Origin of the sequence: Micromonospora sp. NPDC049366, from assembly GCF_044466625.1 — a bacterium.
Taxonomy (GTDB): Bacteria; Actinomycetota; Actinomycetes; order Mycobacteriales; family Micromonosporaceae; genus Micromonospora.
On the sequence record NZ_JBITMV010000004.1, the window covers coordinates 115344 to 173014 of the forward strand.

A 57671-nucleotide genomic window follows, 5' to 3' on the forward strand; every position below is an offset into this window, starting at 1 on the left:
CCGGAAGGTCACCCGTCCGCTGGTGTTCACCGTCACCCGCGACGGCGCCGACTGGTGCATCTCCGCCGAGGCCGCCGCCGGAACCACCGCACCGGCCAGCCCCACCCCGAAGCCCGCCGCCTGACCTGCGCCGACGTCGCCGGCGCCGGGTGATCTCCCAGGACTCGGAACGATCCCCCTCGCCGGTCGGCCACCCCGGCCGTCGCCGTACGCTTTCTGTCATGCGCCATGAGTGGCATCAGCTGAGCCATCCCGCCGTGGACAGCCCGGGGCTCCAGACCAGCCGTCCGACCGTCGACTCCGCCGAGGACGCCGCCCTCGGGCTGGACCGCTGGCGGGACCTGCCGCGCGCGCAGACGCCGCCCTGGCCGGACCAGGCCAAGGTCGCCGAGGTGTGCAAGGTGCTCGACACCGTGCCGTCGGTGGTCGCGCCCTACGAGGTCGACCAGCTCCGCCAGCGGCTGGCGCTGGTCTGCGAGGGCAAGGCGTTCCTGCTCCAGGGCGGGGACTGCGCCGAGACCTTCGCCGACAACACCGAGAGCCACCTGCTGGCGAACGCCCGCACCCTGCTCCAGATGGCGATCGTGCTGACCTACGGCGCGTCCCTGCCGGTGGTCAAGGTGGCCCGGGTCGCCGGTCAGTACACCAAGCCCCGGTCGCTGCCGACCGACGCGCGCGGCCTGCCCGCGTACCGCGGGGACATGATCAACTCGCTGGAGGCCACGCCCGAGGCGCGGGTCGCCGACCCGCAGCGCATGATCCGGGCGTACGCGAACTCCGCCGCGGCCATGAACATGCTCCGGGCGTACCTGGCCGGCGGGCTGGCCGACCTGCACGCCGTGCACGACTGGAACAAGGGGTTCGTGAAGAACTCCCCGGCCGGCGAGCGCTACGAGGCGATCGCCCGCGAGATCGACCGGGCGCTCGCCTTCATCCGGGCCTGCGGGATGACCGACGACGAGGCGCTGCGCACGGTCACCCTCTACTGCTCGCACGAGGCGCTCGCGCTGGAGTACGACCGGGCGCTCACCCGGGTCTCCGGCGAGCGGGCGTACGGGCTCTCCGGGCACTTCCTCTGGATCGGCGAGCGCACCCGGCAGATCGACGGCGCGCACATCGACTTCATCTCCCGCATCGCCAACCCGATCGGGGTCAAGCTCGGCCCCACCACCACCCCGGACGAGGCGATCGAGCTCTGCGAGAAGCTCAACCCGGACAACGTGCCCGGCCGGCTCACCCTGATCAGCCGGATGGGCAACCACCGGGTGCGGGACGCCCTGCCGCCGATCGTGGCGAAGGTCACCGCCGCCGGCGCCAAGGTCGTCTGGCAGTGCGACCCGATGCACGGCAACACGCACGAGTCGTCCAACGGCTACAAGACCCGGCACTTCGACCGCATCGTGGACGAGGTGCTGGGCTACTTCGAGGTGCACCGGGGCCTGGAGACCCACCCCGGTGGCCTGCACGTGGAGCTGACCGGCGAGGACGTCACCGAGTGTCTCGGCGGCGCCCAGGGCATCGAGGACCTCGACCTGCCCGACCGGTACGAAACCGCCTGCGACCCGCGGCTGAACACCCAGCAGTCGTTGGAGCTGGCCTTCCTGGTAGCGGAGATGCTCCGTGGCTGACGCGAGGAGTGAGCTTGCGAGCCCCGCAGTCGGCAGCTGAAGGAACAACAGTGGCTGACGCGAGCAGTGAGCTTGCGAGCCCCGCAGTCGGCAGCCGAAAGGACAACCGTGGCTGACTTTGTCGATCTTCGTTCGGACACCGTGACCCGGCCGACCCCGGGCATGCGGGAGGCGATGGCGACCGCCGAGGTCGGCGACGACGTGTACGGGGAGGACCCGACCGTCAACGCCCTCGAAGCCGAGGTCGCCGCCCTCTTCGGGCACGAGGCGGCGCTGTTCGCCCCGAGCGGGTCGATGGCCAACCAGATCGCCCTGCAACTGGTGGTGCCGCCGGGCGAGGAACTGCTCTGCGACGCCGACGCCCACGTGGTCACGTACGAGATCGGCGCCGCGGCCGCGTACGGCGGGATCTCCTCGCGGACGTGGCCCGCCGTCGGCGCGGACATCGACCCCGACGTGGTCGCCGCCATGATCCGGCCGGACGGCTACTTCGCGGTCCCGACCCGGGCGATCGCCGTGGAGCAGACCCACAACCGGGGCGGTGGTGGGGTGATCCCGCTGGCCACCCTGCGGCAGCTGCGGCAGGTCGCCGACGACGCGCAGCTCGCCCTGCACTGCGACGGTGCCCGGATCTGGCACGCCCACGTCGCCGACGGGGTGCCGCTGGTCGAGTACGGCCGGCTCTTCGACACCATGTCGGTCTGCCTCTCCAAGGGTCTCGGCGCGCCGATCGGCTCGCTCGTCGTGGGCAGCGCGGAGAAGATCGCCCGCGCCCGGCTCATCCGTAAGCGGATGGGGGGCGGCATGCGTCAGGCCGGCCTCCTCGCCGCCGCCGGCCGGTACGCCCTCGCCCACCACGTCGACCGGCTCGCCGAGGACCACGCGAAGGCCGCCCGACTGGCCGAGGCGATCGCCCCGTTCGGTGTGCTGGCCACCGCGGTGCGCACCAACCTGGTGCCGCTGGATCTGACGAAGTCCGCCCTCGACGCGCACGCGCTGGCCGCCGCCGCGCGGGCCGAGGGGGTGCTGGTGTCGGTGCTCGGCCCGCGGACCGCCCGACTGGTCACCCACATGGACGTCGACGACGCCGGCATCGACCGGGCGATCGAGGTGCTGACCCGAATCTTCCGCGCCTGACCGACCCGCCATCCCCGGCGGTCCGCCGCTGGGTGGCCCGGTCAGGGGGTCAGGCGCTTCAGGGTGGCTATGTCGGCGGCGTGGCCGACCTGCTTCTCGCTGGGGGTCTCCACCACGATCGGCACCCCGGCGGTGGCCGGGTGCGTCATCAGCTCCGCGAACGCCGGCTCGCCGATGGTCCCCTTGCCGATGTTCTCGTGCCGGTCCCGGGTGGAACCGCACAGGTCCTTCGAGTCGTTCGCGTGCACCAGCCGCAGCCTGCCCGCGCCCACCGTGGCGACCAGCGTGTCCAGCGTGGCGGTCATGCCGCCCTCGGCCGCCAGGTCGTGCCCGGCCGCCCAGGCGTGGCAGGTGTCGAAGCACACCCCGAGGCCCGGGTGCCCGTCGACCGCGTCGAGGTACGGCCCCAACTGCTCGACCCGGGAGGCCAGCGACCGACCGCCACCGGCGCTCGGCTCGACCAGCAGCATCGGCCCGCCGGTCGACGCGGTCGAGTCCAGCAGCGGCAGCAGCGCCTCACGGACCTGCCGCATCGCCGCCTCCGCGTGCCCGGCGTCGACCGCGCTGCCCGCGTGGAACACCACCCCCCGCGCGCCGATCGCGGCGCCCCGACGCAGCGCGTGGGCGAGGGTCAGCGCGGACCGCTCGACCGTGGCCGGCGTGGGCGAGCCGAGGTTGACCAGCAGCGACGCGTGGATGAAGACCGGCACCCCGCGCTCGGCGCAGCCCGCACGGAACAGCGCGTCCTGCGCCGGGTCGCCCGGCGGCAGCGCCCAGCCGCGCGAGTTGGAGACGTAGACCTGCACCACCTCGGCGCCGGTGGCGTCGAGGTACGGCAGGGCCGCCTTCGCCAGGCCGCCCGAGGTCGGGGTGTGCGCGCCGACCGGCCGGGCCGAGGTCACCGCCATCTCAGAGGCATCCGATCGTCACAGCGGTGCCCGGCGGCACCTGGGCGTTCTCGCCCGGGTTCTGGAACCGGACGATCGCGTTCGGGTTGAGCTGGATCGCCACCGGGAAGCCCTGGCTCTCCAGCAGCTGCTTGGCCTGCTGGCACGGCAGGTCGACCACCCGGGGGACGACGACCAGCGGCGGGCCCTTGCTGACGTCCAGCTTGACCTGGGCGCCCTTCTCCACGCCCGTGCCGTCGGCCGGGCTCTGCCCGAGGACCTCGTCCCTCGGCTTGTCCGAGTCCTTGTAGGTCTCCACCGGCTTCAGGCCCAGCTTGCCGAGCGCGTCGCGGGCCTCGGCGAGGCTCTTGCCCACCAGGTTGGGCACGCTCACCGGCGCCCGGCCCTTGCTCAGGATCACCGTCACCTTGGCGCCCGGCTTCACCTCGGCACCCACCTTCGGGTTGGTGTCCACCACCATGCCCGCCGGCAGGTTGTCGTCGTAGCGGGCCGCGCCCTTGGCCACCACCAGCTTCAGGTTGACCAGGTCGGACTCGGCCAGCTCGAACTCCTTGCCGATCACGTCCGGCACCGGGAACCGCTCCGGGCCGAGGGAGAGGGTCAGCGTGATCGTGCTGCCCTTGACGATCCGCGTGGCCGAGGCCGGATCCTGGAGCAGGACGCTGTCCTTCGGGGCCTTCTCGTCGTAGCGGGGCTCCGCGTACTTCAGGGTGAGGCCCGCCCGCTCGGCGTGCGCCTCCGCGTCGGTCTTGCTCAGGCTGACCAGCTGCGGGGCGTCGGTGTAGCGGCCCGCCCCGAACCACCAACCGCCCACCGCGGCGACCAGGCCGAGCACGACCACGACCGCGGCCACGGCCAGCCGGCCCCGGCGGTCAGCCATCACCTGGGCGCGCAGCTGCGCCAGGCGCGACCAGATGTCGCCGCCGTCGGGCTCCGCGGCCCGCCGCCGGCCGGACCGCGGGGCGCCGCCCTCGGGCAGCCGGGCCCACGCCGGTCGCTCCGCCGGGCGGACGGCCGCGACCACCATGGTCGGCTGTGCCACCGCCGGCTCGTCGGCGACCGGGCGCAGCAGGGCGGTACGGCTGTTCTGGTTGCCCAGGTCGTCCCGGACCGCCTGCACCTGGCTGAGCAGGGTGCCGGCGTCGGACGGACGGGCGTTCGGGTCGCGCCGGGTCGCCCGGGCGACGAGGTCGTCGAGCGTCGGCGGCAGGCTGGGCACCAGGGTCGACGGGGACGGCACGTCCCGGTCCACGTGCTGCCAGGCGATGTCGACGGGGCGGTCACCGTCGTAGGGCACCCGGCCGGTGAGCATCTCGAACAGCACGATGCCGGCCGAGTAGACGTCGGTGCGGGGATCGGCCCGACCCTCGGTGACCAGCTCCGGCGCCACGTACGCCACGGTGGCCATCAGCTGGTTGCCGTTCTCCTCGGCGCTCGCCTCCACCGCGCGGGCCAGCCCGAAGTCGGCGACCTTCACCACGCTGTCGACCAGGTTGGCCATGCCGCCGGTGGGCGCCTCGGCGACCAGCACGTTCTCCGGCTTGACGTCGCGGTGGACCACGCCCGACCGGTGGGCGGCGGCGATCGCGGCGAGCATCTGCTCGAAGATCGCCAGCGCCTCGTCCGGGTTGAGTCGGCGCCGTTCGGCGAGCACCTCGCGCAAAGTGCGGCCCCGGACGTACTCCATGACCAGGTAGGGCAGGCCGCCGTGGGTGCCCTGGTCGTAGACCGCCACTACGTTGGGGTGGGTCAGCCGGGCGATCGTCTTCGCCTCGTCGGTGAACCGCTCCACGAACCCGGCGACCCGGGCCCGGGCGTCGGGGGCCTGGGTCGGGTGAATGATCTTGACTGCGACGGTGCGCTCGAGGCGCTCGTCCGTCGCGGTGTACACGGTCGCCATGCCGCCACGGGCCACGCGACCGCGAATGCGGTAGCGCCCGTCGATCAGCGAGCCCAGCAACGTGTCGGCGACCTGTGTGTCCATCGGCAGGCAGTCTATGTGTCGGGAGGGTGAAGGTTGAACAGGATGCTACAGCCGGGCGCCGACCCGGCCCGTCCCGCCGCGCTCCGCACCCGGCCGCGACCCCTTCCGAGCTGCGCGTACGCCCCCGGAGGCCGGTCGGCCGCCGGTCTCGACTGGAGCCCCGACGCCGCGACGACGTGAGCGGAAGGTGACCGTACGTGTCGGCCGCGTGAGGTGCTGCCCGGCCGCGCCGGTCGGCCGGCACGGTCGCTCCCTGCCCGGATCACCCGGCTCCGCACCGGGGTGCCGTGGAGCCCCGCCGGTGGCGGCGTGGCAGGGTGATCGGGTGACCGAATCCGTACCCGCCGACCGGGCCGCCACCGGCCCCGACCTCGCCGGACCCGCCGACGCGGCCGGCTGGCTGACCCTTCCGGACGTCGCCGAGCGCCTCGACGTGTCCATCAGCAAGGTGCACCAGATGATCCGCGACCGGGAGCTGCTCGCGGTCCGCCGCGACGGCGTCCGCCGGGTGCCGGCCGATCTGGTGGCCAACCGCACCGTGCTCAAGCACCTGCCCGGCGTGCTCAACCTGCTCGCCGACGCCGGCTATGACGACGAGGCGGCGCTGCGCTGGCTCTACGAGCCGGACGACACCCTGCCCGGCACGCCCGCGGTTGCCCTGGGCGGCGACCAGGCCCGAGAGGTCAAGCGCCGCGCCCAAGCCCTCGGCTTCTGACCCACCCCACCCTGCCCCGCCCCCTCGACCCGGTGATCATGAAGGCGTTGCCTCGAGACGCCGGTGCCGGTGACAACAACTTCATGATCACGCCCGAGGGCGGGGTGGGGTGGGGGCAGGGGGGTGGGTGTCAGTCGGTTCGGCGGGTGGCGGCTATGGCCAGGTCGACCAGGGCCTGCCTCGCCTCGGTGTCGAGATCCACGGTGGCCAGCGCCGCCAGCGCGTCGTCGGTGAGCGTGGTGATCCGCTGTTCGGTGCGGGCCAGCGCGCCGCTCATCGTGATCACCTCGCGCAGCCGCGTGACGCCCTGCTCGTCGAGGCCGGGGTCACCGAGCCCGGCCAGCAGCAGCTCCCGGCCGGCGTCGTCGGCGGTCTCCAGGGCCGCCGCGACCAGGAAGGTCCGCTTGCCCTCGCGCAGGTCGTCGCCGGCCGGCTTGCCGGTCTGCGCCGGGTCGCCGAACACCCCCAGCACGTCGTCGCGGAGCTGGAACGCCTCGCCCAACGGCAGTCCGTACGCCGAGTACGCGGCCCGGATGTCCGCCGACGAGTCGGCCAGCGCCGCGCCGAGCAACATCGGCCGCTCGACCGTGTACTTCGCGGACTTGTAGCGGGCGACCTTGCCGGCCCGCTCGACCGACGTGTCCCGGGTCACCTGGGTGAGCACGTCGAGGTACTGGCCGACGGTGACCTCGGTGCGCATCTCGTCGAAGACGGGGCGGGCCCGGGCCACGACACGCGGGTCCAGCCCGGCGGAGTGCAGCAGCTCGTCGGACCAGACGAGACAAAGATCACCGAGCAGGATCGCGGCAGCGTCACCGAAGTTGTCCGGGTCGCCACCCCAGCCGGACCCGCGGTGCCGGGCGGCGAACCGCCGGTGCACTGCCGGCTCGCCGCGCCGGGTGTCGGAGCGGTCCATCAGGTCGTCGTGGATCAGGGCACTGGCCTGCACGAACTCCAGGGCGGCCAGGGCGGCCAGCACCTGGTCGCTGTCGACCCCGCCGGCACCCCGGTAACCCCAGTAGGCGAAGGCCGGTCGCAGCCGCTTGCCGCCGCCCAGCACGAACGCCTCGATCGCCTCCGCCACCGGGGTCAGCGCGTCGTCCACGCCGGCCATCCAGGTCCGCTGGTTGGCCAGGAACTCGGTCAGGGCCTTGTCGATCCGCTGGCGCAGGCCGGCTCGGTCGACGGGAGAGACGGGAGCAGCGTCGGTCACGCGTGCACGCTAGCCGGTCGGGTCGGGCCTCGGGTACCCGCCGGTATCGGCTGCGGGCTCCGACCCGGTGGGCCTCGCCCGGCGACCGGCGCCGCCGACGGCCGGGGCAGATAGGGGCGCGCGGCCGTGACCAGCGCCGTGTGCCGGCGGACCGCCGGTGTGCGTCGATGCGTGGCGAGTCGGCGGCGGACCTCGGCCAGGTGGGCCACCGCCCGGGGTGATCCGGCGCGTACCGCGTCGAGCAGCGCCCCGTCGGCGACGTCGCAGGCGTGCTCCACCTCGCCGAGTTGGAGATAGGCCCGGGCCAGCCAGCCACCGTAGATCGCGGCCCGGCGCGGACGCCCCGGCCCCCGGGCCGCGTCGAGCAGCCCTTCGGCCCGCCGGGGTCGTCCCAGGGCGACCAGGGCCCGCCCGGTCATCGCCGCCAGCTCGGCCCCGTCGAGCCAGTAGAGCCAGGACGGCTCCCGATCCGGGTCGGGGTCCCCGACGGCCCGCTCGGCGGCGCTCAGGGCCTGCCCGGCGGCGTCCGGTCGGCCACCGAGCGCGGCGGCCAGCGCCACCCGGTGCAGCAGCAGCGCCCGCAGGCCGGGGCTCGCCCACCGCCGGCTGCCCGCATAGGCGGTGCGGGCCAGCAGGAGTGCGCCCCGCGGGTCACCGGCACCGGCGAGCAGGTGACTCGCCGAGCCGAGCACGTGCCCGGCCAGGGCCGGGTCGCCGGTGGCCGCCGCCGCGCGCAGCCCGAGCCGGTAGGCGTCCAGGCCGCCGGGCAGGTCACCCGCGTCCGCGGCCAGCCAGCCGGAGAGCTGGGCCGACTCGGCGAGCAGGGGCAGCAACCGGCGACGGTCGGTCGGCCCGGACCGGGGCAGGGCCCGGGCCAGCCGGCGGAGCCGGTCCGCGCCGAGCGGGGCGAGATCGGCGCCGCCCGCCAGGTCGTCGAGCCGGCGCAGCCCGGCCAGGTCGGCCGCGTCCACCGAAGCGAGTGGGCGGGGCGGGTCGGCACGGACGCCGGCAGCGGGCTCGTCGTCGGTCGGGAAACGCCCGCCGCGGGGCGTGCCGCCGGATGGTGTCGTGTCGAGGGCCGGCGGCGGCGCGGGCGCGGCGCCCGGCGTGGCGACCCGCGCGGGCGGGGCGACCAGCAGCGGCGCGCGCGGATCGGCCAGCCAGCGCTGCGCCAGCGCGAGCAGCGCCGCCCGGGACCGCCCGCCTCCCGTGGGCCGCAGCGAGGGCGGCGCGGGGGACCGGCTCCGCGCCGCGGCACCGGTCAGCAGCTCGACCGGCGTGGCGAGGACGACCGCCAGCCAGCGCAGCCAGAAGTCACCGGGGACGCGCACCTGGCGCTCCCACCGGGAGATCTCGTGCCGGCTGAGGGTCGGCACGCCGGCGGCGGCGCAGAGCTCGGCGGCGATGCGCTGCTGGCTCCAGCCACGGGCCAGCCGGAGCTGGGTGAGCAGCGGCCCGAGCAGCTGCGGCGGGCCGGGTGGTGGGGTCGGCGTCATCGGTCCCTCCCGACGGGTCGGCACGGTGGCGCCGGCCCGTCCGTCGGACGGCCGTGCCACCGCTGGTGGCGACCCCCGCGCGGGCCCCCGGCGAGGACCGGTCGCGGCCGGCCTCACCCGCGCGAAACCTGTCTATCCCGGGGGTACGACGCTTTCCCCCGACCCACCGCCATGTGGAAAGGTCGTGGGGGCGGCGGGTGTCGCCCGCTAGAGTCGGTGCGTGGCGCTCGGTCTCCCCTCGGTCCTCCCCAATCCGCAGCCGGCCATCGGGGAGCTGATCCGTGAGCGGCAGCCGACCTTCTCGTTCGAGTTCTTCCCCCCGAAGACCCCTCAGGGCGAGCGCCTGCTCTGGCAGGCGATCCGCGAGCTGGAGTCGCTGCGGCCGTCCTTCGTCTCGATCACCTACGGCGCCGGCGGCTCGACCCGGGACACCACCGTCGCGGTCACCGAGCGGATCGCCACCGAGACCACCCTGCTGCCGATGGCCCACCTCACCGCGGTCGACCACTCCGTGGCCGAGTTGCGGCACGTGATCGGCCGGTTGGCCGGGGTGGGGGTCCGCAACGTGCTGGCCGTGCGTGGGGACCCGCCGGGCAACCCGGGTGGCGAGTGGATCGCCCACCCGGAGGGCGTGCGCTACGCCGAGGACCTGGTCCGGTTGGTCCGCGACGCGGGTGACTTCAGCGTGGGCGTCGCCGCCTTCCCCTACAAGCACCCGCGCTCGCCCGACGTGGCCAGCGACACCGCGCACTTCGTCCGCAAGTGCCGAGCCGGGGCCGAGTTCGCGATCACCCAGATGTTCTTCGACGCCGACGACTACCTGCGGCTGCGCGACCGGGTGGCGGCGGCCGGCTGCGACACCCCGATCCTCGCCGGGGTGATGCCGGTGACCCAGATGGGCACCATCGAGCGGTCGGTGCAGCTCTCCGGGGCGCCCTTCCCGCCGGCGCTGGCCGAACGGTTCGCGAAGGTCGCCGACGACCCCGACGCCGTCCGCCGGCTCGGCATCGAACAGGCCAGCGAGATGTGCCGACGGCTGCTCGACGAGGGTGTGCCGGGGATCCACTTCATCACGCTTAACCGCTCCACCGCGACCCGCGAGGTCTGGCAGAACCTCAGCGTGGACGTGCGGGCGTGAGCACGACCGACGCGACACCTGATCGCCGCCGCGACGGTTGATCGGTGGTGGGCACACTCCTGAAGTGGGACGAGTACGCCACGGCCTGGGCACGGCTGCACGGAGGCTTCGACCCCCGGTCGGCCGCTCCGGCGGTACGCGGCTGGCTGCGGTTCGCCTACCACGTGGGGTACGTGCTGGGCCGGCTGCGGGTCGGCCCGACCCCCGTGACGGTGATCGGCGTACTGCTGTGCGTGTGCGTGCCGGTGTTCGCCGTGCGGCCGGGCGACGGCCCCTTCCTCGGGGCGCTGTTCGTGCTGCTGGCGGGCGTGGCGGACAGCGTCGACGGCGCGGTGGCGGTGGCCACCGGCCGCACCACCCGACTCGGCTACGTCTACGACTCGGTCGCCGACCGGCTCGGTGAGGTCGCCTGGCTGGTCGCGTTCTGGCTGGTGGGGGCGCCGGGCGCCCTGGTGGTGGCGGCCGGGGCGCTCTCCTGGCTGCACGAGTACGTCCGGGCCCGGGCGGTCTCGGCGGGGATGCGGCAGATCGGCGCGGTGACCGTGGGGGAGCGGCCGACCCGGGTCTCGGTCGCGCTGGGCGGGTTGCTGGTGGCCGGGCTGGCCGGGCTGATCCAGCCCGACCTCGCCGCGGGCACCATCACCATGGCGACCGCGGTGTGGGTGCTGCTCGCCGGCTTCGGCCTGGGGCAGCTCCTGTCCGCCGTCCGCCGAGCCCTCCTCCAAGCCGGCTGACCCGTGCCCCCGTCCCCGGGTCAGGCGGGGCCTATCGCGGTGGCGACGATCTGGGCGGAGAGGGTGACCATGGGCAGGCCGCCGCCCGGGTGGCCGGAGCCGCCGACCAGCCACAACCCGTGCACCGGGCCCCGGTTGGCCGGCCGGAGCAGACCGCCCGCGGTGCCGTAGATCGTCCCGCCCGGGGCGCCGGTCGCGTCGTCCAGGTCGGCCGGGGTGCGGATCTCCCGGAACAGCAGCCGGTCGCGGACGTCGACGCCCCGCGCGGCGAGCACGTCGAGGATCCGGTCGGCGTACGCCTCCGCGAGGCCGGGCCGCCGCCAGTCGACCGCACCGGTGGCGGTGCCCTGGCGGGCGGCGTTGACCAGCACGAACCACGCCTCGTGCCCGGCGGGACGGACCAGCGGGTCGTCGGCGACGGTGACGAAGACCGTCGGGTCCGGAGCCGGGCGGGCCCGTACGCCCCGGCCGGGGTCGCCGAAGACCGCGTCGAACTCGGCGTCGTAGTCGGTCGGGAAGAAGACGTTGTGGTGGGCCAGCCCGGAGGAGCCGGTCACCCCGAGCAGCAGCACGAAGCCGGCCAGGCTGCGGTCGGTGAGCGCGGCCAGCCGGCGCGGGCTGGGCAGCAGGTCACGGTAGAGGGTGAGCGCGTCGCAGTTGGCCACCACCACGTCGGCCGGGACGGGCGCGGTGACGCCGGCGAGGCGTACGCCGTGGACCCGCCCGCCCGCCGCGTCGACGCGGGTGACCGTGGCGCCGGTCTGCACGACCACGCCGAGGTCCAGGCAGCGCGACAGCAGCGCGTCGGCGAGGGTGCCCAGCCCGCCCCGCAGGTACCAGCCGCCGAACGCCAGCTCGGCGTAGGGGACGGCGACCAGCGCGGCCGGCGCGCGGCGCGGGTCGGCGCCGGTGTAGGTGGCGTACCGGTCGAGGAGCATCCGCAGCCGCGGGTCGCCGAGGTGGTGGCGACCCAGGCCGCGCAGCGAGCGGCCGGGGCCGATGGCGGCCAGGTCGCCCAGCCGCCAGGCCAGCGCGGCGAGGTCCCGGGGCGAGTCGACGGGGCGGCGCAGCACGTCCCGGGACGAGGCGGCCCACACCCGGGCGGCGCGGCGCCACAGCCGCTGCCAGTCGGCGGCAGCCCGGTCGCCGAGGGTGGCGGCGACGCGCGCGGTGAACTCGGTCGGGTCGGCGCAGGAGTCCAGGGTCGACCCGTCGGTGAAGACGTGCCGGACGATCGGGTCGAGCGGGGTCAGGTCCAGGTATTCGTCGAGCTTCGCCCCGGTCGCCTCGAACAGGTCGGTGAAGACGTCGGGGAGGGTGAGCAGGCTCGGCCCGGTGTCGAAGTGGAAGGTGCCGGCCGGGGTGTCCCGCAGGTGCCGGCCCAGCTTGCCGCCGACCGTCTCGGCCCGTTCGAAGACGGTCACCTCGTGCCCGGTGGCGGCCAGTCGGGCGGCGGTGGCCAGGCCGCCCACTCCGGCGCCGACGACCACGATCCGTGCCATCCCGCGCCTCCTAGCTGACCGGGCGGCCCCGCCAGGACAGGCGCCGCCGCTTGCGCAGATGGTACGACCGTAGGGTCAGCCAACCGAGGACCACGACCGACACGGGGTGTGTCAGCGCGTCGGGCCACCACCGGCCGCCGGTGGCGCGGGCGGTGACCACCCGCCCCGCCACCCCGAGCAGGTAGGTGCCCGCGGCCACCAGCGCCGCCCCCGGCGCCCCGGCCGCGAGCGCGCCCACCGCCAGCAGCGGCGGCGCGGTGTAGAGCAGGAGCAGCAGGCCCACCACGGCCGCCGCCGCGCTCGGATGCCCGAACGTGGCCCAGAGCGACTTCGTGTAGCCGTCGCGCAGCTGCGGCCAGTTCTCGTACATGCGGCAGGCGGCCAGCCGGGAACCGTCGGCCAGAGCGATCCGCCCGCCCGCGCGCTTGACCGCCCGGGCCAGCTCGATGTCCTCCAGCACCCGGTCGGCGACCGCCGCGTGCCCACCCGCCCGCAGGTAGCCGGCCCGGTCCAGCGCCAGGAACTGCCCACCGGCCGCGGCCAGCGACGGGCGGCGCGAACGCTCCAGCGCCGCCAGCGGCAGGAAGGTCAGCCACAGCCACTGCAGCAGCGGCTGGACCAGCCGGTCGGCCGCCGTCGCCGTCACGATCCGGGGGTACGGCGACAGCAGCGTCACGCCCGCCGCGCGCAGTTCGGTCACCGCCGCCGCGACGGCGTCCGGTTCGAGCACCACGTCGGCGTCGACGAAGACCAGCGCGGTCGCCGCCGGGTCCGTCCGGGTGGCGAGCTGCCAGCAGGCGTACGGCTTGCCCAGCCAGCCCGCCGGTGGGGTGGCCCCGGTGAGCAGCGTGACCCGCGGGTCGTCGCCGACGACGGCGCGTACGACGTCCGCGGTGCCGTCGGTGGAGCCGTCGTCGAGCACCACGATCCGCAGGCCGGGCACGCCCCGCTGGTCGAGCAGCGCGCGCAGGCAGGGGGCCACCCGTTCCGCCTCGTCGCGCAGCGGCAGCAGCACCGCGACCGGCTCGGTCACCTCGGCCGGCGGCCGGTGCGGCCGGCGCAGCCAGCGGGTGGCGTTGAGCAGGGTGTGCCCGGTCAGCACGGCGACGCCGAGCAGCAGCGCGAGCAGCGCGGTCATGCGGGCGCGTCGACGCCGGGGCGTCGGGCCGTCCGTGGTGGCCGCTGCTCGTCGCGGTGCCGGCGGGCGCGCAGCAGCGCCACCGCCAGCGGTACGGCCGTCGCGCCCATGCCGACCGCGCCCCAGAGCGCCGAGGCGGGCAGGTCGAGGAAGACCGCGTGGGCCAGCACGCTGGAGGCGTACGTCCAGAGGTAGAGCGCGACCATCGACGTGTCCCGCCCGTCGGTGACCGCGACGGCCGGCCCGGCGAGGGGTCGCAGCGCGCTCGCCAGCAGCAGCGCGAAGAGCAGCCAGCCCAGGTAGTTGCTGACCGGGACGCCGGGCAGCCCGGGCAGGGCGGGGGTGGCGTCGAGCCACCGCCAGTAGCCCTCGGCCACCATCTGCGGGTCGAGGAAGAGGTCCCAGCCGGCCAGCCCCACCGCGGCCAGCGTGATCCGCCCGACCCGGAGCCGGCCGCCGGCCGGGGCGGGCCGGCCGGCGGCCGACGTGGTGGCCGGCGTGGTCAGCCGTACCGCCGCCAGCCAGGCCGGCCAGGCCATCCAGGTCCAGGCCAGCGGGATGATCAGCGGTACGCCGGCCAGCTTCGGGCCCAGCTCGCCGGAGTAGTCGTAGCTGCCGAACGGCACCCCGGTGGCCACCCCGACCGCCTCCACGGCGAACCCGCCGCCGGTGGCCACCGCGACCAACGCCGCCGCGACCCGTGGGCCTCGGCTGAGCAGGGCGTGGCAGACCGAGAGCAGGTAGCCGAGGACGACGGTGGCCACGGTCAGCCGGGCCCGGGTCGTCCCCCCGGTCAGCGGGTAGCAGATCTGGGCCGCCACCAGGACGGCCAGCAGCGCCCAGGGCAGCCGTCGGGTCATGCGGCGGGGTGGTCGAGCGGCAGGTCCCGGCCGAGGACCCCGAACGCCCGCTCGTCCCCGGGGAAGTGGAAGTCGCGCAGCACGTCGGTGAAGCCGAAGCGCCGGTAGAGCCGCCAGGCCCGGGACGTCTGCTCGTCGGCCTCCGGCGTGGAGAGCAGGGTGGTGGTCCCCTCGGCCAGGGTGAGCAGCGCGCGCAGCTGGCCGGCGCCCAGGCCGTGGCCCTGCGCGGCCGGCCGGACGTGCAGCTCGACCACCTCGAAGCAGTGGGCCAGCCAGCGCTGCCGGGCCGCCGGGTCCAGCGCCCGCAGCACCTGGTCGTGCCACCACTGCCCGGCCGCGCCGAGGTAGCCGTAACCGAACCCGGCGAGGTGGCCCTCACTGGTCAGGCTGGCGACCGCGCGGAACCCGGGCCGGCGGACGTGGGTGGCCATGTAGCCGCGCCGGGCCTCCAGCAGGTCCGTCCGGTAACCCATCGCCTCGCCGTAGACGGCCACCACGTCGTCCAGCCGTCGGACGAGATCGTCCGGGGTCCACCGCACCAACCTCATGCCCATCCACCTCTGTCGTCCACGTTGTCGTGGTTGTCGTGCCAGCCCAGCACCGTGCGGTCACCGACCACGTCGCGCACCTGGAACCGCGCGAAGAGCTCCTCGGCGTACCAGCCCTCGGTGGGGGTGCGGGTGATCGCCGCGCGGTGCTCCGGGTGACGGTACGCGAACGCCACGAGGTCCGCCGGGTCCCGCCACACGCTGACCGTGCCCTGCCAGCCCAGCGGCGCCTCACCGACGCCGAACCGGGCGAGCAGACCGGGCGCGTCGCGCAGGGCGGCGGCCACCGGCGGGACCGCCCGCCAGAAGGTGGCCGCACGACGGGCCCGCAGCCGGGCCCGGGTCAACGCGAGCACCGGGCCGGTGACCGGTCCGCCGGACGGCTCGCCGAACGGGCGGCGACCGGACCACGCACCCCGACTGGTCAGCGGGCGCAGGTCGACCCGGACGGCGGACCGGGCGATCCGCGCCCAGGCCCGGCCCACCGGCGAGCTGTCGAAGCCGTCCGCCGCGGCGGGGGAGTCCCAGACGGTCAGCGCCGCCCACCGGGTCGGGTCGGCGTCGCCCGGCCCGAAGCCGGTGCCGGTCCCGGTGCCGAGCAGCTTGCCGAACCGGACGCCCGGGGTGGCCCGCAGCCGGCGCGGGTCGAGCGCCATCCGGGTCAGCGCCCGGGGCAGCGCGGCCGGCCCGGTCCGCCACACGTGCAGGGTGACCAGCTCGGGGACGGTCACGCCACCTCGGCCGGGGTGCCGGCGGTGATCCGGAGCAGCTCGTTGTAGGTGGTCGGGAAGACCGCGCGGGGCACCCCGCCGGCGGCCCAGACCTCGTGGTGCTCGGCCAGCGCGAGGTCCACCAGGGTGCGCAGCGGTCGCGGGTGCCCGAGCGGGGCGACGCCGCCGATCGGCTGCCCGGTGTGCTCCCGGACGAACTCGGGGGTGGCCCGGCGCAGCGTGGTGACCCCGATGGACGCGGCCAGCTCGGCGACGTCCACCCGGTGCGCGCCGGAGGTGAGCACGAGCAGCGGGGCGCCGTCGGCCTCGAAGATGAGCGAGTTGGCGATCTGGCCGACTCGCACGCCGAGCGCCTCGGCCGCCGCCGCGGCGGTGTGGACGGCGTCGGGCAGCAGGCGGACGGCGCTGGGCGCGCCGGACCCGTCCCGCGCGTCCGCGCCGGCCAGCGCGTCCTGGACCGCTCGTACGTTCGGGTGTGGCTGCATCCCGTCATTCTTCCCGGTCCGCCCCGCTCGGTCCGCCCCGGCCACGCCGTGTCCCGGCCGCTCTCCCGTGGTCCCGGCGGGAGCGGCGCGTCACACGTTGCATTTTCGTCGTAGGGGAGGTGTACTGTCAGCAGCAGTTAGAACGAGTGTTCGATTGCCTCGAACGTTCGTTCCAACCAGGCCCAGAGGGCGGCGTTTCGCGGCGCGGCTCCGGGCGGTGCGGCACCGCGGGCCGCACCTGGGTTCCGGGCAGTCGCGAGCCCGGTCCCGTCAGGCAGGAGCGTCGTCCGCCGCCCACGACCCCCGGGCGGCGGACGACGAACCCGCCGGTACGCCGGCCGGGTGTGGTGTGGGGAAGCGTCCACACCCGGCCGGCCACCACACGGTGCGTCTTCCTCCGCACCACCCGACCCGGCTTCCGTCGGCGGCTCCACGCCGCCGGTCGGTCGCCTCGGCCAGTGGAGGAGACAGTCCCATGCCGACCAATCCGGCTCAGCCACCGACGGTGCCCGCGCACGTGCTGCCGCACCGCACCCCCGCACAGTTGCTCGCGGTGGCCCGGCAGGGGCTGACCGAGGCCGGCCAGACCCGTCCCGACGGTCTCCGCTACGCGGCCGCCCACCTGGCCGCCCTGCGCGCGGCCGCGGCCCTGCTCGCCGCGCGGGCCCGCCCCGCGCCCGCCCGCCGCAACCGGGTCACCAGCGTCTGGGTCCTGCTCTCCACCGTCGCCCCCGAGCTCGACGAGTGGGCGCGCTTCTTCGCCGCCGGCGCCGGCAAACGGGCCGCCGCCGAAGCCGGCATTCCCCGGGTGGTCAGCGCCCGGGAGGCCGACGACCTGCTCCGCGCGGCCGAGCAGTTCGTCTCGGTGGTGGAGACCGCGCTCGGTGTGGTCCACCAACCGGCGCTGGACGGTCTCGCCGCCTGACGCCACGTCCGACCGGCCGGAGCCGGAACGGCGGCGGCGGTCATGCGGGTGACGTGGGCCGTGGCAGTCCACCCACGGCCGTCCTGATGACCGTGCCCGCCGGCACCCGCGCCGGCCGGCGGCGACACCTGATCCAACAGCAACACGACGGGGGGTTGGTCCGATGGCGGGCCGGATGGTGGTCGGTTCCGCCGCGCTGGCGGGTCTGGTCCGTCCGGCGAGCGCGCCGGATCCGGCGGGTGGCCACCGGATGCTGCCGGTGGCTCCCGAGCTGACCGGGCTGCTGCCCAACCGGGGCCTGCGGCGCGGCAGCACGATCGCGGTCGCCACCGGGCAGCCGCGGCGCAGCGGTGGCACCTCGCTGGTGCTGGCGTTGCTCGCCGAGGCGTCCCGGGCCGGCTCGTGGTGCGCCGTGGTGGGGGTGCCGACGTTCGGCGCGGGCGCGGCCGCCGAGATCGGGATCGCGCTGGACCGGCTCGCCCTGGTGCCCAACCCCGGCCCCGACTGGGCCACCGTCGTCGCCGCGCTGATCGACGGGGTGGACGTCGTGGTGACCGCCGTGCCGGCCGCGGTCTCGGCCTCGGTCGCCAACCGGCTCGCCGCCCGGGCCCGGCAGCGGGGCAGCGTGCTCGTCCCGTACGGCCGGTGGGACGGCGCGGACGTGACGTTGCAGGTGGTCCGTGGGGTCTGGGAGGGGCTCGGGTCGGGTCGGGGCCGGCTGCGGCGCCGGGAGGTCACCGTCTCGGCGCGCGGACGGGGGGCGGCCGCCCGGCCCAAGGAGATCAAGGTCTGGCTGCCCGGCGACGAGCTGACCCGGGTCATCCCCCGCGCCGTGGCGCCCACCGCCGGGCGTCCGTCCACCGCCCGACCGCACCCGGTCGCCTCGGCCGACCGCGCCGTCGCCGGCGCGTCGCGCCGTGGCGCGCTCACGGTGGTCGGCACGGCATGAGCGACGCACCCGTACGCACCCTGCTGCTCTGGTGCCCCGACTGGCCCGTGCTCGCCGCCGAGATCGTCGACGGGGTGCCCGCCACCGGCCCGGTCGCCGTCCTGCACGCCAACCGGGTGGTGGCCTGCTCCGAGCGGGCCCGGGCCGAGGGGGTGCGGCGTGGCCTGCGCAAACGGGAGGCGCAGGGCCGCTGCCCCCAGTTGACCGTGGTCGACTACGACCCGGGGCGGGACGCCCGGGCGTTCGAGCCGGTGGTCGCGGCCGTGGAGGAGCTGGTCGCCGGCGTCGAGGTGGTACGCCCTGGCGCGTGCGCGCTCACCGCCCGGGGGCCGAGCCGCTACTTCGGCGGTGAGGAGGCGGCCGCCGAACGGATCATCGAACATGTCGCCCAGACCTGTGTGGTGGAGAGCCAGGTCGGGATCGCCGCCGGGGTGTTCGCCGCCGGGCTGGCCGCCCGCACCGGTCGGATCGTCCCGCCCGGGCAGACCCCGGAGTTCCTCGCCGGGCTGCCGGTGGAGGCGTTGGGCCGCCCGGCCCTGGCCGACCTGCTGCGCCGTCTCGGGGTGCGTACGCTCGGCGACTTCGCCGCGCTGCCCGCCGGTGACGTGCTGGCCCGGTTCGGGTTCGACGGCGCGCTGGCCCACCGGCTGGCCGCCGGGCGGGACCACCGTCCGCTCGCCGTCCGCCAGCCCCCGGCCGACCTGACCGTGACCGCCGAGCACGATGAGCCGATCGACCGGGTCGACGCGGCGGCGTTCGCGGCCCGGGCGCTGGCCGAACAGCTGCACGACCGGCTCGCCGGCCACGGCCTGGCCTGCACCCGGCTCGGCATCGAGGCGGTCACCGCGCACGGCCAGGAGCTGCACCGGGTCTGGCGGCACGACGGCCTGCTCACCGCGGCGGCCATCGCCGACCGGGTCCGCTGGCAGCTCGACGGCTGGCTCACCGGCAGCAGCCGGCGCGGCGGGGGCGGCCCGGCCCGCCCGACGTCCGGCATCATCCGGCTGCGGCTGGTCCCCGACGGGGTGATCGCCCAGGCCGGTCTGCAGGCCGGCCTGTGGGGGGAGACCGGCGAGGAGCGGGAGCGGGCACACCGGGCGTTGAGCCGGGTGCAGGGCATCCTCGGCCCGGAGGCGGTGCTCACCGCGGTGCTCGGCGGCGGCCGGTCCCCGGCCGACCAGGTGCGCCTGGTGCCCTGGGGCGACGAGCGGCTGCCCGCCCGTCCCGGTCCGCCACCGCTGCCGGTCGAACGGGACACGGCCGGCACCGAGGCCGGCACCACGGCCGGCACCACGGCCGGCCGGGCCACTGGTGGCGGTGCCGGTGTTCGTGCCGGTCAGGCGGCTGGTGGTCGGGCTGGCGGTGGTGCCGCGGCGGGTGGCGGCGAGGTCGCGGCCGGCCGGGCCGCCGGTCGCCGGCGGGGCGGTGGGGGTGCCTCGTCCCGGGCCGGGGCCGCCGACGCCGGTCGCGGTGGGGCGGTCCCGCCCTGGCCCGGTCGGCTCCCGCCGCCCGCGCCGGCCGTCGTGCTGCCCAGCCCGCTGGCCGCCACCGTGCACGACGCCGCCGGCGAGCCGGTCGTGGTCAGCGCACGCCTGACGGTGAGCGCGGCGCCGGCCCGACTCACCGTGGGCACGGCCCCGCCGACCGAGATCGTCGGCTGGACCGGGCCGTGGCCGGTCGACGAGCGCTGGTGGGCGCCGGCCGAGGCCCGCCGCCGGGCCCGGTTCCAGGTCAGCCTGGCCGACGGCGCCGCCCTGCTGCTCGCCGTCGAGGCCGGGCAGTGGCTGGTGGAGGCGATCTATGACTGACCCGATCACGTCGGCCCGGCGCGCTCGCGACGGTCGGTGTACGGCGGGGGCGGCGGAATGAGCTTCCACAACCCGAAGATGCCCTGGACGGAGCTGGAGCGGGTGCTCTCCGGCCGTCCCGGCGACGGTCGGTCCGGCGATGGCTGGTCCGGTCCGGGCCGGTCGCGTGCGGAGCGGCACCTGCACGTGGTGGACCCGCTCGCCGAGGACGCCGACGGCGGGGACGGCCCCGCCTGGAGCCGCCGGCGCGAGCAGTACCAGGCGCCGGCGGTGGTCCGCCCCGAGAGCGCCGTCCCGTACGCGGAGCTGCACGCGCACACCAACTTCAGCTTCCTCGACGGGGCGAGCCACCCGGAGGAGCTGGCCGAGGAGGCGGCCCGGCTGGGGCTCACCGCGCTCGCCGTCACCGACCACGACGGCTTCTACGGTGTGGTGCGCTTCGCCGAGGCGGCCCGCGCGTTGCGGCTGCCGACGATCTTCGGTGCCGAGCTCTCCCTCGGGCTGCCCGGCCCGCAGAACGGCGAACCGGATCCGCTCGGCGCGCACCTGCTGGTGCTCGCGCACGGCCACGAGGGGTACGCCCGGCTGGCCAGCACCATCTCCCGGGCCCAGCTGCGCGGCGGCGAGAAGGGCCGACCGGTCTACGGGGACCTGGAGGAGGTCGCCGCCGAGCTGCGCGACCACGTCCTGGTGCTCACCGGCTGCCGCAAGGGGCACGTGCCGGGAGCGCTGCTCACCGAGGGCGTCGACGCGGCGGCCCGGGAGCTGGACCGGCTGACCGCGCTCTTCGGCGCGGAGACGGTGGCGGTGGAGCTCACCGACCACGGCCACCCGATCGACGCGGACCGCAACGACGCGCTCGCCGAACTGGCCGCCGCCGCCGGCCTGCCCACGGTGGCCACCAACAACGTGCACTACGCGAGCCCGGGGCGGCGCCGGCTGGCCACCACGGTCGCCGCCGTCCGGGCCCGTCGCAGCCTGGACGAGATCGACGGCTGGCTGCCCGCCGCCGCCACCGCCCACCTGCGCAGCGGTGCGGAGATGGCGGCCCGGTTCGCCGCGTACCCGGGTGCGGTGGCCCGGGCCGCCGAGTTCGGCGCCGAGCTGGCCTTCGACCTGCAACTGGTCGCGCCGGAGCTGCCGGCGTACCCGGTGCCGCCGGGGCACACCGAGATGAGCTGGCTGCGCCACCTGACCGCGCAGGGCGCCCGGGAGCGCTACGGCCCGCGGGAGGCGCACCCGGCGGCGTACGCGCAGCTCGACCACGAGCTGGACATGATCGAGGAGCTGGGGTTCCCCGGCTACTTCCTGGTGGTCTACGACATCGTGGCGTTCTGCCGGGAGCAGGACATCTACTGCCAGGGGCGGGGTTCGGCGGCGAACTCGGCGGTCTGCTACGCCCTGCGGATCACCAACGTCGACGCGGTCCGGCACCGGCTGCTCTTCGAGCGGTTCCTCGCCCCCGAGCGGGACGGGCCGCCGGACATCGACGTCGACATCGAGTCCGACCGCCGGGAGGAGGTGATCCAGCACGTCTACGCCCGCTACGGCCGGGAGCACACCGCCCAGGTCGCCAACGTCATCTCCTACCGGCCCCGGTCGGCGGTGCGGGACGTGGCCAAGGCGTTCGGCTACTCGCCGGGCCAGCAGGACGCGTGGAGCAAGCAGATCGACCGGTGGGGTTCGGTCACCACGGTCGACGTGGCGGACATCCCCGAGCAGGTCGTCGAGTACGCCAACGAGCTGCAGACCTTCCCCCGGCACCTGGGCATCCACTCCGGCGGGATGGTGATCTGCGACCGGCCGGTGATCGAGGTCTGCCCGGTGGAGTGGGGGCGGATGCCCGGCCGCAGCGTGCTCCAGTGGGACAAGGACGACTGCGCCGCCGTCGGCCTGGTCAAGTTCGACCTGCTCGGCCTCGGCATGCTCTCCGCGCTGCACTACGGGTACGACATGATCGGGATGAGCCTGGACCTCGGCGACATGACGCTGGACGACCCGGAGGTCTACGACATGCTCTGCCGGGCCGACTCGGTCGGGGTGTTCCAGGTGGAGAGCCGCGCCCAGATGGCCACCCTGCCCCGGCTCAAGCCCCGCGAGTTCTACGACCTGGTGGTCGAGGTGGCGCTGATCCGCCCCGGCCCGATCCAGGGCGGCTCGGTGCACCCGTACATCCGGCGCAAGAACGGCCAGGAACCGGTGACCTTCGCGCACCCGCTGATGCGCAACGCGCTGGAGAAGACCCTCGGCGTGCCGTTGTTCCAGGAGCAGCTGATGCAGCTCGCCATCGACCTGGCCGGCTTCGACGCGGCCGGGGCCGACCAGCTGCGCCGGGCGATGGGGGCCAAACGTTCGGTGGAGCGGATGGCGCAGATCGCCGACCGGCTCTACGCCGGAATGGCCGAGCGGGGCATTACCGGCGAACTGGCCGACGACGTCTACCGCAAGCTCACCGCGTTCGCCAGCTACGGCTTCCCGGAGAGCCACGCGATGAGCTTCGCCTACCTGGTCTACGCCAGTTCGTGGCTCAAGCGCTACCACCCGGCGCCGTTCCTGGCCGCGCTGCTCAACGCCCAACCGATGGGGTTCTACTCGCCGCAGACCCTGGTCGACGACGCCCGCCGGCACGGGGTGGAGGTGCGCCGGCCGGACATCAACGCCAGCGGGGCGTCGGCGGTGCTGGAGTCCACCCCGGACACCCGGTGGGGCAGCGCGCCGGGCGAGCCGCCGCACGCCTGGGGGCTGGGCGGTCCGGCGGTCCGGCTCGGGCTGTCCAGCGTGCGTACCCTCGGCGACGACGTGGCCGAGCGGATCGAGGCGGAGCGGAGCGCGCACGGGCCGTACCGTGACATGCCGGACCTGGCCCGGCGGGTCGGTCTCACCGCCGCGCAGCTGGAGGCGCTGGCCACCGCGGACGCGTTCGCCTGCTTCGGGCTGACCCGGCGGCAGGCGCTCTGGGCTGCCGGCGCGGCGGCCCAGGACCGGCCGGGCCGGCTGCCGGGCACGGTGACCGGGGCGACCCCGCCGACCCTGCCCGGCATGGAGGCGGTGGACCGGCTGGTCGCCGACGTGTGGGCGACCGGGCTGTCGCCGGAGACCCATCCGGCCGGGTTCATCCGCCCCCAACTGGACCTGGTGGGGGCGCTGCCGATCGCCCGGCTGGGTCGGGTCGAGGCCGGCCAGCGGATCCGGGTCGGCGGCATCGTGACCCACCGGCAGCGACCGGCGACCGCCGGCGGGGTCACCTTCCTCAACCTCGAGGACGAGACCGGCATGCTCAATGTGACCTGCTCACCGGGGCTGTGGCAGCGCTACCGGCGGGTGGCCCGGACCAGCACCGGGCTGGTGGTCCGGGGCCGGTTGGAGCGGAACGAAGGGGTGGTCAACCTCGTCGCCGACCGGCTGGACCCGATCACGCCGCCGGTCAGTCCGGCGTCCCGGGACTTCCGGTGACCGGAGTCGATCTCCGCCAGGTTTGAAACTTCCACGGGCCGGAGAAGTGCAGGTCACGCGGGCATCGTGGCCCGTGCGGTCCGGGGAGGAAAACCATGTCACGGAAACTGCGGGCGACCGCGCTTGCCGGAGTGCTCGCCCTGACCGTCGCCGGGTGCGGGGGAGTCGGCGGCGGTGACGGTGATGACACCGGAGGCACGGCCACCAAGGGGGCGCTCAGCACGATGGGCTTCGGCCTGTCCGACGAGATCGCCACCACCCGGGTCGACGCCTTCAAACGCGACCACCCGGACGTCAACCTGAAGATCACCGAGGGCGCCTTCGACGAGCAGCAGTTCCTCTCCGCCGTGGCGTCCGGCAACCCGCCGGACCTGGTGTACATGGACCGCAAGCTCATCGGCACGTACGCCAAGCGCGGCTCGATCCAGCCGCTGACCGACTGCGTCGACAAGCAGGACATCGACATGGGTCGGTACCGGCCGGCGGCCAAGGACCAGGTCACCCTGGACGGCACCGTCTACGGGATCCCCGAGTTCTCCAGCGTCCGGGTGCTCTACCTGAACGAGGCGCTGCTCAGGCAGGCCGGGCTGACCGCCGACGACGTGAACCTCGCCGACTGGGCCGGGCTGCCGGCGCTCAACGCGAAGCTGGCCGCGGTCTCCGACGGTCGGCTGTCCCGGATCGGCATCGACCCGAAGATCCCGGAGTTCCTGCCGATGTGGGCCCGGGCCAACGGCGCCGACATGATCTCGGCCGACGGGACGAAGCCGAACCTGACCGACCCGAAGGTGGTCGAGGCGCTGACCACCGGCGTGCGGCTCATCGAGGACCAGGGCGGGTTCGGCAAGTTCAAGTCGTTCCGGGACACCTTCGACTTCTTCGGGGCGGAGAACCCGCTGGTGAAGAACCAGATCGTCGCCTGGCCGATGGAGGAGTGGTTCCTCAACCAGGCCGCCAAGAACAGCCCGAAGGCGGAGCTGGTGGTCAAGCCGTTCGTGGACCGGGAGGGCAACCCCGTGACCCTGTCCTCCGGCCAGGCCTGGGTGATCACCAAGGGGGCGAAGAACCCGGACGCCGCGTGCGCCTTCGCCAAGCAGATGACCGCCACCGACACCTGGGTCGCCGCCGCGAAGGCCCGCGCGGACGCCCGCAAGGCCGCCGGCCAGCCGTTCACCGGGGTGTGGACCGGCAACGCCGAGGCCGACAAGAAGATCTTCGACGAGTTGTACCAGCCGACCGGCAACAAGCGCTTCGACGACGCTGTCGCCACGATCCGGTCGGTGCAGGACGTCGCGTTCGCCATGCCGGCCTCGCCGGCCGGCGCCGAGTTCGACAAGGCGTGGTACGACGCGGTGAACCGGGTGCTCGCCGGTCAGGCGCAGCCCGCCGAGGCGCTGGCCCGCGCCCAGCAGGAGGCCACCGCGGCACTGGACAAGGCTGCGAAGTAGCCGGCGATGACCACCACCGTCAGCACTCCCGTCCCGGGTCGACGGCGCCGCACGCCGCTGGCCCGGCGGGAGGCCCGCTGGGCGTACCTCTTCCTGGCGCCGTGGATCGTCGGGTTCCTGGTGTTCCAGGCCGGCCCGATGATCGCCAGCGCCTGGTTGAGCTTCACCGAGTACGACGTGCTGAATCCGCCGCGGTACACCGGGCTGGACAACTACCGGGAGCTGATGACCGACCCGCAGGTCGCCCGCAGTCTCGGCAACACCGTCTACTACACGGCGCTGCACGTACCCCTGGTGATGGTGATCTCCCTGGGTCTGGCGCTGCTGCTCAAGCGGGTGGGGCGGTTCCAGGGTTTCTTCCGGACCGTCTTCTACCTTCCGGTGATGACCCCGGCGGTGGCCGTCGGCATCCTGTTCCTGCTCCTGCTCAACACCCAGGACGGTCTGATCAACCGGGGCCTGGCCCTGGTCGGTGTCGAGGGGCCGAGCTGGACCACCGACCCGGGGTGGGTGATGCCCGGCATCGTGCTGATGAGCCTCTGGAGCCTCGGCTCCACCGTGATCATCTACCTGGCGGCGCTGCAGAACGTGCCGCGCGACCTCTACGAGGCGGCGAGCATCGACGGCGCCGGCGGTTGGGCCCGCTTCCGGCACGTGACGCTGCCGATGATCTCCGGTGCGCTCTTCTTCACGCTGATCGTCAACACGATCGCGTCGCTGCAGATGTTCACCGAGGTCTACACCATGTACTTCGGCAACCGGGAGACCCAGAACACGTTCAACAGCGACGCGGCAACGTTCTACGTCATCCACTTGTTCCAGGAGGCGTTCCAGTTCCTCCACATGGGCTTCGCGTCAGCGATGGCGTGGCTGCTCTTCGTGATCATTATGGTGATCACGCTGGTGCAGGTGAAGCTCAGCAACAGGTTCGTGTACTACGAAGGGGAAGACCAGTGACGGGGAACAACGGCCACAACGGCGTGGCCAACGCGCGACGGACCCGGCTCGCGGCGGGCTGGGTGCCGGAGCACCACCTCGAACCGCGCGAGTACGAGGTGACCGACGGTCCGGTGGCCAACCTCCGGCGGTCCCGGGCCGAGCACGATCCGGCGGCGGGGGCCGAGTCGTGACCGCGGCGGTCGAGCGGGGCGCCACCGCTGCGGTGTCCGGCGTCGAGCCGGGCCGGGTGGCGCCCCGCCGACCGCCGGCTCGGGAGGACGCGCGCCGGCCGGTCTGGCAGCGGGTGCTCTTCGTGGCCGGGCTGGTCGGCGCGGCGGTGATCTTCCTGCTGCCGTTCGTCTGGCTGGTCGGCGCGTCGCTGCGTCCCCGCGAGTACGTCTTCGCGCCGGGTTTCCTGCCGGTGCCGTTCGCCCCGGACAACTACGCCGAGGCCTGGCGGGCGGTGCCGCTCGTCACCTGGCTGCTCAACAGCCTGGTGGTCGGGGTGGCCGCCGCGGCGGCCGTCACCCTCTCCAGCGCCTGGGTGGCGTTCGGGTTCGCCTACTTCCGGTTCCCCGGGCGCAACCTGCTCTTCGGGCTGGTGCTGGCCACCATGATGCTGCCGTTCGCGGTCACCATGATCCCGACGTACCTGATCTGGTCGGAGCTGCGGCTGACCGACACCCAGGTGCCGCTCTGGGCCGGCAACCTCTTCGGCTCGGCGTTCTACATCTTCCTGCTCCGGCAGTTCCTGCTCTCGCTGCCCCGCGAGTACTTCGAGGCCGCCCGCATGGACGGCGCGAGCTACCCCCAGCTGTTCTGGAAGCTCGCCTTCCCGCTGATCCGTCCGGCCCTGCTCGTCGCGTTCGTCTTCGAGTTCAAGGCGAGCTGGACCGACCTGCTGAAGCCGCTGATCTACCTGCGCGACGAGCACCTCTACACGCTGCCCCGCGGGCTTAAGGTCGTGCTGGACCGGTTCGGCTACGGCGGCGAACAGCAGTGGGAGGTCGTGCTGGCCGGCAGCGTGATCGCCACCGTCCCCATGATCATCCTGTTCTTCCTCGCCCAGCGGCACTTCATCGAGGGCATCGCCACCTCCGGCCGCAAGGGCTGAGGCGCGCGGGTGCGGCGGCCGGTCGATGCGTAGGCGGCGTCCCGGCCGGAGGGGGCCCCGCTCCGCACCCGGCCACGTGACTAGGCTCGACCGGGTGGAGCAGACCCCGGGACGGTTCCCCGAACCGCCGCTGACCCCCCGTACCGCCGTGATCTGGTCGGTGCTGCGCGCCGAGCTGGACCGGCGTGGCGCGGCCGAGCTGACCGTGCTCGACGTCGGGGGCGGCACCGGCGGGTTCGCCGTCCCGCTCGCTCAGGCCGGGCACCGGGTGACCGTGGTCGACGCCAGCCCGGACGCGCTCGCCGCGCTCACCCGACGGGCCGCCGAGGCCGGGGTCGCCGACCGGGTGCGGGCCGTGCAGGGCGACGGAGACGCCCTCGCCGGCCTGGTCGAGCCGGCCGCCGCCGACCTGGTGCTCTGCCACGCCGTGCTGGAGGTCGTCGACGACCCGACGCCCGTGGTGGCCGCGCTGGCCACCGCGCTGCGCCCGGGCGGGGCGGCGAGTGTCCTCGTCGCCGGTCGGGCCGCCGCCGTGCTCGGCCGGGCCATGAACGGCCACCTCGACGTCGCGGCCACTCTGGCCGGCGACCCGGCCGGCACCGCCGGGCCCCGGGACACCCTGCGGCGGCGTTACGACGCGGACGGCGCCGCCGCGCTGCTTAGCGCCGCCGGGCTGGTGGTCGAGGAGATCCACGGCGTACGCGTCCTCGCCGACCTGCTGCCGGCCGCAGTCGCCGACGGCCAGCCGGCCGCCCTCGTCGACCTGGAACGGGCGCTCGCCGGCCGCCCGCCGTACCGGGACGTCGCCGCCCAGCTGCACCTGTTCGCCCGTCGTCCGGCATGACCGGCCCGTCCGCGCCGAGCCCGACCGGCGGCCCGGATCCGACCGGCGGCCCGGATCCGACCGGCGGCCCGGACCCGGTCGGTGGGTCGGAACCGGTCGGTGGGTCGCGCGCGCTCGGTGGGCCGGATCCGCTGGCGCTCGTCGCGCCGCACTACGGTGACGGCAGCCTGGCCGACGTGCTGCCCAGCGCGCTCGCCGTGCTCGGCGTGCCGGGCGCGACGGACCGACTCGGGCTCGCCGCGCGACTCGCCGGGGTCCGTCGGCTCGCCGTGCTGCTCGTCGACGGGCTCGGCTGGTACCAGATCCCCACCGCCACGCCGTACGCCCCGACGCTGGCCGCGCTGGCCGCCACCACGGGCCGGCCGCTCACCTCCGGCTTCCCGTCCACGACACCGACCAGCCTGGTGACCCTCGGCACCGGCGCGGCGCCCGGGGCGCACGGGGTGCTCGGCTTCACCGTTCGGGTGCCCGGCGGTGACCGGGTGCTCAGCCACATCGAGTGGGCCGGCGACCCGGACCCGCTGCGCTGGCAGCCGGTGTCCACCCAGTTCGAGCGGGCCCGCGCGGCGGGAGTCGCGGTGACCGTGGTGAGCCGGCCCGAGTTCGGCGGCAGCGGGCTGACGGTGGCCGCCAACCGGGGCGGGGACTACCGGGGCGCCACCGGGGTCGACGCGCTCGCCACGACCATGCTGGCGGCGTTGACCGCCGGCACCGGGCCCACCCTGGTCTCCGGCTACCACCCGGACCTGGATCGGCACGGCCACCTCACCGGGGTCGACTCGCCGCCCTGGCGGGTCGCCGCCGCCGAGGTGGACGCGCTGATCGCCCGCCTCGTCGACGGACTCCCGCCCGACGGGGCGCTGCTGGTCACCGCCGACCACGGGCAGCTCGACGTGCCCCTCGCCCACCGGTTCGACCTGGACACCGACCCCCGGCTGCGCGCCGGGATCCGGGTGGTCGCCGGGGAGGCCCGGGTGCGCTACCTGCACGTCGTACCGGGCGCCGTCGAAGACGTCGTGGCCACCTGGTCCGCCGTGCTGGGCGACGCGGCCCGGGTGCGTACGCGGGCGGAGGCGGTCGCGGCCGGATGGTTCGGGCCGGTCCCGCAGGAGCACCTGGCGCGCATCGGCGACGTGGTGGTGACCTGCAACGACACGTACGCCGTCCTGGCCACCCGGTCGGAGAACCCGATCGCGTCCCGGCTGGTGGCCTACCACGGCGCGGACACCGCCGCCGAGATGACCATCCCGCTGCTGGTCGTCCGGGGCTGACCCACGGCAACCGGCACGCAGGCCACCCGTCGTTTCGTCGTACCTCCGGGCTAACCTGCCGGAATGGGCCGCAGCCAGTCGTTGCCCCGGGGCGGTGACCCGCGCTTCGGGCCGGACGCCGACGACTCCGGCTCGCCGATCCTGCACGTCGACATGGACGCCTTCTTCGCCTCGGTCGAGGTGCGCGGCCGACAAGAGCTGCGGGGCCGACCGGTGGTGGTCGGCGGCCTCGGCCCCCGCGGGGTGGTCAGCTCCGCCAGCTACGAGGCCCGGCGCTACGGCGTGCGCAGCGCCATGCCGATGATGCGGGCCCGGGCGCTCTGCCCGCACGCCGTCTATCTCCCACCGGACTTCGCCGCCTACACGGCCGCCTCGCGGGCGGTGATGCAGATCTTCCGGGACGTCACCCCGCTGGTCGAGCCCCTCTCCCTCGACGAGGCGTTCCTCGACGTGGCGGGCGCGCGCCGCCTCTTCGGCCCGCCGGCCGCGATCGCCCGCCGCATCCGCGCCCGGGTCGCCGACGAGCTGGGGCTGACCTGTTCGGTCGGCGTCGCGCCGAGCAAGTTCGTCGCCAAGCTCGGGTCGACCCGGGCCAAGCCCGACGGGCTGCTCGTCGTGCCGGCGACCCGGGTGCTCGACTTCCTCCACCCGCTGCCGGTCGACGCGCTGTGGGGCGTGGGGGAGCGGTCGGCGCAGACCCTGCACCGGCTGGGCCTGGCCACGATCGGCGACCTCGCCGAGGCGCCCTACGGGATGCTGCGCAAGGCCCTCGGGGAGGCGTCCGCCAGCCACCTGCACGAGCTGGCATGGGGGCGCGACCCGCGCGGCGTGAGCCCCGAGCACGTGGAGAAGTCGATCGGGGCCGAGGTGACGTTCGACGCCGACGTGGCCGACCCGACGGAGATCCGCCGGGCGTTGCTCGCGCTCGCCGACAAGGTGGGTGCCCGGCTGCGCCGCGCGGGGCAGGTGGGCCGCACGGTGTCGCTGAAGGTGCGCCTCGCCGACTTCCGCACCGTCAACCGCTCCCGCACCCTTCCGGTGCCCACCGACACGGCACGGGAGATGTTCGACACGGTCTGGGCGCTCTACACGGCGCTCGATCCCGGTGAGCGGATCCGGTTGGTCGGCGTACGCGTGGAGGGCCTCGCCACCGCGGACGCGACGCCCCGCCAACTCGCGCTCGGCGCACCGGAGCACGGTTGGCGCGAGGCGGAGGCCGCCGCGGACGCCGCGGCTGCCCGTTTCGGGCGGTCCGTCATAGGTCCGGCCAGTCTGCTCGGCAAGCGTGATCCCCGCCGAAATGAAAATCCACGCCGGCCATAGGTCGTCCCGCTTTCCGACGCGCGACCCCCCTCGTAGACTTGCGGGTAAGCAGCCGGATGGCTGCCACGGTCTGTCGGTCCGAACGGGCCGACCAACGTGACCGGGGAGGAGTGCCGTGCCGCTCTCGGAGCACGAGCAGCGGCTGTTCGAGCAGATCGAGCGGTCGCTTGCCGAGGACCCCAAATTCGCCTCGGCCGTGCGCGCCAGCGATCCGCGTTTCCACGCGCGGCGTCGCCTGCTCGTCGCTGCCGGCGTCATCATCGCTGGCCTGGCCCTGCTGGTCTATGGCGCGGTGATCAAGACTCCGCCGCTGGCGGTGGCGGGATTCGTCGTCATGTTGGCCTCGGCCGCGTTCGCGGTGCAGTCGCACCGCCGGGCGCAGTCACCCGACCTGCACGTGGTGGGCGGGACGACCAGTCGTCGCCGGTCCCGCGGTCGTTCCGGTCGGCGGTCCTCGATCCTGGACCGGATGGAGGACCGGTGGCGGCAGCGCCCGGAGGGGCACCGCTGAGCCCCGCCCGCCGCTGAGGCGGGCGCACCACAGCGACGAGCGGGTCGCCGGGATCACCGGCGACCCCCGCCGTATCCGCACGCCCCGCCCCGACTCCCCGACGTTGCGGGACCCTTCGCTTGCCCGTGCCCGTGCCCGTGCCCGTGCCCGTGCCCGTGCCCGTGCCCGTGCCCGTGCCCGTGCCCGTGGCCTCTGCGCGTGCTCGCGCCGGTGCCCGGGCCGGGACCGTTCCGGTCCGGGGCTTGGGTGATCGACTCGCTTTCCGTGACGTCGGGGTGCCCGGGCGGCGGGTGGATGCCCCGGTTTCGCGGATCTCGAGTGGATCAGCCGGCGGGGTGGGGCACGGAAACGCCGAGGTGGCCCCGCACGGGAGGCCACCTCGGGAACGTTACCGGCCGCGCGGATCGCCCGGCGGCGGTGCGGCGGTCAGCGGGCCGCCCGGCCGGCGAGCAGGCGGCGCGGGCTCCAGCGGAACAGCCGATACCGGACCCGCCCGGTCACCGTCACCAGGCGGGACGACAGGTCCGCCAGGCCGCTCCGCCATCGCTGCAGCACCGACGGCGGCAGGACCGCCGCGAGCAGACGCGTCCGCCGGTCGGCGGACGCGGCGAGCGCGCGGCGTACGGTGCGCAGGGCCGAGACCAGCGGCTCGCCGCTGAGCGGGTCGCGGGCGTAACGGGCCCGCTCCTCGGCCCGACCGAGCAGACGTGCCGCGCCCGCGGCGTCGGCGTCCTCGGCGAGCGAATCCCGGACGAGCCGGTCGGCGGTGGCCCGAGGGGTCTCCGTCCGATCCACCCGGACGCGGAAGTCGACCAGCGTGTCGAGCAGCTCGTCCCAGGCGGCGTGGGCATCGGCGCGGGCCCGGTCCGCGTCGACCACGACCATGCGAGGCCCGGCCGGGGAGCCGGCCCCCACCTCCGACGCGGGTGACGTGGCGACCGCCGGCGCTCCGCGGCCCCGCCGTCGGCGCAGGGCCGTCCGGCGTAGCGCGGGCACCGCCAGCAGCAGGAGGACGGCCAGCACACCGGCCGCCCACCACGGCCACACCGGCGCCTGCCGCGCCGGAGTGTCGGAGCCCAACGCCAGCCCGGAGTCGGTGTCCCGGTCGGCCGCGTCCGGTCCGGCCGGTCCGGCCGAGGCGTCGGTGCTGTCCGGGGAGGTCGGCGTGCTGGCGCCGGGGGTGGTCGGATCGGGGGCGTCGGTGTCCGGGGCCCAGGCAGAGCGGGTGGAGCCGGTGACGCCGTACGCCGGGGTGGCGTCGAACGGCACCCAGCCGAGCCCGTCGAAGTAGACCTCGGTCCAGGCGTGCAGGTTGCGGTTGGTCAGGGTGAAGGTGTCACCGGTGCGGTTGCTGCCGTTGGTGAAGCCGAACGCCACCCGGGCGGGGATCCCCGCCGAGCGCACCAGCCACGCCATCGCCGCCGCGTACTGCTGGCAGAAGCCGACCTTGTTGGTGAGGAAGTCGACGATGTCCTGGCCGCTGGTGCCGCCCTCGGTGCTCAGCCGGTAGATGAACCCGTTGTCCGCGGAGAAGTAGTCGTAGATCGCGCGGACCTTGTCGTAGTCGCTGCCCTTGCCCTGGATGAGCTGCTTGACCAACTGCTCCACCTCGGGCACCGCCGGGGTGGCGGTCTGTTGACGGCGGACCGGGTGGTCGGCCGGCAGCGGCCGCGCGGCCCGCAGCGCCGCCGTCGTGTACGTGGAGCGGACGTAGTCGAAGGAGTATCGCTTGTTGCGCGAGTTCTCCCGGTTGGAGAAGACGACCTGGAGACTGGAGTCGTAGAGCCAGTTGCCGTTCAGGTCGTCGACCTGCACAGGGTCGGAGTAGAACGGCAGCAGCGGCATGGCAAGGTCCCGGGTGATCTCCACGGTCGCCCGGTGGCGCTGCTGCTGGACGCCCGCGCCGGCCCGCTCGGACGGGTCGGGCAGGCCCCGGTTGACCGGCCGCCCGGTGGGGTTGCGCACCCGGAAGCCGTCCGGCCGCAGCTCGTCGGCCACCCCGAAGCGCAGGTAGAACGGGTCGGTCTCGTCGGTGGTGACCTTGACCATGTCGGCCACCTGCGACTGGTTGAGCTGGCCGCTGAGGGCGGCGAACAGGTCGATCCGGCCCGGGTTGCCGCCCTGGCCCGCCCCTCCGATGCCGTTGCCGTCGCCGGACGCGCTGGTGAGGCTGTCGAGCAGCGACCCGTTCATGCCGGGCACCGGCGCCAGCGGCAGCAGCACCGCCACCGCGACACCGAGCACCGCGAGCCGCCGGCCGGCGGCGGCCAGCGGGGACGCCTCCCAGACGTCCACGTCGCGCCCGTCGCCGGTGAACCGGCGGCCGAAGCGGCGGACGCGATCGACGTTGTCGGCCACCAGCAGCCACAGGAAGCCCGCGGCGCCGATCACGAACGGCACCGGGGGGACGCTGTCGACGTAGATCGCGACCGGCACCGAGTAGATGGCCAGCATCGGCAGGCCGGCCAGCGCGGGGCGGCGCATGCCCACGGCGAGCAGGTCGACCACCACGGTCACCCCGCCGACGCCGAGCACCGCGAGGAACAGCAGCGGGTCGGTGTCGGGCACCTTCACGCCGTACGAGCGCATGTCGTGCACCGAGCCGGTGAGCAACTCGCCGAAGTGGGTGAACGTGCCCGGCGTGGGCAGGAAGGCGAGCAGTTCGCCGCCGCTGGGGAACAACCAGGTCAGCGCCAGCGTCAGCCCGGCCACCATGCCCAACACCTGACCCCAGAGCGGGGCCCGCAGCGCCCGGGCGACCGCCGCCACGGCGGCGACCAGCGCGACCGCGATGGCCGACTCGACCAGCCACGTCCAGCGCTCGAAGATCGCGGACAACGGCGCCGCGGCGAGCAGCGTCGCCGCGGCGGCCACGAGGCCGAGATTCCGTTGCCCGATCATGACCGCGTTCCTCCGCTCATCGCATGCCCCCGGCCACCGTCTCGGCCAGCGCCGCCCGCACCGCGAAGCCCTGCGAACCCCGGCCCGCCTGCGGCCAGATCGCCGGTAGTCGGCTGCCGTGGTCGACGCCGATCACCCGCCAGCCGCTCTGCAGCAGCACCAGCGCGGCGGCGGCGTGCGCCTGCTCCGCCTCGGCGCGTGCCTTGTCCGGCAGGGTGAGCCAGGTGGAGCTGTCCATGAGGAAGCCGACGCAGGTCGCGCCGTTGGCCCGCAGACCGGCCAGCAGCTCGGCCTCGGTCGTGCTGAGCGCGCCGAGGACCGCGATGATCAGGCCGCCGTCGGAGCGCTGCCGGACCCGCTGCACCAGGGCGGTCACCTCGGCCCGCTGGTCGAGGCGGACCTCGGCGAGCTGGTCGAGGAGCAGACCGTCACCGCCCGCCTCGGAGGCGTCCACGTCCGCTCCCGAGCCGGTGACCAGGCGCAGCTTGTAGCCGGCCTGGCGCAGGTGCACCGCGACGCTGGCGGACGCGGAGACCGCCCACTCGAAGCTCGCCGTCGGGCCGTCGCCGCGGTGGCCGTACGCCCGGGTGTCGAGCACCACGGTCGCGCGGCTCTCCCAGGGCTGCTCCTCACGGCGCACCATCAGCTCACCGGTGCGGGCCGTCGACTTCCAGTGCACCCGGCGCAGGTCGTCGCCCATCCGGTACTCACGGGTGGCCGCGTCATCCTCGCCGTGCACCGCCACCGACCGGGCCCGGCTGTCGCCGCTGCCCGCGTACTCCCCGGGGAGCCGGACCGACGGCAGCGGCGTGACCTGCGGGATCACCGTGAGGTGGTCGGTGCTGGGGAAGGCGCGGGTGAGCTCGCACAGACCGAACGGGTCGGTGAGCCGGACCACCAGCGGGCCCACCTCGTAGCGGCCGCGCACGTCGGCCCGCACCGTGTAGGCCACCGAGCTGGCCTGGTGGGCGCCCAGCCGCTCCAGCACCACCCTCGGCCGGCTGCCCAGCGCGTAGGGCAGGCGGTCCTCCAGCAGGAGGGTGCCGGTGGGCAGGCGGGACATGTTCTGCAGGCGCAGCACCACCCGGGAGCTGGCCCCGACCGGCACCCGGTGCGGGTCCAGCGAGCGGTTGCAGGCCAGCTTGTAGCGGCTGCGCCCCACGTAGGCGGCGGCCAGCAGCGGCAGGACGGCGAGCAGCACGGCTACCCGGAGCAGGTCCTTCTCGCCGAGGATCCCCGCCGAGACGGCCGCGGCGACCGCCGCGGCCAGGAACGAGCGGCCGCGGGTGGTCAGCCCGCGCAGCCCTTCACGCACGTCACGGCCTCCGCGGCTCGTACGGCCCGCGGCCGTTGCCCTGGGTGGGGCGGGTGTCGTAGGGGGAGCGCTTGCGGTCGTGCGGCAGGGGCAGCCGGTGCACCAGCTCGGAGACGATCGCGTCGGTGGTGCGGCGGGCGAGCTGCGCGTCGGCCGTCGGGATGATGCGGTGCGCCAGCACCGGCACGGCGAGGACCTGAAGGTCGTCGGGGAGGACGTAGTCGCGCCCCTCCAGGGCGGCCACCGCGCGGGCGGTGCGCAGCAGCTGGAGCGTGGCCCGGGGGGACGCGCCGAGGCGCAGGTCGGGGGCCTCGCGGGTGGCGGTGACCAGGTCCACCGCGTACTGCTTGACGGCGTCGGCGACGTGCACCTGACGGACCGTGGCGATCAGCTGCCGCACGACGGTCGCGTCGGCGACCGGGCGCAGCTCGTTGAGCGGGTCGGTCGCCCCGTGCCCGTCGAGCATGGCCAGCTCGGCGCCGGCGTCCGGGTAGCCCATCGCGATGCGGGCGGTGAACCGGTCGCGCTGCGCCTCGGGCAGCGGGTAGGTGCCCTCCATCTCGATCGGGTTCTGGGTGGCGATGACCATGAACGGCGTCTGAAGCTGGTAGGTCACGCCGTCGACGGTGACCTGCCGCTCCTCCATGCACTCCAGCAGCGCCGACTGGGTCTTCGGCGAGGCCCGGTTGATCTCGTCACCGACGACCAGGTTGGCGAAGACCGCGCCCGGGCGGAACTCGAAGTCGTGGGTCTCCTGGTTGTAGACGCTGACGCCGGTGACGTCGCTCGGCAGCAGGTCCGGGGTGAACTGGATCCGGCGCACGGAACAGTCGATGGAACGGGCGAGGGCCTTGGCGAGCTTCGTCTTGCCGACGCCGGGGACGTCCTCGATGAGGAGGTGCCCCTCGGCGAGCAGGACGGCCAGCGCGAGCCGCACGGTGGCGGTCTTGCCCTCGATGACCTGCTCGATGTTGGCCACGATGGCCTCGCTCGCCGCGCGGAACTCGTCGTGGGGCAGCAGGCCACCCACCTCGTCCCAGGTCTGTTGTGTCACGGGCCTCCTCCTCGTCGCCGGACGGCAGCTCTTTAGAGAGCACCTGGACCCGCCGTTGGGTGTTCGCGACGCCGAGCCACGTCTGCCGCAGTAATCTCACTGGCCTCTCAGGCTAACCATGTTTGTCGTGATCGCCGACCCCCGCAGGAAGACCGCCCGGTTACGCCCCGAATATTCGTCGTACCGGGGGACACCACCCGCGCCGGCCCGCCGCGCGGCCGGCCCGTCGTCCCGCCCGCCCGTCCCGACCCGTGGTAGCGGGACGTGGTGGCCGCCGGGCCGGGGGGTACACTGCGGTCATGGCCGGAGTCTTCCTGCTTCTTACCGGGCCGTGCTGATGCGCTGAGACGCGCGACAGCACGGCGGCCCCTCCTGCGCGAGGGGCTTTTTTGTGCCCGTCGCCAGCCGGCGGGCGGCGAGCAGCAGCAGGCAGCACGAGACGACCGCGCCGAGTGACGCGAGGAGACGCGATGAGTGAGGCAGCCGCACCGGCGGGCGACATTCCCCCGTTCCGGTACACCGCGGCCCTGGCCAACGAGATCGAGACCCGTTGGCAGGACATCTGGGAGCAGGAGGGCACCTTCCACGCCCCCAACCCGACCGGGCCGCTGGCCGACCCCGACCACCCCCGGGCCGGCGCGGAGAAGCTCTACGTGCTGGACATGTTCCCCTACCCGTCGGGCGCCGGCCTGCACGTCGGGCACCCGCTGGGCTACATCGGCACCGACTGCTTCGCCCGCTACCAGCGGATGGCGGGCCGCAACGTGCTGCACGCGATGGGCTTCGACGCGTTCGGCCTGCCCGCCGAGCAGTACGCGGTGCAGACCGGCACCCACCCTCGGACCACCACGGTCGCGAACATCGCGCGGTACAAGGCCCAGCTGCGCCGGCTGGGCCTGGCGCACGACGAGCGCCGTTCGGTGGCGACCATCGACACCGACTTCTACCGCTGGACCCAGTGGATCTTCCTGCAGGTCTTCAACTCCTGGTACGACCGGCAGGCGCGCAAGGCCCGCCCGATCGCCGAGCTGATCGCCGAGTTCTCCGGCGGCACCCGACCGACCCCGGACGGCCGCCCGTGGGCGGAGCTGTCCGTCGCCGAGCGCCGGGCGATCGTCGACGACCACCGGCTGGCGTACGTCTCGGAGGCGCCGGTGAACTGGTGCCCGGGGCTGGGCACCGTGCTGGCCAACGAGGAGGTCACCGCCGACGGCCGCTCGGAGCGGGGCAACTTCCCGGTCTTCAAGCGGAGCCTGAAGCAGTGGATGATGCGGATCACCGCGTACGGCGACCGGCTGCTGGACGACCTGGACACGCTGGACTGGCCCGAGGCCATCAAGCTGATGCAGCGCAACTGGATCGGCCGGTCCATCGGCGCGCACATCGACTTCCCGACCGCGGTCGAGCCGGTCCGGGTGTTCACGACCCGGCCCGACACGATCTTCGGCGCCACCTACATGGTGCTGGCGCCGGAGCACGAGCTGGTCGACCAGCTGGTGCCGGCGGCCTGGCCGGAGGGCACGCGGGACGCCTGGACGGGCGGCCACGCCAGCCCACGGGCGGCCGTCGAGGCGTACCGCAAGGCGGCGGCGGCCAAGACCGACGTCGAGCGGCAGGCCGACACGAAGGAGAAGACCGGCGTCTTCGTCGGGGCGTACGCCACCAACCCGGTCACCGGCGCCCAGATCCCGATCTTCATCGCCGACTACGTGCTGGCCGGCTACGGCACCGGCGCGATCATGGCGGTCCCCGCGCAGGACGAGCGGGACTGGGCGTTCGCCGAGGTCTTCGACCTGCCCATCGTGCGGACGGTGCAGCCGTCGGAGGGCTTCGACGGCAAGGCGTACACCGGTGACGGTCCGGCGATCAACAGCGCCGCGCCCGACCGCGGCCTGGACCTGAACGGCCTGGGGGTCACCGACGCCAAGGCCCGGATCGTCGAGTGGCTGGAGGCCAACGGCCACGGCCGTGGCGCGGTCACCTACCGGCTGCGGGACTGGCTGTTCTCCCGGCAGCGCTACTGGGGCGAGCCGTTCCCGATCGTCTACGACGAGACCGGCGCGGCGATCGCGCTGCCCGAGTCGATGCTGCCGGTCGAGCTGCCCGAGGTCGACGACTTCTCGCCGAAGACGTTCGACCCGGACGACGCGGACTCCAACCCCGAGACCCCGCTGTCCCGCCGCCGGGACTGGGTCGAGGTGGAGCTGGACCTGGGTGACGGGCCGAAGCGGTACACGCGGGAGACCAACGTGATGCCGCAGTGGGCCGGCTCGTGCTGGTACGAGCTGCGCTACCTGGACCCGACCAACTCCGACCGGTTCGTCGACGCCGAGAACGAGCGCTACTGGATGGGCCCGCGTGAGGCGGGCGACTGCGGGGGCACCGACCTGTACGTCGGTGGCGCCGAGCACGCGGTGCTGCACCTGCTGTACGCGCGGTTCTGGCACAAGGTGCTGTACGACCTGGGGCACGTGTCGAGCTTCGAGCCGTTCCGCAAGCTGTTCAACCAGGGCATGATCCAGGCGTACGCGTACACCGACGACCGGGGCAGCTACGTGCAGGCCGAGGAGGTCGTCGAGCGCGACGGCGGCTACTACCTGGGCGACGCCGTGGTCAACCGCGAGTACGGCAAGATGGGCAAGTCGCTGAAGAACGTGGTCACGCCGGACGAGATGTGCGCCGCGTACGGGGCGGACACGTTCCGGGTCTACGAGATGTCGATGGGCCCGCTGGAGGTGTCCCGACCGTGGGAGACCCGGGCGGTCGTCGGCTCGTACCGGTTCCTGCAGCGGGTGTGGCGGGCCGTCGTCGACGAGCAGACCGGTGAGCTGCGGGTCACCGACGACCCGGCGGACGACGCGACCCGGCGGCTGCTGCACAAGGTGATCGACGGGGTCCGCGCCGACATGGAGGGGATCCGGTTCAACACCGCGATCGCCAAGCTGATCGAGCTGACCAACGGGCTGACCCGGCTGTCGGCGACCCCGCGCGAGGTGGCCGAGCCGCTGGTGCTGATGCTGGCGCCGTTCGCCCCGCACGTGGCCGAGGAGCTGTGGCGGCGACTGGGCCACGCCACCTCGCTGACGTACGCGGACTTCCCGGTGGCCGACCCGGCGCTGCTGGTCGCCGAGTCGGTGACCTACCCGGTGCAGGTCAACGGCAAGGTGCGGGGCCGGGTGGAGGTGCCGGCCGACGCGGCGGAGGAGACCGTCCGCGCCGCGGCGCTGGACGCGGTCGCCGCGACCCTGGGCGGCAAGGAGCCGCGCAAGGTCATCGTCGTTCCCGGCCGCATGGTCAGCATCGTCGCCTGACGATCGCAGGCGGGCCCTGCCCCTGCGCGGGGCCCGCGTCGATCATGCGGTTGTGGTGCCCGGATCGCCCCGGAGCACGGGGTTGGTCCGCCACCACAACTGCATGATCGTCAGGGTGGGCACGGCGCGAGCACGCGGGCACGGGACGGGCACGCGGGGTCGGGTGCGGGGAGGTCACGACGTGGTGGCGGCCGCGCGGCGCTGCCGTTCGGCCCGCCACCAGCGGCGGATCAGCACCACGCTGGCGATCAGGCCGAGCGCGCTCGGTGCCGCCGCGTACCAGTTCACGTCACCGGGCGAGGTGACCGCGGCGCCGAGGGCGGCGTAGCCGAACGCGGTCGGGGCGGCGGCGATGACGCTGCCGGCCAGGAACGGCAGGATCCGCGCGCCGGTGGTGCCGTAGCCGTAGCTGACCAGCCCGAACCCGGCGATCGGCAGCAGCCGTACGGTGATCACGCCGAGCACGCTCTGCCGGGCGAACCAGCCGTCCAGCCGGGCCAGCCGGCCGCGGACCCGCTCGGCGACGAACTCCCGGCCGAGCAGCCGGCCGACGGTGAAGCCGATCGCCGCCGCGATCAGCGCCGCGCCCAGGGCGTAGGCGGCGCCCTCCAGCGGGCCGAAGATGGCGCCCGACGCGAGCGTGATGAAGGTGCGGGGCACCAGGGCCACCAGCAGCAGCGCGCCGCCCAGGACGGCCGCGACCGGCGCGTATCCGCCGAGCCGCCCGGCCAGCTGGGGCAGGTCGGACGGGTCGGGTCGGGGCACCACGAGCAGCAGCACACCGCAGACGGCGACCAGGAGCAGCAGCACCGCGAACCGCACGACCGACGGCTGCCGCAGCAGCCGCCGGACGGCGGGGATCACGGACGGGCGGCGGCCGCCACGGCGGCGCGGCGCTCGGACCGGAGTCGGTCGGACCAGGTGTCGTCGAGCGGCGGAAGCTGGTGGACGCCGGTGGCCCAGCGCAGCAGCAGGTCGGCCAGGGCCGGGTTGCGGGCCAGGGCCGGGCCGTGCGAATAGGTGCCGAGCAGCTTGCCCCGCCAGGCGCCCTCGGTGGCGCCGTCGTTGCCGATGCCGGTGGTGACCCGGGCCAGCGGCGACACGCCCGGGCCGAGCCGGGTGCGCCCGCCGTGGTTCTCGAAGCCGCTCAGCGGCGGTATGCCCAGCCGGGGGTCGATGTCGCCGGCGAGTTCGCCGACGGCGCGGGTCTCCCCACGGTCGGAGCTGATGTCGAGCAGCTCCAGCCCCGGGTACTTGGTGCCCTTGGCGAAGAAGGACGTGCCGAGCAGTTGGTAGCCGGCGCAGACGCCGAACACGACGGAGCCCTGGGCGACCGCGCGGTGCAGCCCGCCGTCGGCGAGCAGCCGCTGGGCGCCGAGCGCCTGCGGGCCGTCCTCGCCGCCGCCGATCAGGTAGATGTCGGCGGAGGCCGGCAGGCGCTGGTCGGAGCGGACCTCGAGCATCTCGACCGGCATGCCGCGCTGGCGGGCCCGCCGCTGAAGGATCAGGGCGTTGCCCCGGTCGCCGTAGGTGGAGAGCAGGTCCGGGTAGATCCAGACGATGCGCAGGCTCTCAGTTGACACGGTCCAACTCCGCTCGGATGTCCTGGAACGCGGTGTAGTTGGCGATGACCTCCAGGCGCCCCGGTGGCACCGCGCGGATCGCCTCCCCGAACGAGCGTACGTGCTGGAACGGCACGTCGTTGACGTCGAGCCGGACCGCCAGGTCGTATGCCCGGTCACCGGTGATCAGCACTTGCCGGCCGCGCAGCGGGGCGAAGTCGACGTCGAACAGCCATGAGGTGTCCAGCCCGTCGGGGTCCCGGGCGTTGATCGACAGCAGGGTCGGCGCCAGGTCGGCCATGTCGAACGCCTCCAGCCAACTGGCCGGGTTCTTGGCCAGCAGGAGCCGGATGTTGCGCCCGTCCCGGTCCACCTGCGCGTAGCGCCCGGCGACGGAGGTGACGCTGGACAGCCGGGTCGCCGCGTCGACCGGCCGTACGCCGAACTCCGCCGCCACGGCGAGCGCGGTCGCCGCGTTGCCGAGGTTGACCCGGCCGGGCAGTTGGAGGGCGACCTTGTGCCACGCGCCCGTCGGGTCGGTCACCCCGTCGTCCTCGACGGTCCACTGTGGCTCGGGCCGGCGCAGCGGGCAGCCGGTGCACCGCCACTGCTCGCCGGCGCGCTCGATGGTGGAGCCGCACTCGGGGCAGACCCACGAGTCGTCGTGCCACCGCTGGCCGGCGCTGAACCAGGTCACGTGCGCCGGGCTGACCCGGTGGTCGTGGCCGGCCGGGGGTGTGGCGGCCCAGACGACCATCGGGTCGTCGGCGTTGGCGACCACCCGCACGTCGGGGTGCCGGACCAACGCGGCGCGCCAGAGCTGCGCCATCATGGCGACCTCCTTGGCCCGGTCGAGCTGGTCGCGGGAGAGGTTGAGCAGCGCCACCACGTGCGGCTCGGTCGCCTCCAGCACCTGCGCGAGGTAGTGCTCGTCCACCTCCAGCACCGCGTAGGGGGTGCTGCCGGCCTTCGCCAGCGCCGACGTGTGCCCGGTGGGCATGTTGGCGCCGAACGAGTTGGTGGCGACACGGCCGAGCACGCCGACCGCCGCGGCGGCCAGTCGGGTGGTGGTGGTCTTGCCGTTGGTGCCCGAGACGAGCGCGATGGCACGTCCCGCGGAGAGGTGCGCCAGCAGGTCTGGGTCGATCTTGAGGCCGATCCAGCCACCGATCACCGAGCCGTCACCCCGGCCGGCCGCCCGCGAGAGGGCCGCGGCGGTCCGGGACACGGAGCTGGCCACCTTCGCCCGCAGGGGCATCTTCGCGTCCGTCACGCGAGCGAGGTTACCGGACCACTCGGCTCGCCAGATCGCCGCCGAGGGCGAACCGTTCGGCCGGGGAACGTGAGCGGCGCGGCCGATGCCGTCTGGGCCGGACGGAGTCGATCTATGTCGGAAAGCGGACGGCGCGCGGGGCGCTCCGGCCCTCCACTCCGCTCCACCCCCTGTGACGTGCGGTTTTGGACGCCGAACGGGCGCGCCACGCGGGCGATTCTGGTTGCGGGTGGAGGGAAGTGGAGTAGAGTGGGGCCCAATGGTGAGGCCGGGAGGGCCCACCGGCCCGGGGGGTCAGCGGCGCCGCGAACGCCGCTCAAGGGCGAGGGGGTTGGGCCGTGTTCCTCGGCACCCACACTCCGCGCCTGGACGACAAAGGCCGGTTGATCCTTCCGGCGAAGTTCCGGGACGAGCTGGCGGGGGGTGTCGTGATCACCAAAGGGCAGGAGCGCTGCCTCTACGCCTTCCCGATGCCCGAGTTCCAGCGAATCGCGGAGCAGTTGCGTGCCCAACCGATGACGAGCAAGGCGGCCCGGGCCTACAGTCGGGTCTTCTTCGCCAGCGCGCACGACGAGGTGCCGGACAAGCAGGGCCGGGTGACGATCCCGGCGCACCTGCGGGAATACGCGGCCCTCGACCGCGAGCTGGTCGTCATCGGCGCGAGCACGCGGGTGGAGATCTGGGACAAGGTCGCCTGGGAGACCTACCTCGCCGAGAGCGAAGACGAGTTCGCTGACATCGAGGAGGGGGTGCTGCCCGGCGGTCTCTAGGGCGGAACGGCGCCCGGCGTACTGCGAGATCTCCAGCCGCTTTCGAGTTCCTGGCACCCCTTCCCCGGTGCCAGGCGCACGATCTCTCGAGGGGCCTCGGCCTCGCGACGGGCGGGAGCGGATGGGGATCTGGCGGTACGGCGACCGGCGCCGTTCGTCACAGGGGCGCGAGACGGAAGAACGGTTACCAGCGGTGGGGGTCAACATGGGGGAGCTACGCGGCACGCACGTGCCGGTGCTGCTCGAGCGGTGTCTCGAGCTGCTGGCCCCCGCGCTGGGGCGAGGTGGTCGGACGATCCACGTCGACGCGACGCTGGGGCTGGGTGGCCACGCCGAGGCGGTGCTCGAGGCGCATCCGCAGACCGTGCTGATCGGGCTCGACCGGGACACCGAGGCGCTCGCGCACGCCCGCGTCCGGCTGGCCCGGTTCGCCGACCGGATCCACCTGGAGCACGCGGTCTACGACGAGCTGCCCGAGGTGCTCGACCGGCTGGGTTACCCCGGGATCGACGGCATCCTGTTCGACCTGGGGGTCTCGTCGCTCCAACTGGACGCGCCCGACCGCGGGTTCGCCTATGCGCAGGACGCGCCGCTGGACATGCGGATGGACCAGACCCGGGGGGTGACCGCCGAGGAGGTGGTCAACACCTACGGCCATCCGGAGTTGGCCCGCGTGCTGCGGGTCTACGGCGAGGAGAAGTTCGCGGGGCGGATCGCCTCGGCGATCATCCGGGAGCGGGAACGGGCCCGGATCACCTCGTCGGCCCGGCTGGCCGAACTGGTCCGCGAGAGTATTCCGGCACCAGCCCGACGAACGGGCGGACACCCGGCAAAGAGAACGTTTCAGGCTTTACGGATCGAGGTAAACAGGGAGCTGGCAGCGCTGGAGACGGCGCTGCCGGCCGCGCTCGACACGCTCAACGTGGGCGGCCGCATGGTGGTCCTGTCCTACCACTCGCTGGAGGACCGGCTCACCAAGGCGGCGCTCGCGGACCGGGTCCGCAGTAAGGGCCCGGTCGACCTCCCGGTCGAGCTGCCCGGCACCGGCCCGACGTTCCGGCTGCTCAGCCGGGGCGCCGAGCTGCCCGGGGAGCGGGAGGTCGCCGCGAACCCGCGCGCCGCCTCGGTGCGGCTGCGGGCGGCGGAGCGTATCGATCCGGATGCCGAGCAGCAGGGGCGGGCCGACCGCGAACGGTCCCGCCGCCGCGTCAAGGCGATGCACCAACCGGGGACGGGGTCCGCGGGATCCGTGGGGGATCGGCGGACGCCGGGGGACGACAGAGGGACGGACGAAGAGGGGGAGGGGACATGAACGTTGACGGGCGCGAGCGTCGGACCATCACCGGCGTCGGGCAGCGCGTACCGCGGTCGGGGGGCCGGACCGCGGCGGAGCGGGCCACCAGCGTCGGAAACGGTACGACCCGGGTGAACCGGGGGAGTCAGCAGGGGGAGGCTCGCGCGCGGGGGGCGCGCGAGTTCCCGACGCAGGGCAGCGCCGCGCTGTGTCCGGCGCCGCGGCCCGCCGCGGCGGGCACCCGTCCGCCCCGGCTGCGGGTGGCGCCGCCGGCGCCGGTGTCGGTGCCGCGGGCGCCGTTCGCCGCGCTGATCGTGGTGCTCGTGGTCGGCGGGGTGCTCGGCGTCCTGCTGGTCAACACCAAGATCAACGAGAATGCGATCCGACTGGAGAAGCTCCAGCAGCACCAGGCCAAGCTGGACCTGGAGGAGGAGGCGCTGAACAAGCAGATCGCCGACTCCGAGGCTCCGGGCAACCTGGCCGCCCAGGCCCGCAAGCTGGGTCTGGTCGAGTCGGGCGAACCGGGTTACATCCGGCTGCCCGACGGCAAGACCATCGGTGTGCCGCAGCCGGCCACCGGGCGGCCGTCGGTGGCCAGCCAGCAGGGCGCGGGAGGCTGACCTGTGCCCCCGAGGTCGGAGGATCCGCGCCGGGACGCCGCAGGCTCCCGGCGCGGCTCGTCCCGGGACGGCCGGGGCCGCGACGCCGACCCGCGGACCGGGGAGCCGGGCGTCGGGGGGATCTCCGGCGCCCGGGCGTACACCCCGCGGGGGCGCACCGTCCGCGAGGAGCGGGGCGGGCAGCCCCGGACCGGCGGTGGCACCGAGCAGCGGCGCACCCCGCGCAGCACCCGCTCCGGTGACCCGTTCCGTCCGGCCCTGCAGGTGCTCGACGGCGGGCGCGCCGGCGCCGCCCGCCGCGCCGCACCCGCCGCCAACCGCTCCGGCGTGGTCCGCACCGTCGCGCCGCGCGCCCCGCGTACCCCGGGGGACGAACCGGCCGCGCCCCGGCGCCGCACCGTTCCGCGCACCCCGCGCCGGCCGGACCGCCCGGCGGCCCGGCGACCGTCGCGCAAGCCGCCGCGCCCGCCGAAGCTCGCCGACCCGCGGCTGCGGCTGCGCCTGGGCACGGTGCTCACCCTGGCCATCTTCGTCACCATCGGGATCCGGCTGGTCTTCCTCCAGGCGGTGGACACCCCGGCGTACGCCGGGGGCGGCGTGGCCGACCGGACCCGCACGGTGGACCTGCCGGCACCGCGCGGCGCGATCTACGACCGGACGGGCGCCCTGCTGGCGCACAGCGTCGAGGCCCGGTACGTCTTCGCCGACCCGACCTTGATCGAGGACGCCGCGGCCACCGCGCGCGCCCTCTCGCCGCTGCTGGGCATCCCCGCCTCGAAGCTGACCGAGCAGATGCGCCCGCGCAAGCTGGAGAACGGCAACCCGTCCCGCTTCCAGTACCTCGCCCGAGGCGTGCAGATCGCCACCGCCCGCCAGGTGATGGCGCTGGAGCTGCCCGGCATCGGCGTGCACCGGGACGAGCGCCGCGAGGTGCCCGGTGGCGACCTGGCCGCCAACCTCATCGGCTTCACCAGCCAGGACATGACGGGGCTGGAAGGGCTGGAGGCCCGCTACGACGACGTGCTGCGCGGCGTCGACGGCAAGCGGGTGTACGAGGCCGGCCAGGGCGACCTGGCCGCCCCCATTCCCGGCGGCTACAGCCGGACCACCCCGCCCAAGCCGGGAAGCTCGCTGAAGCTCACCATCGACCGGGACCTGCAGTACATGGTGCAGGTGATCCTGAGCCGGCGGATGGCGGCGGTCCACGGCGGCACCGCCGCGGCCGTCGTCATGGAGGTCGGCAGCGGCGAGGTGCTGGCGCAGGCCAGCCACCCGACGTACGACGCGGCGAAGCCGATCCCCAGCGACCCGGTGGCCCGGGAGGACGTCGCGACCAGCTTCGTGGTCGAACCCGGCTCGGTGCACAAGGCGATCACCTTCGGCGCGGCGCTCCAGGAGGGGGTGATCACCCCGGAGACCACCCTGCCCATCGCCAACAGCATCACGAGGGGGGACACCCCGTTCTCCGACACCCACCCGGCCAACGGCAAGCGGATGAGCGTGCCGGGGATGCTCGCGTACTCCTCGAACGTCGGCACCATCACGGTCGCCGACAAGCTGGGCCCGGAGCGCCTGATCGACTACCAGCGCCGGTTCGGGCTCGGCCAGCCGACCGGGGAGGGGATGCCGGGCGAGGCCGGCGGCCGGCTGCTGCCCGTCGAGGAGTGGAGCGACTCGTCGTACGGGTCGGTGCCCATCGGGCACAGCGTCGACGCGACGCCGCTGCAGATGGCCGCCGCGTACGCCGCCATCGCCAACGACGGGACGTACGTCCAGCCGCGCCTGATCAAGGAGGTCGTCGGTCCGGACGGCACGAAGACGCCGGCGGAGGCACCGGTCACCCGGCCGGTGCTGAGCCCCCAGAACGCCGCCGCGCTGCGGACCATGCTGGAGGCCGTCACCACCGTCGACGACGCCACCGGCACCCTGGCCGCCGTGCCGGGCTTCCGGGTGGCCGGGAAGACCGGCACCGGCTGGCGGCTGGTCGACGGGAAGAAGCAGCGCGGTGAGGTCTCCTCGTTCATCGGCATGGCGCCGGCCGAGAAGCCGCGCTACGTGATCGCGGTCTTCGTGTACGACCCCGACAGCGGCGGCGCCCGCGTCGCGTCCCCGGGCTTCAGCGAGATGATGAGTTACACGCTGCGTCACTTCCGGGTCGCCCCGACGGGCACCCCGTCGCCCACCTTCCGTGTCTTCCCCTGACAGCGCGGAGGTCGGCGCCGCCCCGCGATCGCGTACGGCTCGCGGGGCGGCTCGTCGCGCCCGGCGCCCTCGACGGGTCTGACCAGCGGTGTCCCGGTCGATGCGCCCCGCGGGGCGAACCGCAAGCGTCTCCGGCGACGGACATTCAGGCGCGCCGTGCGGCCGACGCCGGGCGACCGGGTAGGGTCTGACGCCGTGCCCGGCAATCCTCGTCCCCGTACCGAGATCGCCACGCGGCTCGGCGACCTCGCCGCCCGGCTCGCCGTCGAGCCCCCGGCCGACGCCGCCGACGTCATCGTGACCGGCGTCACCCATGCCAGCCAGGAGGTCCGCCCCGGCGACCTGTACGCCGCGCTGCCCGGCGCCCGTCGGCACGGCGCGGAGTTCGCCGCCGGCGCGGCCGAGGCCGGCGCGGTGGCCGCCCTGACCGACGCGGCGGGCGCGCCCCTGGTGGCCGCCGCCGGCCTGCCGGCGATCGTCGTCGACGATCCCCGCGCGGTGCTCGGCGTGCTCGCCTCCGCCGTGTACGGCGACCCGACCGCCGACCTGACCCTGATCGGGGTGACCGGCACCGCCGGGAAGACCTCCACCGCCTACCTGGTCGAGTCCGGGCTGCGCGCCGCCGGGCACACCACCGGGCTGATCGGCACCGTGGAGACCCGCCTGGGTGACCTCGTCATCGACAGCGTCCGCACCACGCCGGAGGCGACCGACCTGCACGCGATGCTCGCCGCCGCGCGCGAGCGTGGGGTCACCGCGGTGGTGATGGAGGTGTCCAGCCACGCCCTGGCGATGGGTCGGGTCGGCGGGGTCCGGTTCACCGTCGGCGGCTACACCAACTTCGGCTCGGACCATCTCGACTTCCACGCGGACTCGGCGGACTACTTCGCCGCCAAGGCGCTGCTCTTCGACGGGCGCTGCGGGGTGGAGGTGCTCAACCACGACGACCCGGCGCTGCGCCCGCTGTTCAAGCCGGCCACGGTCAGCTACTCGGCGGCCGGCGACCCGGCCGCCACCTGGTGGGCCGACGAGATCGGTGGGGAGGGCTACGCCCAGCGGTTCACCGTGCACGGCCCGGACGGGCTCACCGTGCCGGCGGGCGTCGCCCTGCCCGGCCGGCACAACGTGGCCAACGCGCTGCTGGCCATCGCCACGCTGGTGGCCGTCGGCATCGACCCGGCCACCGCCGTCGCCGGGGTGGCCGCGTGCGGCGGCGTACCCGGCCGGCTGGAACTGGTCACCCCCGCGGACGCCCCGGTGCGCGGCGTGGTCGACTACGCGCACAAGCCGGACGCGATCGTGGCCGCGCTGGCCGCGCTGCGCGAACTCAGCACCGGCCGGCTGATCTGCGTGATCGGCGCGGGCGGTGACCGGGACCGGGGGAAGCGGCCGGTGATGGGCGCCGCCGCCGCGGAGGGAGCCGACGTGGTGCTGGTGACCGACGACAATCCGCGTACGGAGGACCCGGCGACGATCCGCGCCGAGGTGCTGGCCGGCGCGCGGCAGGCCGACGCGGCGGCCCGGATCGTGGAGGTGGCCGGCCGGCGGGCGGCGATCGACGAGGCGGTCCGGCTCGCCGAGCCCGGCGACGTCATCGCGGTGCTCGGCAAGGGCCACGAGCGGGGTCAGGAGGTCGCCGGCGAGGTGTTCCCCTTCGACGACCACACCGAGCTGGCGGACGCGCTGCGCGCCCGCTTCGGCGACCTGGCGGGTCACCGGTGATCCCGCTGACGCTGGCCGAGGTGGCCACCGCGGTCGACGGGCGGCTCGTCGGCGCCGACCCGGACGCCCGGGTCACCGGCACGGTCGAGTTCGACTCCCGGGCCGTGACCGCCGGGGGCCTCTTCGTGGCCTTCCCCGGCGAGAAGGTCGACGGGCACGACTACGCCGCCGGGGCCGTCGAGGCCGGCGCGGTGGCCGTGCTCGGCACCCGGGAGGTGCCCGGCGTGCCGATGGTGCTCGTCGACGACGCCCGGGCCGCGATGGGGCGGCTCGCCCGCGCGGTGGTCGACCGGCTGCCCGAGCTCACCGTGATCGGGTTGACCGGCTCGTCCGGCAAGACCACCACCAAGGACCTGATCGCCCAGCTCACCGCGCGGCTCGGCGCCACGGTCGCGCCGCCCGGGTCGTTCAACAACGAGCTCGGGCACCCGTACACGGCGCTGAAGGCCGACCGGGAGACCCGGTACCTGGTGATGGAGAAGGGCGCCCGGGGCATCGGACACATCCGCTACCTCTGCGAGCTGGTGCCGCCCCGGATCTCCGTGGTGCTCAACGTCGGGACCTCGCACATCGGCGAGTTCGGCTCGCGGGAGAACATCGCCCTCGCCAAGGGCGAGCTGGTCGAGGCGCTGCCGGCCGACGGCCTGGCGGTGCTGAACGCCGACGACCCCTTGGTGTCCGCGATGGCGAGCCGCACCAGCGCCCGGGTGGTCAGCTACGGCGAGGCGCCGGACGCGCAGGTGCGCGCCGCGGACGTCGACCTGGACGACCGGGGGCGGCCGTCGTACACGCTGGTCACCCCGGAGGGGACGGCGGCGGTGCGGCTCGGGTTGACCGGGCGGCACCAGGTCTCGAACACGCTCGCGGCGGCGGCGGTGGCCCGGGAGCTGGGCATGCCGCTCGCCGAGATCGCGGTCGCGCTGGGCGAGCTGGGGCTGGTCTCCACCCGCCGGATGGACGTCTTCGAGCGTCCCGACGGGGTGACCGTGATCGACGACTCGTACAACGCCAACCCGGGCTCGATGGCGGTCGCGCTGAAGGCGCTGGCCAGCCTGGGCCGGGGGCGGCGTACCGTCGCGGTGCTCGGCTACATGGCGGAGTTGGGGCCGTTCGAGCGCGACGGACACGCCGAGGTCGGCCAACTGGCGGCCGAGCTGGGTGTCGACCGGCTGCTCGTGGTGGGCGAGCCGGCCGCGCCGATCCACGACGGCGCGACAGCGGTAGGTGACTGGGGAGGAGAATCGGTGCTGCTCACCGATCAGGCGGCGGCCGTCGAGGTGCTGCGGAGCGAGCTACGACCGGGCGATGTCGTCCTGGTCAAGGGCTCCCGGTACCGCACGTGGGAGGTGGCCGACGCCCTGCGCGCGACCACCGACGGGGAGGCGGGCCGGTGAGGGCCGTCATCGTCGCCGTCGGGGTGGCGTTCCTGATCTCGCTCTTCTGCACCCCGATCGCGATCAAGGTGTTCACGCGCCTGAAGGCCGGTCAGCCGATCCGGGCCGAGGGCCCGGCGATGCACCAGGGCAAGAAGGGCACGCCGACGATGGGCGGCGTGGTGTTCATCCTCGCCACGGTCATCGCGTACGTCGCCGGCCACCTGGCCCTGACCACGCTGCCGGACCAGCAGATCGCCCAGGTCGAGCCGACGATCACGGCGCTGGTGCTGCTGGGGCTGATGGTGTTCTCCGGCGCGGTCGGCTTCCTCGACGACTTCCTCAAGGTGCGCAAGCGCAACAGCGCCGGGCTCAACAAGCGCGGCAAGCTGCTGGGGCAGATCCTCGTCGGCGCCGTCTTCGGCGTCGTCGCGCTCTACTTCCCGAGCACGATGACCGACGCGGCCGGCAAGGTGACCAACACCGAGACGGTCGGCAGCACGACGCTGAGCTTCATCCGGGACATCCCGGCGCTGGACGTCACCAAGATCGGCGCGGTCATCATCTTCATTTTCGTGGTGATGGCGGCGACCAACGGGGTGAACCTCACCGACGGTCTCGACGGTCTGGCCACCGGCGCGTCGGTGATGGTCCTCGCCGCGTACGCGCTGATCGCGTTCTGGCAGTACCGGCACTGGTGCGCGGACCCGAACTACAAGCAGGCGTACTGCTACACGGTGCGGGATCCGTTGGAGATCGCGTTGATCGCCGGTGCGGCGGCGGGCGCCTGTGTCGGCTTCCTCTGGTGGAACACCTCACCGGCGCGGATCTTCATGGGGGACACCGGCGCGCTCGGCCTGGGCGGCCTGATCGCCGGCATGGCGATGTCGACCCGGACCATCCTGCTGCTCCCGATCATCGGCGGTCTGTTCGTGATCATCACGATGTCCGTGGTGATCCAGATCATCTCGTTCCGGACCACCGGCAAGCGGGTCTTCCGCATGTCTCCGTTGCAGCACCACTTCGAACTGGCGGGGTGGAGCGAGGTCAACATCGTGGTCCGGTTCTGGATCATCGCCGGGATCGGTGTGGCGATCGCGCTGGGCCTCTTCTACAGCGAGTTCCTCGCCAACATGACCTGATCGGCCCCGGCCGCCGCCCTCGTGCGCGGACCGCCCCGGGTAGTCACCAACGGGGCGGTTCGCGGGCGAGGGGCGGCGACACGCCGAGGGAGCGGTTGCGGGGGTGGGCGAGCCGCACACCGGCGATGATGTCGGGGTGGGGGAGGCACCAGGAACCGACGGCACGATGCAGGCCCGGCCCCGACGGACGCCGGGCGGTGGGCGTACGACCGAGACGACCGCGCCGCCCCGCGGCCCGGACGACCCGGCGCCGCCGACGGCGCTGCGCGGCCTCGACGCCGCGGGCGGGCTCGCGGCGCTGCGCGGCCTGCTGGACCGCCCGCTCACCTCCTACTACCTGCTGCTGTCGAGTGCCGGCCTGCTGCTGGTGATCGGCCTGACCATGGTCTTCTCCGCCACCAGCGTGAAGGACTACGCGGAGGGCGGGAACGCGTCGGCCTCGCTGGCCAAGCAGGCCATCTTCGCGGTGATCGGCGTGGTCGCCTTCTGGGCCTGCCAGCGGCTGCCCGCGACGACCTACCGGTCGCTGGGCCGGCCGCTGCTGCTCATCGCGGTCGGGCTGCTGCTCGTGCTCAACCTGCTGGTCGCCTGGGCCCGGCTGGCCGGTGCGGAGTCGGCTCGGATCGGCCCGATCGAGGCCTACCTGAACTGGCTCTACATCGGCGGCATCCAGCTGCAACCCGCCGAGCTGGCCAAGTTCGCGCTGGTGCTGTGGGGCGCGCACGTGATCGCCCGCAAGGGCGCCGCGCTGGGGTGGTGGCGGGAGTTGGCCACCCCCCTCTTCCCGGTGGTCGGCCTGCTCTTCGTGCTGGTCGGCTTCAACGACCTGGGCACCATGATCTGTCTGCTGGCGCTGCTGATCGGTCTGCTCTGGGCGGCCGGGGTGCGGATGCGCGTCTTCGGCGCGCTCTCGGTCGCCGGGCTGGTCGGCATCGGCCTGCTCGTCGCGGTCGCCTCGCTCGGCGCCGGCTCCGGCGAGCAGGGCGCGGAGAACTACCGGCTGGCCCGACTCACCAACTTCCTCAACCCGCCGCCGCCCGACGAGTGCGGAGACCCGTGCTGGCAGATCTACCAGGGGCGGCTCGCCATCGAGCACGGCGGCTGGTTCGGCGTCGGCCTCGGCAAGAGCAGCCTCAAGTGGAACTGGCTGCCGGAGGCGCACAACGACTTCATCTTCGCGATCGTCGCCGAGGAGCTCGGCGTGGTCGGCTGCGCCGTGGTGCTCAGCCTCTTCGCGGTGCTCGCCTACACCGGGCTGCGGATCGCCCGCCGGGTCGACGACCCGTTCCGCCGGCTCGCCGCCGCCGCGGTGACCACCTGGCTGGTCGGCCAGGCCGTGATCAACGTCGGCGGCGTGGTCGGCCTGCTGCCGCTGACCGGCGTCCCGCTCCCGTTCATCTCCGACGGCGGATCCGCCCTGGTCGTCATCCTCGCCGCGGTCGGCATGCTGGCATCCTTCGCCCGCGCCGAACCCGATGCGGCCAGAGCCCTGCATGCCCGTCCGCCGGCCCGGTGGGTCCGACTACTCTGGGCCCCGTTGCCGCCGCTTCCCGGACGGCGTCGCCGACCGGCGCCGCCCCCGGTTGCCCGAGGGCCCGTGCCCCGGTCGCGGGAGCGGCGGAAGGACGAGCAGGCCGTACCCCGCGGCGTCCGGCAGACCCGGGCTCGCGGCGGGGCGGCGAACGAGAGGAGACGCTGATGGGTCCGCTGCGTTCGGTGGTGCTCGCGGGAGGTGGCACCGGGGGGCACGTCTACCCGTTGCTCGCCTTCGCCGACTGCCTGCGCCGACACGACCCCGGCGTCCGGATCACCTGCCTGGGCACACCTCGGGGGATGGAGAACGAGCTGATCCCGCCGCAGGGCTACGACCTGCGGACGATCCCCGCCTACCAGCTGCCCCGCTCGATCAACATGAACCTGGTCCGCACGCCGGGCCGGATGTGGACCGCGGCCCGGGCCGCGGGCAAGGTGATCGACGAGGTGCGGGCCGACGCGGTGGTCGGCTTCGGCGGGTACGTCTCCGTGCCGGCCTACCTCGCCGCGTGGCGCCGCGAGCTGCCCATGGTGATCCACGAGGTGAACGTGCCCCCGGGTGTGGCGAACCGGCTGGGCATGAAGTTCACCAAGAACGTCGCGGTCGGCTTCCCGCACCAGCCGGTGCAGGCCGAGTCGCTGCGCGACGCCCGGGTGGTCGGCGTGCCGCTGCGCCGCAGCATCGCCGGGCTCGACCGGGTCGCGCTGCGCAACACCGCCCGGGCCCACTTCGGGCTCCGCCCGGACCTGCCGGTGCTCTTCGTCGCCGGCGGCTCGTCCGGCGCCCGCACGATCAACCTCGCCGTCGCAGGAGCGGCCAAGGAGTTGGCTCGCAACGGCGTGCAGGTGCTGCACGTGATGGGCGCCCGCAACGAGCCGGTGCCGATCCCCACCGACCTGCCGGTGCCGTACGTGACCCTGCCCTACCTGTCCGAGATGGAGCTGGGCTACGCGGCCGCCGACCTGATGCTCGCCCGGGGCGGCGCGATGACCGTCGCCGAGGTGGCGGCGATCGGCCTGCCCACGATCTTCGTGCCCTACCCGCACAGCAACCAGGAGCAGAAGCGCAACGCGCTGCCCGTGGTGGAGGCCGGCGGCGGGCTGCTCGTCGACGACTCCGAGATGACCCCGGCCTGGCTGGAGCGGACGGTGATCCCGCTGATCCGCGACCCCCACCGGCTCCACGCGATGGGCGCGGCCGCGTCGGCGTACGGGCGGCGCGACGGCGACGTGGCGCTGCTGAACTTCGTCTACGAGGCGGTGGCCCGATGACCGCGCAGTTCACCCCGGCCGGCACGCTCACGGCCGAGGATCTCGGCACGATCCACCTCATCGGCGTCGGCGGCGTCGGCATGAGCGGGCTCGCCCGGCTCTTCCTCACCCGGGGCCTGCCGGTGTCCGGCAGCGAGCTGCGCGAGTGGCCGTCGCTGGCCGGGCTGCGCGCGCTGGGCGGCACGATCCACATGAGCCACGAGGCGACGAACCTCGACGGCGTGGACACTGTCGTCTACTCGTCGGCCATCCCGCAGGACCACCTGGAGATGCAGGAGGCGCGCCGTCGGGGGCTGCGGGTCCTGCACCGCTCCGAGGCGCTCGCCGCCGCGATGACCGGCCGCCGGACGGTGGCGGTCGCGGGCACCCACGGCAAGACCACCACCACCTCGATGGTGACCATGGTGCTCCAGCAGGCGGGGACGGACCCGTCGTTCGTGATCGGTGGGGAGATCTCCGAGGTCGGCTCCGGCGCGCACCACGGCACCGGGGAGTACTTCGTGGTGGAGGCGGACGAGAGCGACCGGTCCTTCCTCATCTACCGCCCGTACGTCTCGATCATCACGAACATCGAGGCGGACCACCTGAACACCTACGGCGACCTGGCCAACCTGGAGGCCACCTTCGCCGAGTTCGCCCGGCTCACCGACCCGGACGGGTTCATCATCACGTGCGCCGACGACCCGGGTGGGCGGCGGCTGGCCGAGACGCTGCGCGCCGAGGGGCGGCGCGTCCACACGTACGGCGAGGCGCCCGACGCCGACCTGCGACTGTCCGAGATGGCGTCGTCGGCGCAGGGCGTGCGCTACCTGGCCGCGATCGACGGCCGGTCGCTGGGCGAGTTCCGGCTGCCGGTGCCGGGCCGCCACATGGGGCTCAACAGCGCGTCGTCGGTGCTCGCCGCGTACCTGCTCGGGCTGCCGCTGGAGGCGGCGGAGGCCGCGCTGGCCGCGTTCCCGGGCGTGCGGCGGCGGTTCGAGCGCAAGGGCGTCGCGGACGACGTGCTGGTCTACGACGAGTACGCCTACCACCCCACCTCGATGACCCTGGCGCTGCAGACGTTGCGCGAGGTGGCCGGTGACGGCCGGCTGATCGTGGTGTTCCAGCCCTACCGGCTCTACCGCACCCGTGACCTCCAGGCGGAGATCGCCGAGGCGCTGGCCATCGCCGACGAGTTGGTGCTGCTGGAGGTCTTCGGCCCCGGCGAGCTCCGTCAGCCGGGTGAGGGGTCGGCGGCGTTGATCGAAGCGGTGTCGCTGCCGGCCGAGAGCAAGGTCTTCGTCGACTCCTGGGAGGCGGCGCCGGCCGAGGTGGCCCGGCGGGCCCGCCCCGGCGACGTGGTGGTCACCATGGGCGCCCCGCCGATCTCCCTGATGGGGGACCAGCTGCTCGACGCTCTGCTCGCCCGGGCGGACGGCGTCTCCGCCGACGGCGTGACCACCCCGGGTGGGGTGTCCGGCGGCAGCGCGGCCATCGGCGGCACGGTGCCCGGCGCCCCGCCGGGGAGCGGCACCGCGGCCGGCGCGTCCGCCGTCGGTGGCGCCCCGGACGGCGCGGCGCCCGCCGTCGGATGAGCCCCGGTCCCGCCCGCGGCCGGACCAGCGGCGCCGAGGCGTCCGGCCGGCGTGGCCCGGTCCGTCGCTGGCAGTTGGTCCGGGCGGGCAGCGACGCCGTGCCGGCCTCGACCCGACGGTTCATGCGCCGCGCCCGGCAGCGCCGCATGCGCGCCGCGCTGCCGTGGGCGGTGGCGGCGGGTGTGCTCGCCCTGGCCGGGCTGGTCGCCTGGCTGGTTCTCGGCACCGGCCTGTTCGGGGTCCGCGAGGTGCGGGTCGAGGGGGCCGACCTGGTCGACCCGGTGCAGGTGCGTGACGCGGCCGCGGTGCCGGACGGGGTGCCGCTGGCCCGGGTGGACCTCGCGCAGACCGCCCGCCGGGTGGGCGAGCTGGCGCCGGTGGAGCGGGCGACGGTCCGCCGTGACTGGCCGGACGCCCTGGTCGTCCGGGTGGTGGAGCGGACCGCGGTCGCGGTGGTGCCGCAGGGGCAGCGGTTCGCGGTGATCGACGGCACCGGCACGGTCTTCCGTGACCTGGAACGGCGGCCGGACGGCCTGCCGCTGGTCCGGGTGGCCCGGCCGGGGGCGGACGATCCGGGCACCCGGGCGGCGGTGGAGGTGCTCGGCGCGCTCACCCCGGAGTTGCGGGCGGTGCTGGTCGACGTGACCGTCGAGAGTCTCGCCGGGATCCGGCTGCGCCTCGACGACGACCGGACCGTCGTGTGGGGTGACGCCTCGCGGGGGACCGACAAGGCCCGGGTGGCGACGGCGCTGCTCGCGCAGCGGGCGGAGAAGATCGACGTCAGCGCGCCGGACGTGGTCACCTTCCGGTGATCCGGGGTCCGCGGGGCCGTCGGTGGCGTGAACCGACCCGCTCCGGGCGGCGACACGCCGGGCGGGTCCTTGGATCGTGGGGCGGGGGCGCTTACGTTGCCCCGAAGAGGATCAGTGGTTGACATAACTGTAACCCTCTAGTAGAGGGTGAGGGTTCGTCCCTGACCTTCGAGGGAACTGCCGACGTCGACCGCTGTCCTGGCCAAGCCGTGTGGGGCCGGCCCATGCCAATCTCGAGGGGGAAAGGACCTTCAGATGACACCTCCGCACAACTACCTGGCGGTCATCAAGGTCGTCGGAATCGGTGGCGGCGGCGTGAACGCCGTCAACCGGATGATCGAGGTTGGGCTCAAGGGCGTCGAGTTCATCGCGATCAACACCGACGCGCAGGCGCTGCTGATGAGCGACGCCGACGTGAAGCTCGACGTCGGCCGGGAGCTGACCCGGGGTCTGGGGGCGGGCGCCAACCCGGATGTCGGCAAGAACGCCGCCGAGGACCACCGCGACGAGATCGAGGAGGTGCTCAAGGGCGCCGACATGGTCTTCGTGACCTGTGGTGAGGGTGGCGGTACCGGCACCGGCGGCGCGCCCGTGGTGGCGAACATCGCCCGCAAGCTGGGTGCGCTGACCATCGGTGTGGTGACCCGGCCGTTCTCGTTCGAGGGCAAGCGCCGGCAGGTGCAGGCCGAGTCCGGCATCGACGAGCTGCGTAACCAGTGCGACACGCTGATCGTGATCCCGAACGACCGGCTGCTCGCGCTCGGCGACCGCAACATCAGCATGATGGACGCGTTCCGCACCGCCGACCAGGTGCTTCTCTCCGGTGTCCAGGGCATCACCGACCTGATCACCACGCCGGGTCTGATCAACCTGGACTTCGCCGACGTCAAGAGCGTGATGAGCGGCGCCGGCAGCGCGCTCATGGGCATCGGCAGCGCCCGTGGCGAGAACCGCGCGGTGGAGGCCGCCGAGGCGGCCATCTCCAGCCCGCTGCTGGAGCAGAGCATGGACGGCGCGCGTGGCGTGCTGCTCTCCATCGCCGGTGGCTCCGACCTCGGTCTCTTCGAGATCAACGACGCGGCGCAGCTGGTCACCGACGCGGCCCACCCGGACGCCAACATCATCTTCGGTGCGGTCAT

The 57671-nt window shown here is 74.4% G+C and carries 46 protein-coding genes and 1 pseudogene (2 of these 47 cut by a window edge); 31 read left to right on the forward strand and 16 right to left on the reverse strand.

Annotated elements, in window-relative coordinates:
* The 3 genes from ACIBTV_RS08190 to ACIBTV_RS08200 form a co-directional block, all read left to right on the forward strand.
* Positions 1-124, forward strand: partial view of a hypothetical protein gene (locus tag ACIBTV_RS08190; RefSeq protein ID WP_396703314.1) — the 3' portion only. 380 nt of this gene lie to the left of the window's left edge; only the last 124 of its 504 coding nucleotides appear in the window; its start codon lies beyond the left edge, outside the window; its stop codon occupies positions 122-124.
* Between the two features lie 97 nt (positions 125-221).
* Positions 222-1628, forward strand: coding sequence for a class II 3-deoxy-7-phosphoheptulonate synthase (locus ACIBTV_RS08195; protein ID WP_091596599.1), 1407 nt, complete (start codon positions 222-224; stop codon positions 1626-1628).
* Between the two features lie 108 nt (positions 1629-1736).
* On the forward strand, positions 1737-2765 hold the full coding sequence (locus ACIBTV_RS08200; RefSeq protein ID WP_396703315.1) for a threonine aldolase family protein: 1029 nt from the start codon (positions 1737-1739) through the stop codon (positions 2763-2765).
* Between the two features lie 41 nt (positions 2766-2806).
* Here ACIBTV_RS08200 and ACIBTV_RS08205 read toward each other — a convergent pair whose 3' ends face one another.
* Together ACIBTV_RS08205 and pknB are read right to left on the reverse strand one after the other, a co-directional pair.
* A complete protein-coding gene (locus tag ACIBTV_RS08205) occupies positions 2807-3667 on the reverse strand; it encodes a deoxyribonuclease IV (RefSeq protein ID WP_396703503.1) in 861 nt (286 codons plus the stop codon).
* Between the two features lie 7 nt (positions 3668-3674).
* A complete protein-coding gene (gene pknB, locus ACIBTV_RS08210; RefSeq protein ID WP_396703316.1) occupies positions 3675-5657 on the reverse strand; it encodes a Stk1 family PASTA domain-containing Ser/Thr kinase in 1983 nt (660 codons plus the stop codon).
* A gap of 325 nt (positions 5658-5982) precedes the next feature.
* Between pknB and ACIBTV_RS08215 the strand changes: the two genes are divergently transcribed.
* Complete coding sequence (locus ACIBTV_RS08215; protein WP_396703317.1) at positions 5983-6372, forward strand: Rv2175c family DNA-binding protein; 390 nt, start codon at positions 5983-5985, stop codon at positions 6370-6372.
* Between the two features lie 130 nt (positions 6373-6502).
* On the opposite strand, the gene ACIBTV_RS08220 is transcribed toward ACIBTV_RS08215, so the two are convergent.
* Together ACIBTV_RS08220 and ACIBTV_RS08225 are read right to left on the reverse strand one after the other, a co-directional pair.
* Positions 6503-7585 carry a polyprenyl synthetase family protein gene (locus ACIBTV_RS08220; RefSeq protein ID WP_396703318.1) on the reverse strand — a complete coding sequence of 361 codons (1083 nt, stop codon included), beginning with the start codon at positions 7583-7585 and terminating at the stop codon, positions 6503-6505.
* Positions 7582-9081 carry a transcriptional regulator gene (locus ACIBTV_RS08225; protein ID WP_396703319.1) on the reverse strand — a complete coding sequence of 500 codons (1500 nt, stop codon included), beginning with the start codon at positions 9079-9081 and terminating at the stop codon, positions 7582-7584. The genes ACIBTV_RS08220 and ACIBTV_RS08225 overlap by 4 nt, the downstream gene beginning before the upstream one ends.
* A 220-nt stretch (positions 9082-9301) precedes the next feature.
* On the opposite strand from ACIBTV_RS08225, the gene metF reads away from it, so the two are divergent.
* Positions 9302-10219, forward strand: coding sequence for a methylenetetrahydrofolate reductase [NAD(P)H] (gene metF, locus ACIBTV_RS08230; RefSeq protein ID WP_396703320.1), 918 nt, complete (start codon positions 9302-9304; stop codon positions 10217-10219).
* A gap of 44 nt (positions 10220-10263) precedes the next feature.
* Positions 10264-10953, forward strand: a complete 690-nt coding sequence (locus tag ACIBTV_RS08235) for a CDP-alcohol phosphatidyltransferase family protein (RefSeq protein ID WP_396703321.1) — start codon at positions 10264-10266, stop codon at positions 10951-10953.
* 20 nt (positions 10954-10973) lie between these two features.
* Here ACIBTV_RS08235 and ACIBTV_RS08240 read toward each other — a convergent pair whose 3' ends face one another.
* The 6 genes from ACIBTV_RS08240 to ACIBTV_RS08265 are packed head-to-tail and all read right to left on the reverse strand — an operon-like array spanning position 10974 to position 16217.
* Positions 10974-12455 carry a phytoene desaturase family protein gene (locus tag ACIBTV_RS08240; protein ID WP_396703322.1) on the reverse strand — a complete coding sequence of 494 codons (1482 nt, stop codon included), beginning with the start codon at positions 12453-12455 and terminating at the stop codon, positions 10974-10976.
* A 10-nt stretch (positions 12456-12465) separates the two neighbouring features.
* Positions 12466-13593, reverse strand: coding sequence for a glycosyltransferase (locus tag ACIBTV_RS08245; protein ID WP_396703323.1), 1128 nt, complete (start codon positions 13591-13593; stop codon positions 12466-12468).
* Complete coding sequence (locus ACIBTV_RS08250) at positions 13590-14453, reverse strand: carotenoid biosynthesis protein (RefSeq protein WP_396703324.1); 864 nt, start codon at positions 14451-14453, stop codon at positions 13590-13592. Before ACIBTV_RS08250 ends, ACIBTV_RS08245 begins: the two co-directional genes overlap by 4 nt.
* Complete coding sequence (locus tag ACIBTV_RS08255; protein WP_396703325.1) at positions 14450-15001, reverse strand: GNAT family N-acetyltransferase; 552 nt, start codon at positions 14999-15001, stop codon at positions 14450-14452. The genes ACIBTV_RS08250 and ACIBTV_RS08255 overlap by 4 nt, the downstream gene beginning before the upstream one ends.
* Positions 14998-15732 carry a monooxygenase gene (locus ACIBTV_RS08260; RefSeq protein ID WP_396703326.1) on the reverse strand — a complete coding sequence of 245 codons (735 nt, stop codon included), beginning with the start codon at positions 15730-15732 and terminating at the stop codon, positions 14998-15000. Before ACIBTV_RS08260 ends, ACIBTV_RS08255 begins: the two co-directional genes overlap by 4 nt.
* On the reverse strand, positions 15729-16217 hold the full coding sequence (locus ACIBTV_RS08265) for a YbaK/EbsC family protein (RefSeq protein WP_396703327.1): 489 nt from the start codon (positions 16215-16217) through the stop codon (positions 15729-15731). The genes ACIBTV_RS08260 and ACIBTV_RS08265 overlap by 4 nt, the downstream gene beginning before the upstream one ends.
* Before the next feature lie 475 nt (positions 16218-16692).
* Here ACIBTV_RS08265 and ACIBTV_RS08270 point away from each other — a divergent pair, with 475 nt between their 5' ends.
* The 12 genes from ACIBTV_RS08270 to ACIBTV_RS08325 all read left to right on the forward strand — a co-directional run bounded on the left by ACIBTV_RS08270 (position 16693) and on the right by ACIBTV_RS08325 (position 30802).
* A complete protein-coding gene (locus ACIBTV_RS08270) occupies positions 16693-17142 on the forward strand; it encodes an SAV_6107 family HEPN domain-containing protein (RefSeq protein WP_396703328.1) in 450 nt (149 codons plus the stop codon).
* A 163-nt stretch (positions 17143-17305) separates the two neighbouring features.
* Positions 17306-18091, forward strand: a complete 786-nt coding sequence (locus tag ACIBTV_RS08275) for a hypothetical protein (RefSeq protein WP_396703329.1) — start codon at positions 17306-17308, stop codon at positions 18089-18091.
* A complete protein-coding gene (locus ACIBTV_RS08280) occupies positions 18088-19899 on the forward strand; it encodes a DNA polymerase Y family protein (protein WP_396703330.1) in 1812 nt (603 codons plus the stop codon). Before ACIBTV_RS08275 ends, ACIBTV_RS08280 begins: the two co-directional genes overlap by 4 nt.
* A 57-nt stretch (positions 19900-19956) precedes the next feature.
* On the forward strand, positions 19957-23352 hold the full coding sequence (locus ACIBTV_RS08285) for an error-prone DNA polymerase (RefSeq protein ID WP_396703331.1): 3396 nt from the start codon (positions 19957-19959) through the stop codon (positions 23350-23352).
* Between the two features lie 95 nt (positions 23353-23447).
* Entirely contained in the window at positions 23448-24800 is a 1353-nt protein-coding gene (locus tag ACIBTV_RS08290) for an extracellular solute-binding protein (RefSeq protein ID WP_396703332.1), read from the forward strand.
* Positions 24801-24806: 6 nt separating this feature from the next.
* Positions 24807-25757, forward strand: a complete 951-nt coding sequence (locus tag ACIBTV_RS08295) for a carbohydrate ABC transporter permease (protein WP_396703333.1) — start codon at positions 24807-24809, stop codon at positions 25755-25757.
* Positions 25754-25930, forward strand: a complete 177-nt coding sequence (locus ACIBTV_RS08300) for a hypothetical protein (protein WP_396703334.1) — start codon at positions 25754-25756, stop codon at positions 25928-25930. Before ACIBTV_RS08295 ends, ACIBTV_RS08300 begins: the two co-directional genes overlap by 4 nt.
* Complete coding sequence (locus ACIBTV_RS08305) at positions 25927-26853, forward strand: carbohydrate ABC transporter permease (RefSeq protein ID WP_396703335.1); 927 nt, start codon at positions 25927-25929, stop codon at positions 26851-26853. Before ACIBTV_RS08300 ends, ACIBTV_RS08305 begins: the two co-directional genes overlap by 4 nt.
* 25 nt (positions 26854-26878) lie before the next feature.
* Positions 26879-27697: a methyltransferase domain-containing protein gene (locus ACIBTV_RS08310; RefSeq protein ID WP_396703336.1), complete on the forward strand. Its 819-nt coding sequence runs from the start codon at positions 26879-26881 to the stop codon at positions 27695-27697.
* A complete protein-coding gene (locus ACIBTV_RS08315; RefSeq protein ID WP_396703337.1) occupies positions 27694-28968 on the forward strand; it encodes an alkaline phosphatase family protein in 1275 nt (424 codons plus the stop codon). The genes ACIBTV_RS08310 and ACIBTV_RS08315 overlap by 4 nt, the downstream gene beginning before the upstream one ends.
* 63 nt (positions 28969-29031) lie before the next feature.
* Positions 29032-30291, forward strand: a complete 1260-nt coding sequence (locus ACIBTV_RS08320; RefSeq protein ID WP_396703338.1) for a DNA polymerase IV — start codon at positions 29032-29034, stop codon at positions 30289-30291.
* A 115-nt stretch (positions 30292-30406) separates the two neighbouring features.
* Positions 30407-30802, forward strand: coding sequence for a DUF3040 domain-containing protein (locus ACIBTV_RS08325; protein WP_091596662.1), 396 nt, complete (start codon positions 30407-30409; stop codon positions 30800-30802).
* A gap of 426 nt (positions 30803-31228) precedes the next feature.
* Here ACIBTV_RS08325 and ACIBTV_RS08330 read toward each other — a convergent pair.
* The 3 genes and pseudogenes from ACIBTV_RS08330 to ACIBTV_RS08340 all read right to left on the reverse strand — a co-directional run bounded on the left by ACIBTV_RS08330 (position 31229) and on the right by ACIBTV_RS08340 (position 36072).
* Positions 31229-33723 (reverse strand): annotated as a pseudogene (locus tag ACIBTV_RS08330) (transglutaminaseTgpA domain-containing protein).
* Positions 33720-35018, reverse strand: a complete 1299-nt coding sequence (locus tag ACIBTV_RS08335) for a DUF58 domain-containing protein (RefSeq protein WP_396703339.1) — start codon at positions 35016-35018, stop codon at positions 33720-33722. Before ACIBTV_RS08335 ends, ACIBTV_RS08330 begins: the two are co-directional and overlap by 4 nt.
* A gap of 1 nt (position 35019) precedes the next feature.
* On the reverse strand, positions 35020-36072 hold the full coding sequence (locus ACIBTV_RS08340; RefSeq protein WP_091596671.1) for a MoxR family ATPase: 1053 nt from the start codon (positions 36070-36072) through the stop codon (positions 35020-35022).
* A gap of 470 nt (positions 36073-36542) precedes the next feature.
* Here ACIBTV_RS08340 and leuS point away from each other — a divergent pair, with 470 nt between their 5' ends.
* Positions 36543-39383: a leucine--tRNA ligase gene (leuS, locus tag ACIBTV_RS08345; RefSeq protein WP_396703340.1), complete on the forward strand. Its 2841-nt coding sequence runs from the start codon at positions 36543-36545 to the stop codon at positions 39381-39383.
* Between the two features lie 174 nt (positions 39384-39557).
* On the opposite strand, the gene ACIBTV_RS08350 is transcribed toward leuS, so the two are convergent.
* Genes ACIBTV_RS08350 through ACIBTV_RS08360 form a run of 3 tightly spaced genes read right to left on the reverse strand, consistent with a single transcriptional unit; the run spans position 39558 to position 42203 of the window.
* A complete protein-coding gene (locus ACIBTV_RS08350; RefSeq protein WP_396703341.1) occupies positions 39558-40247 on the reverse strand; it encodes a TVP38/TMEM64 family protein in 690 nt (229 codons plus the stop codon).
* Entirely contained in the window at positions 40244-40966 is a 723-nt protein-coding gene (locus ACIBTV_RS08355) for a type 1 glutamine amidotransferase (protein ID WP_396703342.1), read from the reverse strand. Before ACIBTV_RS08355 ends, ACIBTV_RS08350 begins: the two co-directional genes overlap by 4 nt.
* A complete protein-coding gene (locus ACIBTV_RS08360; protein ID WP_396703504.1) occupies positions 40956-42203 on the reverse strand; it encodes a MurT ligase domain-containing protein in 1248 nt (415 codons plus the stop codon). The genes ACIBTV_RS08355 and ACIBTV_RS08360 overlap by 11 nt, the downstream gene beginning before the upstream one ends.
* Positions 42204-42556: 353 nt before the next feature.
* On the opposite strand from ACIBTV_RS08360, the gene mraZ reads away from it, so the two are divergent.
* The 12 genes from mraZ to ftsZ all read left to right on the forward strand — a co-directional run.
* Complete coding sequence (gene mraZ / locus ACIBTV_RS08365; RefSeq protein WP_091596691.1) at positions 42557-42988, forward strand: division/cell wall cluster transcriptional repressor MraZ; 432 nt, start codon at positions 42557-42559, stop codon at positions 42986-42988.
* A 205-nt stretch (positions 42989-43193) separates the two neighbouring features.
* Positions 43194-44300 (forward strand): 16S rRNA (cytosine(1402)-N(4))-methyltransferase RsmH, encoded by a 1107-nt coding sequence (gene rsmH / locus ACIBTV_RS08370; RefSeq protein WP_396703343.1) that lies wholly within the window; start codon positions 43194-43196, stop codon positions 44298-44300.
* Entirely contained in the window at positions 44297-44902 is a 606-nt protein-coding gene (locus ACIBTV_RS08375; RefSeq protein WP_396703344.1) for a hypothetical protein, read from the forward strand. Before rsmH ends, ACIBTV_RS08375 begins: the two co-directional genes overlap by 4 nt.
* A gap of 3 nt (positions 44903-44905) precedes the next feature.
* Positions 44906-47104 (forward strand): peptidoglycan D,D-transpeptidase FtsI family protein, encoded by a 2199-nt coding sequence (locus tag ACIBTV_RS08380; RefSeq protein WP_396703345.1) that lies wholly within the window; start codon positions 44906-44908, stop codon positions 47102-47104.
* Between the two features lie 195 nt (positions 47105-47299).
* The gene (locus ACIBTV_RS08385) at positions 47300-48826 is read left to right on the forward strand and encodes a UDP-N-acetylmuramoyl-L-alanyl-D-glutamate--2,6-diaminopimelate ligase (protein ID WP_396703346.1); all 1527 of its coding nucleotides are present in this window, start codon (positions 47300-47302) and stop codon (positions 48824-48826) included.
* Positions 48823-50220 carry a UDP-N-acetylmuramoyl-tripeptide--D-alanyl-D-alanine ligase gene (gene murF, locus ACIBTV_RS08390; RefSeq protein WP_396703347.1) on the forward strand — a complete coding sequence of 466 codons (1398 nt, stop codon included), beginning with the start codon at positions 48823-48825 and terminating at the stop codon, positions 50218-50220. Before ACIBTV_RS08385 ends, murF begins: the two co-directional genes overlap by 4 nt.
* Positions 50217-51341: a phospho-N-acetylmuramoyl-pentapeptide-transferase gene (gene mraY / locus ACIBTV_RS08395; RefSeq protein ID WP_396703348.1), complete on the forward strand. Its 1125-nt coding sequence runs from the start codon at positions 50217-50219 to the stop codon at positions 51339-51341. The genes murF and mraY overlap by 4 nt, the downstream gene beginning before the upstream one ends.
* Before the next feature lie 166 nt (positions 51342-51507).
* Entirely contained in the window at positions 51508-53040 is a 1533-nt protein-coding gene (locus ACIBTV_RS08400; protein ID WP_396703505.1) for an FtsW/RodA/SpoVE family cell cycle protein, read from the forward strand.
* On the forward strand, positions 53040-54146 hold the full coding sequence (murG, locus tag ACIBTV_RS08405) for an undecaprenyldiphospho-muramoylpentapeptide beta-N-acetylglucosaminyltransferase (RefSeq protein ID WP_396703349.1): 1107 nt from the start codon (positions 53040-53042) through the stop codon (positions 54144-54146). Before ACIBTV_RS08400 ends, murG begins: the two co-directional genes overlap by 1 nt.
* Entirely contained in the window at positions 54143-55720 is a 1578-nt protein-coding gene (murC, locus tag ACIBTV_RS08410) for a UDP-N-acetylmuramate--L-alanine ligase (protein ID WP_396703350.1), read from the forward strand. Before murG ends, murC begins: the two co-directional genes overlap by 4 nt.
* Positions 55717-56532: a cell division protein FtsQ/DivIB gene (locus tag ACIBTV_RS08415; RefSeq protein WP_396703351.1), complete on the forward strand. Its 816-nt coding sequence runs from the start codon at positions 55717-55719 to the stop codon at positions 56530-56532. Before murC ends, ACIBTV_RS08415 begins: the two co-directional genes overlap by 4 nt.
* A gap of 255 nt (positions 56533-56787) precedes the next feature.
* A protein-coding gene (gene ftsZ, locus ACIBTV_RS08420; protein WP_396703352.1) for a cell division protein FtsZ crosses the window boundary here: on the forward strand, positions 56788-57671 show its 5' portion. The gene runs 232 nt beyond the window's last position; 884 of the gene's 1116 nt are visible here — the first part of the coding sequence; its start codon is at positions 56788-56790; the stop codon falls past the right edge of the window.

Coding starts and splice junctions, on each gene's coding strand:
- ACIBTV_RS08195 (WP_091596599.1), top strand. CDS start 222: ATGCGCCATGAGTGGCATCAGCTGAGCCATCCCGCCGTGGACAGCCCG.
- pknB (WP_396703316.1), bottom strand. CDS start 5,657: ATGGACACACAGGTCGCCGACACGTTGCTGGGCTCGCTGATCGACGGG.
- ACIBTV_RS08225 (WP_396703319.1), bottom strand. CDS start 9,081: ATGACGCCGACCCCACCACCCGGCCCGCCGCAGCTGCTCGGGCCGCTG.
- ACIBTV_RS08240 (WP_396703322.1), bottom strand. CDS start 12,455: ATGGCACGGATCGTGGTCGTCGGCGCCGGAGTGGGCGGCCTGGCCACC.
- ACIBTV_RS08245 (WP_396703323.1), bottom strand. CDS start 13,593: ATGACCGCGCTGCTCGCGCTGCTGCTCGGCGTCGCCGTGCTGACCGGG.
- ACIBTV_RS08250 (WP_396703324.1), bottom strand. CDS start 14,453: ATGACCCGACGGCTGCCCTGGGCGCTGCTGGCCGTCCTGGTGGCGGCC.
- ACIBTV_RS08255 (WP_396703325.1), bottom strand. CDS start 15,001: ATGAGGTTGGTGCGGTGGACCCCGGACGATCTCGTCCGACGGCTGGAC.
- ACIBTV_RS08265 (WP_396703327.1), bottom strand. CDS start 16,217: ATGCAGCCACACCCGAACGTACGAGCGGTCCAGGACGCGCTGGCCGGC.
- ACIBTV_RS08270 (WP_396703328.1), top strand. CDS start 16,693: ATGCCGACCAATCCGGCTCAGCCACCGACGGTGCCCGCGCACGTGCTG.
- ACIBTV_RS08275 (WP_396703329.1), top strand. CDS start 17,306: ATGGCGGGCCGGATGGTGGTCGGTTCCGCCGCGCTGGCGGGTCTGGTC.
- ACIBTV_RS08280 (WP_396703330.1), top strand. CDS start 18,088: ATGAGCGACGCACCCGTACGCACCCTGCTGCTCTGGTGCCCCGACTGG.
- ACIBTV_RS08285 (WP_396703331.1), top strand. CDS start 19,957: ATGAGCTTCCACAACCCGAAGATGCCCTGGACGGAGCTGGAGCGGGTG.
- ACIBTV_RS08290 (WP_396703332.1), top strand. CDS start 23,448: ATGTCACGGAAACTGCGGGCGACCGCGCTTGCCGGAGTGCTCGCCCTG.
- ACIBTV_RS08295 (WP_396703333.1), top strand. CDS start 24,807: ATGACCACCACCGTCAGCACTCCCGTCCCGGGTCGACGGCGCCGCACG.
- ACIBTV_RS08310 (WP_396703336.1), top strand. CDS start 26,879: ATGCGTAGGCGGCGTCCCGGCCGGAGGGGGCCCCGCTCCGCACCCGGC.
- ACIBTV_RS08315 (WP_396703337.1), top strand. CDS start 27,694: ATGACCGGCCCGTCCGCGCCGAGCCCGACCGGCGGCCCGGATCCGACC.
- ACIBTV_RS08320 (WP_396703338.1), top strand. CDS start 29,032: ATGGGCCGCAGCCAGTCGTTGCCCCGGGGCGGTGACCCGCGCTTCGGG.
- leuS (WP_396703340.1), top strand. CDS start 36,543: ATGAGTGAGGCAGCCGCACCGGCGGGCGACATTCCCCCGTTCCGGTAC.
- ACIBTV_RS08360 (WP_396703504.1), bottom strand. CDS start 42,203: ATGCCCCTGCGGGCGAAGGTGGCCAGCTCCGTGTCCCGGACCGCCGCG.
- rsmH (WP_396703343.1), top strand. CDS start 43,194: ATGGGGGAGCTACGCGGCACGCACGTGCCGGTGCTGCTCGAGCGGTGT.
- ACIBTV_RS08375 (WP_396703344.1), top strand. CDS start 44,297: ATGAACGTTGACGGGCGCGAGCGTCGGACCATCACCGGCGTCGGGCAG.
- ACIBTV_RS08400 (WP_396703505.1), top strand. CDS start 51,508: ATGCAGGCCCGGCCCCGACGGACGCCGGGCGGTGGGCGTACGACCGAG.
- murG (WP_396703349.1), top strand. CDS start 53,040: ATGGGTCCGCTGCGTTCGGTGGTGCTCGCGGGAGGTGGCACCGGGGGG.
- murC (WP_396703350.1), top strand. CDS start 54,143: ATGACCGCGCAGTTCACCCCGGCCGGCACGCTCACGGCCGAGGATCTC.
- ACIBTV_RS08415 (WP_396703351.1), top strand. CDS start 55,717: ATGAGCCCCGGTCCCGCCCGCGGCCGGACCAGCGGCGCCGAGGCGTCC.